The sequence below is a fragment of the Halomonas sp. ML-15 genome, assembly GCF_014779595.1.
Classification (GTDB): domain Bacteria; phylum Pseudomonadota; class Gammaproteobacteria; order Pseudomonadales; family Halomonadaceae; genus Franzmannia.
Genome location: NZ_JACXZT010000019.1, coordinates 1,993,351 through 2,039,140, shown reverse-complemented (window position 1 = coordinate 2,039,140; position 45,790 = coordinate 1,993,351). Strand labels below are relative to the sequence as shown.

Here is a 45,790-nt window from a genome sequence, read left to right as displayed (position 1 = left end):
GTCACCAGCGTGCCGCCCAATATCGTGATTCCGGTGGTGATCTTTCTGTGCCTGGCCGGCATTCAGGTCCAGGGCTACGGCACCTTCGGGCTGATCACGGTGTTCGGCTTTGCGCTGTTCGGCTATTTCCTGAAAAAGTTCTACTTCTCCTTTGTCACTTTCCTGGTCGCCTTCATCGTCACGCCGATGCTGGAGATGAACCTGCGCCAGTCGATCATCCTCTCCGGTGGCGAGATCTCGATACTGCTCGAGCGCCCCATCGCGCTGGTCTTCGTGATCATCACCGCGCTGATGGTGCTGCACCTCGGCTGGTCCAGTTATCGGCGCAATGCCATTCGCCGGGCATCCTCCTGAGCCCGGCCTAACCGCGTCGCCCCAGGCGAACACGTAATCACAACAACCTGAATGAGGAATCTCCATGTACCTTAAACGACTCAGCACCGCCATTGTGGCCACTGCCATGGCGGTGGGCGTGGCGCAGGCCGACGACTTCCCGAGCAAGCCGCTGACCCTGGTAGTGGGCTTCGGTGCCGGCGGCAGCACCGATATCCAGGCCCGCGTACTGGCCAACGTGCTCGAGGAAGAGCTCGGCCAGCCGGTCAACGTGGTCAACCAGCCCGGTGCCGGCGGCGGCGTGGCGCTGTCGCGCCTGACAGTCAGCGACGATGAGGGCTATACCTTCGTCTTCGGCACCTCGATGACCATCACCTATGGCCCGCTGTCCACCGAGACCAACTACCAGCTCGACGACTTCCGCTACGTCGCCGGCGTGACCCTCGGCCAGTCGGCCATGGTCACCGGCGAAGACCGTCCCTTCGGCGACACCTGGGAAGGCCTGATCGAGTATGCCAAGGAGAACCCGGGCACCAGCTACGCGACCCAGACCGCCCTGGACCGCATGATCATCGAATACATCGCCCAGCAGGAAGGCCTCGACCTGCGCATCGTGCCGACCTCCGGCGGCGCCGGCATGGCCCCGTTGATCCTCTCCGGCGACGTCGATTTCGCCTACAGCGGCGGCACCCACTCCGGCTACGCCGACTCCGGTGAAATGCCGGTGCTGCTGAGCCTCGCCGAAGACCGCCTGGTGGCCTTCCCCGACGCGCCGTCGATCCAGGAAGCCGGCTACGACATCAACCCCGCCGAGATCCGCGTGGTGATGGTCCCGCAGAACACCCCGGACAGCCACGTCGAGCGCCTCGCCGAGGCCCTCGAGGCCGCCACCCAGGACGAGCGTTTCATCGAGATCACCGAGGAGCGCATCCTGATGCCGGTGGTCTACATGGACGAGGATGAGGTCACCCAGACTCTCAGCGACCAGGTCGCCGGCTACAGGGCGCTGCTCGAAGAGCTTGGCGGCGTTCCCGGCGAAGACGACGAGGGCTGAACCCGGCCCGCTCGCTTGGCACCCGTCACCTTCGGTGGCGGGCGTTTGCGTTATCCCCTTGAGCACTCTGCGGCCATCGCCCGCCTAGCCTGACGTTTATGCACGGCCTCCAGCGACTCTTCTATAGTGAAGTTTCACGTGGAGGTTTCCCTATGCCTGTATCCGTCCAGTCCTCTCTATGCGCATCCCACGGCGGTCATGCCACTGGCGCCTGCCTGTGCGGATCGCCGCTGCTGCAACGCTTTCATCATCGCATCATGGCCGATCTTACCCGCCGCCAGTTTCTCGGCGGCAGCGCCGCCGTCATGGCGCTGTTTGCAGGACTGCGGACGCCTAGCGTGATTGGCGCCCAGCCGCGTGGTAACGGTCCCCCTATCCTGCTGACCAACCTGCGGCTGTTCGATGGCAGCGGTGCGCCACTGCGCGATGATGTCTCGATACGGGTCGACGCGGGGCGCATTCAGGAGATCCTGCCGGCTCAGGCAGAGAACGGGGAAGTAGAGCGTATTGATTGCGGCGGGCGGGTGGTGATGCCGGGGCTGATCGATGCCCACTGGCATGCCACCCTGGCGGCCATCACCCAGACCGCGGCCATGACCGCCGACCCGGGCTACGTGCACCTGGTGGCCGCCCAGGAGGCGGAGCGCACGCTGCTGCGCGGCTTCACCAGCGTGCGCGACGTGGGCGGGCCGTCGTTCGCCTTGAAGCGCGCCATCGACGAGGGCATCGTCCACGGCCCGCGCATTTTTCCTGCCGGCGCCATGATCTCGCAGACCTCCGGCCACGGCGATTTTCGTATGCGCCACGAGATCCCGCGGGGCTCGACCACGCCACTGAGCCCCGGCGAGCTGATGGGCGTGAGCGCCATCGCCGACGGCGAAGCGGAAGTGCTGCGACGCACCCGCGAGCAGCTGATGCTGGGTGCCGCGCAGATCAAGCTGATGGCCGGCGGCGGCGTTGCCTCGAGCTACGATCCGCTCGACAGCACCCAGTTTTCCGAGCGTGAACTGCGCGCCGCGGTAGAGGCCGCCGAGGACTGGGGAACCTACGTCACGGTGCATGTCTATACGCCGCGCGGCATCCAGCGAGCCATTGCGGCGGGAGTGAAGTGCATCGAGCATGGCCAGCTGGCCGACGAGGACAGCGTGCGGATGATGGCCGACGAGGGCACCTGGTGGAGCCTGCAGCCCTTCCTGCAGGACGAGGACGCCAATGTCTACCCCGATGCCGAGCGTCGCGAGAGCCAGCGTCAGGTGGCCGAGGGAACGCTGCGCGCCTACGAGATGGCCCAGCGCTTCGCGATCAAGACCGCCTGGGGCACCGACATCCTGTTCAACCCCCAGAACACCCCCAGCCAGGGTCGGCAGCTGGCCAAGCTGACTCGCTTCTACGCGCCCCTCGACGTGCTGGCCATGGCCACCGGCAGCAATGCCGAACTGCTGGCGTTGTCGGGGCCCCGCAACCCCTATCCGGGGCAGCTGGGGCGCCTTGTACCGGGGGCCTTGGCAGATCTGCTGGTGGTCGACGGCGACCCCAACGCGAGCCTCGATTTCCTCGATGACCCTGAGCGCAACCTGCGCCTGATCATGAAGGATGGGCGCATCTACAAGGATTCCCTATGAAGACTCCTCTGCTGGTTGCCGTGCTGCTCACGGGCACCGTTTCAGCCACCGCCGCGGCCGACACCTGGCGCGGTCAGGTGACGCCCTACGTCTGGATGCCGAGCCTGGCCGGCGACATCCGCCCCACGTCCAGCGCGCCGACGCTCAGCACCCGGCAATCCTTTAGCGACATCCTCGATGAGCTGGACGCGGCGTTCTTCCTGCACGCCACCGCGCGACGCGATCGCCTGGTGCTGTTCGGTGATATCTCCCACGCTTCCTTGAGCACCAGCGCCAGCCTGGCACCTGGCGTGAGCATCGAGGGGCGGGTGCGGCAGACATCGATGACGGCGGCGGCCGGCTATCAGGTCGTGCAAGCGCCGGACCTCTCCCTCGACCTGCTCGCCGGTGCGCGGCTGTGGCAAGCCCGGGCGTCGGTAGACGTGCCGGCACTCGGCCTGAGCGCCACCGAGTCCGAGCGCTGGGTCGACCCGCTGCTGGCGGCCAGGCTGCGCCGCGACTTCACCCCCGACTGGTCGGCGATTGTGTATGCCGACGTCGGCGGCTTCGGGGTCGGCTCCGACGCGACCTGGCAAGCGGTAGGCAGCCTCAACTACCGGCTGAACGATGCGCTATACCTCTCCGCCGGCTATCGCCACCTGGAGGTTCGCTACGAGGATAACGACGCCAGGCTGGATATCGAGATGAGCGGCCCCTTGCTGGGCGCCACCTGGCGCTTCTAGGCGTAATCCGCACACAGCCGGCCCCCTCTGGGGCCGGCCCCGCGCCATAGTGCTATTACCCCGCGCGCCGAGTCTGTACAATGCGCCACCAACCTTCCCTACCCCGCGCCTAGGGTACGTAACAAGACCGTGTACATAGGTGCGTACATAAAGACGAGCTACAACCCTATGAGCACAGACGTAACTGGTTCTCACATCGAGAAAATCAGGAATATTGCCATCATCGCCCACGTCGACCATGGCAAGACCACCCTGGTCGACAAGCTCCTCAGCCAGTCCGGCACCCTGGACCGCAAGGCCGAGGGGCAGGAGCGCATCATGGACTCCAGCGACCAGGAAAAGGAACGCGGCATCACCATCCTGGCCAAGAACACGGCGATCCGCTGGCACGACTATCACATCAATATCGTCGACACCCCCGGACACGCCGACTTCGGTGGCGAAGTCGAGCGCGTGATGTCGATGGTCGACTCGGTGCTGCTGCTGGTCGACGCCGTCGACGGTCCCATGCCGCAGACCCGCTTCGTCACCCAGAAGGCCTTCGCCCAGGGCCTCAAGCCGATCGTGGTGGTCAACAAGATCGACCGCCCCGGTGCGCGTCCTGACTGGGTCATCGACCAGATCTTCGACCTGTTCGACAACCTCGGCGCCAGCGACGAGCAGCTCGACTTCCCGATCATCTACTGTTCGGCGCTAAACGGCATCGCCGGCCCCGAGCCGGAGCAGATGGCCGACGACATGGACCCGATGTTCCAGGCCATCGTCGATATCGTCGAGCCGCCCAAGGTCGAGCTCGATGGCCCCTTCCAGATGCAGATCTCGGCGCTGGACTACAACAGCTACGTCGGCGTCATCGGCCTGGGCCGCATCAAGCGCGGCAGCGTCAAGCCCAACCAGCAGATCAGCGTGATCTGCACCGACGGCAAGACCCGCAAGGGCAAGATCGGCCAGGTGATGACCCATATGGGCCTCGAGCGGGTGCAGACCGAACAAGCCGACGCCGGCGATATCGTCTGCATCACCGGCATCGACGATCTGGCGATCTCCGACACCCTGTGCGACCCGGCTGCCGTCGAGGCGCTGCCGCCGCTGTCGGTGGACGAGCCCACCGTATCGATGACCTTCCAGGTCAACGACTCGCCGATGGCCGGCCGCGACGGCAAGTACGTCACCAGCCGCAACATCAAGGAGCGTCTCGACCAGGAGCTGATCCACAACGTTGCGCTGCGCGTCGAGCCGGGCGAGACCCCCGAGAAGTTCAAGGTTTCCGGACGCGGCGAACTGCACCTCTCGGTGCTGATCGAGACCATGCGCCGCGAAGGCTTCGAGCTGGCCGTGGGCCGCCCCGAGGTGATCATCAAGGAGGTCGACGGCGTCAAGCAGGAGCCGTACGAAGAGGTGATCATCGACTGCGAGGAGCAGCACCAGGGCGCCATCATGGAGGAGCTCGGCTACCGCAAGGGCGAGCTGACCAACATGAACCCCGACGGCAAGGGCCGTGTGCGCCTCGACTTCATGATCCCGGCGCGCGGTCTGATCGGCTTCCGCGGCCAGTTCCTGACCCTGACCTCCGGCACCGGCATCCTCACCAGCCGCTTCGACCACTACGGCCCGCTCAAGCCCGACGCCTCCATCGAGCGCCGCAACGGCGTGCTGGTCTCCATGGTCGACGGCAAGGCGCTGGCCTATGCGCTGTTCGCCCTGCAGGAGCGCGGCAAGCTGATCATCGACCATGCCACCGAGGTCTATGAAGGCATGCTGATCGGCATCAACAACCGCGCCAGCGACATGGTGGTCAACCCCACCAAGGGCAAGAAGCTCGACAACATGCGCTCCACCGGCAATGACGAGAATATCGTGCTGACCCCGCCGGTGAAGTTCTCGCTGGAGCAGGCGATCGAGTTCCTCGACTCCGACGAACTGGTCGAGATCACCCCCAACCATATCCGCCTGCGCAAGAAGTTCCTCAAGGAAAACGAGCGCAAGCGCGCCAGCAAGGGCTGATCCGCCCGAGCCGGTAACGCAGAGCCCACCCTAGCGGTGGGCTTTTTTGTGGGCGCCTACTCGTAGGTCACGACCAGAAACGCCAGCAGTGGGGTATCGCCGCTGTTCTCGATGGTGTGCTCGACATCAGCGTGGTAGTGGGCCGAGTCGCCGCAGCGAAGCTCGCAGCGGTGGCCGCCGGATTCGACCCGCGCCTGGCCCTGGGTGATGCTCAACAGCTCGCGAGTACCGTCGAAGTGGGCGGCGCTGTGCAGCCGCGCCCGCGGCGCCAGCCACAGCTCGTAGCACTCCATGCGCTTTTCCAGATGCAGCGGCGAGAGTGTGCGAATGCGGCACTCCCGGTCATCGCGAAACAGCTGGCTGGCATCGTCGCTGCGCACCACGTCAATGCGCGATGCCGCCCACGGCTGGTCGACCAGCTCGCCGATATTGAGTCCGAACGCCTGGGCGATACGCAGCGTCACCGCCAGGGTGGGATTGGCTCGGCCACGCTCGATCTGGCTCAGCATCGAGCGGCTGACCCCGGAGGCCGCTGCCAGCTGTTCCAGGGTCATCTGGCGCTTCTTGCGCAGCTCGGTCACCCGACTCGACAGCACCTGACTACCCAGGTCGCCGCTGCTATGGCCGCCGGTCGGCGGCGCCTGACTCTCATGTACCTCGGTCATAGCCAAAGCAACTTCCTCTATCGTGGAAAAAGTTCTTGCATGCGGGAATTAGTCTGCAATACTAGAATTAATTCTTGCATAGTAAACGTTCCGGCGCGATATGCCATCACAACGACAAGGACATCCCATGAAAGCACTGGTGAAGAAGGAGGCGGCACCGGGCCTGTGGCTCGAGGACGTACCGCCCCCCGAGGTAGGCATCAACGACGTACTGATCAAGGTCAAGCGCACCGCCATCTGCGGCACCGACGTACATATCTACAAGTGGGACAGCTGGGCGCAGAAGACCATCCCCACGCCGATGGTCGTGGGTCACGAGTTCGTCGGCGAGATCGTCGAGGTGGGCTCCAACGTCAACGACTTCAGGCCCGGCCAGCTCGTCTCCGGCGAAGGCCACGTGGTGTGCGGGCGCTGCCGCAACTGCCTGGCCGGTCGGCGCCACCTGTGCGCCTATACCAGCGGCGTTGGGGTCAACCGCCCCGGCGCCTTCGCCGAGTACCTGGTGCTGCCGATGTCCAACGTCTGGGAGCACAAGCCGGGCATCGATCTGGATGTGGCGGCGATCTTCGACCCCCTCGGCAACGCCGTGCATACCGCGCTGCAGTTCGACCTGCTGGGGGAAGACGTGCTGATTACCGGCGCCGGCCCGATTGGCGCCATGGCCGCCGCGGTGTGCCGCCATGCCGGCGCCCGCCACGTGGTGGTGACCGACCTCAACCCCGGGCGCCTGGCGCTGGCCAAGCGTCTCGGCGCGACCCGCACGGTGGATGTACGCCAGGAGAGCCTGGCCGAGGTGCAGCGCGACCTGGGGCTGACCGAGGGCTTCGACGTCGGCCTCGAGATGTCCGGCAGCCCGGCGGCCTTCCGCGACATGCTGGCCAACATGTGCCACGGCGGCAAGGTCTCGATGCTCGGCATTCCCACCGAGGATATCGCCATCGACTGGAACACCGTGATCTTCAACATGCTGACCATCAAGGGGATCTACGGCCGCGAGATGTACGAGACCTGGTACAAGATGTCGGTGATGATCGAGTCGGGGCTGGATATCTCCCCCGTGATCACCCATCGGCTGCCCTATACCGAGTTCCAGCAAGGCTTCGATGCCATGCTGGCAGGCGACGCCAGCAAGGTAATTCTGAACTGGGAGTGATGTGATGTACGGCGAATTCCAAGACCATCTGCGCCGCGAGCTCGAGGGCATCGAGGCGGCCGGACTGACCAAGCACGAACGTCCGCTGACCTCCGCACAGGGCGCGCGTATCGGCACCCCCCAGGGCGAGATGCTCAACCTGTGCGCCAACAACTACCTGGGGCTGGCCCAGCATCCCGAGGTCGCCGCGGCGGCCAAGGCCGGCCTCGATGAGTGGGGCTATGGCCTGGCATCGGTGCGCTTTATCTGTGGCACCCAGACCCTGCACCAACAGCTGGAGCGGGCGCTGAGCGAGTTTCTGTGCACCGAGGAGACCATCCTCTACCCGTCGTGCTTCGACGCCAACGGCGGGCTGTTCGAGACGCTGCTCGGCCCCGAGGATGCGGTGATCTCCGACGCCCTCAACCACGCCAGCATCATCGACGGCGTGCGGCTCTGCAAAGCCAAGCGCTACCGCTACCGCAACCGCGACATGGCCGACCTCGAGGAGCAGCTCAAGGCCGCCCAACGCGATGGCGCACGCTTCATCATGATCACCACCGACGGCGTGTTCTCGATGGACGGCTATATCGCCCCCCTCGATGAGATCTGCGATCTCGCCGAGCGCTACGGCGCCCTGGTGCACTTCGACGACTGCCACGCCACCGGCTTCCTCGGTGACGGCGGCCGCGGCACCCACGAGCATCACGGCTGCCTCGAGCGGGTGGATATCACCACCGGCACCCTGGGCAAGGCGCTGGGCGGCGCCAGCGGCGGCTACACCAGCGGCAAGCGCGAGATCATCCAGCTGCTGCGCCAGCGCTCACGGCCCTATCTGTTCTCCAACAGCGTGGCGCCGCCGGTAGTGGCCGGCGCGATCAAGGCCGTCGAGCTCGCGGCGACCTCCCGCGCGCTGCGCCAGCAGCTCACCGACAACACCGCCTATTTCCGCGCCGGCCTCGAGCGGCTCGGTTTCGAACTGCTACCTGGCGAACACCCCATCGTGCCGATCATGCTCCACGACGCCGCGCTGGCGGCACGCTTCGCCGACGCAATGCTCGAACGCGGCATCTACGTCACCGCCTTCTCCTTCCCGGTGGTGCCAAAGGGCCAGGCGCGCATCCGCACCCAGATGTCGGCGGCCTTCAGCCGCGACGACCTGGACACGGCGCTGGAGGCCTTTGCCAGTGTGAAACAGCAGCTCGAGCGTTGAAGTGGCGTAGATCATGCGCCTTGTTGGCGTGAAAAGCAGCAGATAGCTTGGCCCACGACATCGATGACAAACAACAACGAGATACCGCGACATGAACAAGACACAATGGGGTATGGCCACACTGGTGGCCGCCATGACATTTGGCGCCGTTGGCCTGGCCCAGGCCGACGACTTCCCGAACCGCCCACTGACGCTGGTGGTCGGCTTCGGCGCCGGCGGCAGTACCGATATCCAGGCGCGGGTACTCGCCAACGTGCTCGAAGAGAACCTCGGCCAGCCGGTCAATGTGGTCAACCAGCCCGGCGCCGGCGGCGCCGTGTCGCTGACCCGCCTGATGAACGATCAGGACGAGGGCCACACCTTCGTCTACGCGGGGACCAACGGCACCCTGACCTTCGCCCCCCACGCCCACGATACCGAGTTCTCCCTCGATGACTTCCGCTACGTGGCCAGCATCACCACCGTGCAGCACGCCATCGTCACCGGCGAGAACCGGCCGTTCGGCGACAGCTGGGAGGACCTGATCGAGTACGCACGCGAGAATCCCGGTACCAGCTACGCCACCCAGCACGCGCTGGACCGCCTGGTGATCGAGTACATCATGGAGCAGGAGGGCCTCGACCTGCGCATCGTGCCCACCTCAGGCGGCGCGGGCATGGCACCGCTGGTGCTCTCCGGCGACGTCGACTTCGCCTACAGCGGCGGCACCCACTCGGGCTACGCCGATAGCGGCGAGATGCCAGTGCTGCTGAGCATGGATGCCGAGCGCCTGTTCGCCTTCCCCGACGCCCCCACCGTCCAGGAAGCCGGCTACGATATCGACACCTCCGATTTCCGCGTCGTGGTGGTGCCCAAGAACACCCCGGACAGCCACGTCGAACGCCTCTCCGAGGCCCTCGAAGCGGCCACTCAGGACGAGCGTTTTATCGAGATCACCGAGGAGCGCATCCTGATGCCGGTGCACTTCCACGGCGAGGAGGAGGCCACCGAGATGCTCTACGCCCAATCGGAGAGCTACCGGCAGCTGCTGGATGAGATGGGCGGTGTCCCCGAAGACGACGACGACGACTAAGCCACCCAGAAGCGTCCTGCGAGCACAGCGTTGAAGCCCACCACCAAGGTGGGCTTTTTTCGTGGCGCAGAAACCTGTCTACTCTTGGGTGACAAACATACGTTCGAGAGTGAGGCCAGCGATGCACAAGCACGTGGAGTGGGATGCCCCCGGTCGTGATAGCGTCGCCGACCATTTCGCCAAACATCCGGAGCGCTACGTCGAGCCTGGTGCCGGCGACGTGCTCTCGGCGCGCCTCGGGGGCATGGTGGTTCGCATCAAGGTCGCCGCCTACGTCGAGGGCACCAGCATCGGCGACGTGGTCGCGTTGATCGATCCGGTCAGCGGCGAGCGCATGAAGTCATTCGGCAAGCTGGTCCTCGGCGACACCGTGCGCCTGCCCGACGCCGCACGCGCCTTCGAGCCGCAGCCCAGCGACGACCCCGAGCAGGACGACAGCGACGATTGACGCCGCGGCGAGCGGAGCCAACGCCCACTTAACGAATGCGCCCCAGGCGAGTAAACTCCGCGCTCGCCATACTATCGCCATGCCGCGCCATCCCGCGTGGACAAGGTCACGATGGCTCACAAGGCCAATGCACCATCTTCAGGACACACAACATGAGTACGCACAACGTCTGGACGCACAAGGGCACCTTCCTGCTGGCCGCAGTCGGCTCGGCGGTGGGCCTTGGCAACCTATGGCGCTTCCCTTACCTGACCGGTGAGAACGGCGGCGGCGCCTTTATTCTGGTCTATGCCCTGACCATTTTCGCGGTGGGTATTCCGATCCTGATCGCCGAGACCATGCTCGGCCGCACCAGCCGACAGAGCCCGATCATGGGCATGCGCCACCTGACCCGGACCCACGGCACCTCGCGGGCCTGGGAGACCATCGGCTGGCTGGGCGCCGCCTCGGCATTTCTGATTCTGAGTTTCTATTCGGTGATCGCCGGCTGGGCCATTCACTACACCGGCCAGATGTTCTCCGGCGCGCTGGTCGGCGCCGACGCCGATACCATCGGCGACGGCTTCGATGCCCTGCTCGCCTCGCCGGGCCTGCTGACCCTCTACCACACGGTCTTTATCATCGCCTCGGCGCTGATCGTCGGCATGGGCATTCACAGGGGTATCGAGAGCGGTCTGCGCATCATCATGCCAGCGCTATTCGCGATCCTGCTGCTGGTGCTGTTCTACAGCATCGCCAACGGCGACATCGGTGCCGCGGCGACCTTCCTGTTCACCTTCAATATCGCCGACCTGAGCCTCGAGGGCTGGCTGCAGGCGATGGGCCAGTCGTTCTTCACCCTGAGCCTCGGCATGGGCGCAATCATGGCCTATGGCGCCTATATGTCCAGCGAAGCGTCGCTGACCCGCACCGCAGTGGCGGTGGCCTTCGTCGACACCGCCGTGGCCATGGTCGCCGGCCTGGCGATCTTCGCGCTGGTATTCGGCGCCGGCCTCGAGACCGGCCAGGGCCCCGGCCTGATGTTCGTCACCCTGCCGCTGGCCTTTGCCGAGATGCCGTTCGGCGCGCTGGTGGGGGGGGTGTTCTTCATCCTGGTGCTGGGCGCAGCGATCAGCTCATCGATCTCGCTGATCGAGCCGGTGGCGGCGTTCCTGGTCGAGCGTTTCGACCTGACCCGCCCCAAGGCGGTGAGCCTGGTGACCCTGGCCGCCTGGCTGATGGGGCTACTCACCGTGGTCAGCTTCAACGTCTGGGCCGAGGGTTCGATCTTCCACACCCTGTTCGGGCGCAGCGCCTTCGACTTCATCGAGCTGCTGACCAATATCTTCATGCCGCTGGGTGGCTTGCTGATCGCGCTGTTCGCCGGCTGGGCGCTGACCCAGAGCGAAGTGATGAAGGAGCTGCGCACCAGCGACGGCTGGTTCAAGACCTGGCGCTTCCTGGTGCGCTTCGTGGCGCCGGCGGCGGTGTCGTTCGTGTTCCTGCGCACCATTCCGCAGGTCGACGGCTATCTGATCCCGACGCTGGGTGCTATCGTCATCGTCGGCGCCTTCGCCGCTGGTCGCACCTTCATGGTCGAGGGCAGCTCGCGCTGATCCCGCGGCCGGCCACTCGCGGGTGGCCGGCCGCTCGGCGCCGCATGCCAATAACAACAGCAACGCTTTGCGGGACACCACATGCCTTCCATTATCGACGTCAAGCACGTTAACAAGGCCTTCGGCGGCCTGACGGTCATCGACGACTGTTCGATCAGCGTCGAGCGCGGCTCGATCACTGGACTGATCGGCCCCAACGGCGCCGGCAAGTCGACGCTGTTCAATATCATCGCCGGCGCCCTGCCGCTGGATAGCGGCCAGGTGCTGCTTGACGGCGAAGACATCACCAACCTGCCGGCCAACCAGCTGTTCCACAAGGGCCTGCTGCGCACCTTTCAGATCGCCCACGAGTTCTCCCAGCTCACCGCGCTGGAGAACCTGATGATGGTGCCGCCCAATCAGCTCGGCGAGTCGCTGTTCTCGACCTGGTTCAAGCCCGGCCAGGTGCGCGCCCAGGAGACCGAGGTGCGCCAGCGCGCCCTGGAGGTGATCGACTTCATCGGCCTCAACCACGTGCGCAACGAGCTGGCCGGCAATCTCTCCGGCGGCCAGAAGAAGCTGCTCGAGCTGGGTCGCACCATGATGACCGATGCCCGGGTGGTACTCCTCGATGAGATCGCCGCAGGGGTCAACCGTACCCTGCTCGGCGAGCTGATCACCAACATCGAGCGGCTCAATCGCGAGATGGGCTACACCTTCCTGGTCATCGAGCACGACATGGACATGATCGCGCGGCTCTGCGACCCGGTCATCGTGCTGGCCCAGGGCCGGGTGATGGTCGAGGGCTCGATCACCGAGATCCAGAACAATCCCGAGGTCATCGAGGCTTACTTCGGTGCCGGCGCGGCCTGACGCCGCCACATAACGAACAATATCCAGGGAACCCACATGCCTCTACTCGAAGCACGGGACGTTCACGGCGGCTACGGCGGCATGAACATCCTCAACGGCGTCGACATGACGATCGAGGCCAATGAGATCGGCGTGATCGTCGGCCCCAACGGCGCCGGCAAGTCGACCATGCTCAAGGCCATCTTCGGCCTGCTCAATGTCAGCCAGGGCGAGATCCGCCTGCGCGGCGAGCTTATCACCAACCTCGCGCCCAACAAGCTGGTGCACCTGGGCATGGGCTTCGTGCCCCAGGAGAACAATATCTTCCCCAGCTTGAGCGTCGAGGAGAACCTCGAGATGGGCGCCTATATCCGCCCCTCCGGCGTCAGCCGCATGCTCGAGCAGATCTACGACTTCTTCCCGCCGCTGCTGGAGAAGCGCCGCCAGCCGGCCGGCGAGCTCTCCGGCGGCCAGCGTCAGATGGTGGCCATGGGCCGCGCGCTGATGGTCGAGCCCAGCGTGCTGCTGCTCGACGAGCCCACCGCCGGGCTGTCGCCGCTGTTCATGAACGAGATCTTCGAGCGGGTCAAGAAGATCAACGCCGCCGGGGTCGGCATCCTGATGGTCGAGCAGCACGCCAAGCAGGCGCTCTCCATCGCCCACAAGGGCTTCGTGCTGGCATCCGGCTACAACCGCTTCACCGATACCGGCGAGGCGCTGCTCAACGACCCCGAGGTCGCCAAGAGCTTCCTGGGCGGCTGATCACCTCGACGACAAGAACAGTGGCCAGCGCGCCAACGCAGGAGATGTCGCTTTGAACGAACTGGTGTTTTTTATCAACAATGTGGTGGTGGCCGGCAGCGTGACCGGCTCGATCTACGCCATGGGGGCGATCGGCGTGACGCTGGTGTTCAGCATCATGCGCTTCGCCCACTTCGCCCACGCCGACATGATGACGCTGGGCGCCTTCGTGGTGCTGCTGCTCTCCCTGGCCTTCCCCGGGGCGGGCAGCGTGGTGGGCCTGCCCACCGCCATCGTCATGCTGCCCATCGCCATGGTGGTGACCGCGGCGATCGCGGTGGGCATCGACAAGATGTTCTACAAGCCGCTGCGCAGCCACGGCGTCAAACCGATCGTCATCGTGATCGGCTCGCTGGGCGTGACGCTGATGCTGCAGGGCCTGCTGCGGCTGTTCGCCGGCACCAGCCCGCAGAACATGTACGTCGCCGAGCGCAAGGAGATCTATCGCCTGGAGCTGCCCTTCGAGGCGGTGACCCGCCCGGTGATCGTCACCGAGCCCCAGGTGATTCTGTTTATCCTGGTGATCGCCGCGGTGGTAGGGCTGCATCTGTTCCTCAACAAGACCCGCACCGGCAAGGCGATGCGCGCCATGTCCGACAATCCCGACCTGGCCCGCGCCTCGGGCATCAACACCAACCATATCGTCTCGGTGACCTGGATCATCGTCGGCGGCCTGGCCACCATGGCCGGCACCCTGCTGTCGATGGACGTGACCTTCAAGCCCGACCTGAGCTTCTTCCTGCTGCTGCCGATCTTCGCCGCGGCCATCGTCGGCGGCGTCGGCCATCCCTACGGTGCGATTGCCGGCGGCTTCGTGGTCGGCTTCGCCGAGACCCTGGCGGTGTTCAACTGGGCGGTGCTGCTGAGGCCCTTCCAGGAGCGCCTGCCCGACTGGCTCGAGCTGCCCAATAACCTGGCCTTCGTCGGCACCGAGTACAAGATCGTGGTGCCCTTCTTCATCCTGGTGGCGATCCTGGTGTGGCGCCCCACCGGCATTTTCAAAGGGAAGGTGATCTGATGACGACGTCCAAGACAAGCGATCAAACCACCTCCCGTCGCCTACCACTGCGCGAGCTGTTCCTGTTTGGCGCGCTATTGGTCGCCATCCTCGGCGTCTACGCGGTGATGGGCCCGGCCTACAGCACGCGCATGCTGGTCGAGGCCGCCTGCTACGCCATCATCGCCCTGGGCCTGACCATTCAGTGGGGCTATGCCGGCCAGTTCAACGCCGGGGTAATGGGCTTCGTGGCGCTGGGGGGCTTCTGCGCCATGTTCTTCGGCATCCCGGTCAACGAGGCGTTCTGGGATAGCCCACTGCCCGGCGAGCTGGGCCGCGTGCTGCTCTATCTGGTCGGCGCCGTGCTGCTGGTGTGGGGCGCCACCAAGCTCGACCGCCTCGGCGTGCCCAAGCGACTGCGCACGATCATTGCCGTGCTGCTGGCGGTGGTGCTCTATCTGGTAGTGATCAGCATGCTGCGCGGGGTGACCGGCCAGATCCAGTCCCAGGCCGGCTTTATCGGCGGCCTGGGGCTGCCGTCGTGGATCGGCTGGATCGCCGGCGGCGCCCTGGCCGGTTTCATCGGCTACTTTATCGGGCATATCTGCCTGGGGCTGCGCAGCGACTACCTGGCCATCGCCACCCTGGGCATCGCCGAGATCATCAAGGCGTTCCTCAAGAACTCCGACTGGCTGACCCGTGGCACCGCCACCGTCTCACCGCTGCCCTGGCCGACGCCCGGGCCCAGCGACCTGGGCTTCGTGCTGGCCCGGGCGATCTATCTGTCGCTCACCGCGGTGGTGATCGCCGGCATCTTCTTCCTGCTGCACCGCGCCTATCACGCCCCCTGGGGGCGGATGATCCGCGCCATCCGCGACAACGAAGTCTCCAGCGCGGCGATGGGCAAGGACATCAACCGCCGGCGCATGGAGATCTTCGTCTTCGGCTGCATCCTGATGGGCATCGGCGGCGCGGCGCTGACCAACTTCAACAGCATCTTCGACCCCCAGGGCTACCTGCCCCTCAACCACACCTTCCTGGTGCTGGTGATGGTGATTCTCGGCGGCCCGGGCAACAACCTCGGCACCATCTTCGGCGCCGTGCTGGTGTATATCATCTGGCTGATGTCCGAGCCGTTGGCGCTGTTCCTGATGAACGTCGCCGTGTATATCGGCGAGGGCTGGTTCGGCTGGGATCCGCCGGCCAATATCTCGAGTCGTGCGCTGCAGGCGCGGGTGTTCGTTATCGGCCTGCTGATCTCGCTGGTGCTGCGCTACGCGCCGCGCGGCTTGATGCCGGAGAAGGTGCCGCACCACCAGTGAGCGCTGTCCCAAGACAGCCCACATAACGCGAAACGCCCAGGCCGAGGCCTGGGCGTTTCGCATTCCGTTACTGCTGTCAGTGGTGTTTTACAGGTCCTCGACCTCGAGGAAGCCCTGGCTGACAAAGCGGCCGTCTTCCACCACCATCTCGACCACTACGCCGGGCACGTCGCCGTTCTCGTCGAACTCGTGGCTGCCGGAGGCGCCTTCGTAGTTGATCTCCTCGCCGGCGGCGATCAGCTCCACGGCCTTCTCCCACTCGCCGGGCAGGATCTGCTCGCCGGGAGCCGAAGAGACGCTGCGCAGCGCCTCTGAGAGCCCCTCGCGCTCGGCGTTGCCGTTCTGCTCGATGGCCAGTGCCAGCAGGAAGGCGGCGTCATAGGCCTGGGCGGCGAACACCGCACTGGGGTCGATATCGGCCTCGGCGGCGAGCGCCTCGAAGGTCTCGGTTCCCGGGGTATCGGGGCTGCCCGGACGGGTGGCGATCATGCCCTCGAGCACGTCGGCGCCAATCGCCTCGACCAGGCTGTCGCCGACCATGCCGTCGGCCCCCACGTACTGGGTGAACATGCCGCTCTCGTAGGCCTGGCGCAGAATGGTCTGGCCCGAGCCGTCGGCGTAGGCCAGCACCACCAGTGTCTCGCTGCCGCCGGAGGAGAGCGAGCCCAGCTCCGAGCGGTAGTCGGCGCGGCCATCTTCATGCGCCTCGCTGGCCGACACCATGCCACCCTCGGCCTCGAAGGTCTCGTTGAAGGCACTGGCCAGGCCCTGGCCGTAGTCGTTGTTGACGTAGGTCACGGCGGCATCGGTGATGCCCTTGCTGATCAGCAGCTTGGCCAGCATCTCGCCCTGGAAGGCATCCGACGGTACGGTGCGGAACACCAGATCGTTGTCGTCGAGGTCGGTGACCGCCGGGGCGGTGGACGCCGGCGACACCATCACCACGCCGCCGGGGATCGCCGCGTTGTTGGCCGCGGCCACGGTGGCCCCGGTGCACAGCGCGCCGACGATGGCGGTGACGTTCTCGGTGTTGACCATGCGATCCGCGGCGTTGGACGCCGCCGAGGCGTCGGAGCAGGTGGTATCGGCATTCGGCATCACCAGCGTCTGGCCACCGAGAATGCCGCCCTGCTCGTTGACGTGCTGCACTGCCAACTGCGCACCGTCAAAAATCGGCGGGGTAAGACTCTCGATGGGGCCGGTAAAGCCGCCCAGGAACCCGATCTTTACTTCATCGGCCTGCGCCGCACCGATGAGCGTGACGGAGGACGCGGCCACCGCCATCGCTAACAGAGCTTTCTTCATGGTTGTTCTCGCTGTTGCCAGTTAAATTAGTACCTCACTAACTTTGGAAGTGTTTACGCAAAAACACAAGCGCGACGGCGTTAACGCAAGCGCCCGTTTGAACGCGCCTAGTCGATTGAAAAGTGGTCGGTTTTAATTGTCTCTTCGCACCGCCTACTGCGCTTCAACGCTGCACGCGGTAGGCTGGGAGAAACCCCTTCGCCAAGGAGCCCCCGCATGCTCGACGTGACCCACCTGCGCGGCAGCCGCCACGCCATCGGCCTCGCTCACGGCCAGCGCCACGCCGCGCAGATCCACCAGAGCATCGACGTCTACGACCGGCTGTTCCAGGACTTCGTGGGGCTCGACTGGGCCGCGGCCCGGCAGGTGGCGCTGCGCTTTATGCCGGCTATCGAGCGCGGCTTTCCGGCGATCCTGGATGAGCTCGAGGGCATTGCCCAGGGTGCCGGCCTGCATCGCGACGATATCCTGACCCTCAACTGCCGTAGCGAGATCTCGCTGACCCAGGCCAGCGGCGGCTGTTCCGCCTTCTCGCTCTACCAGCAGGGCCAGCAGTGGCTGGCCCAGAACTGGGACTGGCGCGCCGACCAGCTCGACAACGTGGTGGTGCTACGGATTGAAGGCGACGATGCCCCGCCGCTGGTCAGCGTTGGCGAGGCCGGCATGCTGGCCAAGATCGGCCTCAACGCCCACGGCCTCGGCGTGTGTCTCAACGCCATCCGCTCGCAGACCTGCGGTGACGCCTTGCCGATCCACGTCGCCCTGCGCAAGATCCTCGAGAGCGACGGCTTCGCCAGCGCCCAACGCGTCATCGAGGAGGACCGCGTCGCGTCGCCGGCCCACTTCCTGGTCGCCAGTGCCGACGGCCAGGCTGCCGGCTTCGAGGTCCAGCCTGGGCCGCCGGGGGTACTCGAACCCAGCGGCGGACGCGTGACCCACACCAATCACCTCTATTCCGAGGCTGCCACCGCCTGTGTGGCCGACTTCCCCAAGCCCGACTCCAGCGTGCGTCTGCGCCGGCTCGACGAGCTGCTCGACCCGCCCCCCGAGGCCAGCGTTAGCGCGCTGTTCGACCTGCTTAGCGACCATCAGAATGCGCCCATGTCGATCTGCAAGCACACCGATCCTGGCCTGCCCGAGGCCGAGCGCATGGAGACCCTGTTCGCGGTGGTGATGACCCTCGACGAACGTACCCTGCATCTGCGCCACGGCTACCCCTGCGAGGCCGATCACACCCTGAGCATCAGCCTCGCCTAGCCCAGCACTATGTCCGGCAGACGCCTAGATCGCTCTTGAGGTACTGTTCGGTGGTCAGCAGGAACCGCCGGCGAACCAGGTCGTGTGCCGCCTCCTCGCGCTGCAGCGCCTGCAGCATCTGCTGCTCCTCGGAGAGCGGCGCTTGGCGCGAGTGCTCCCAGGCCATACGCACCGAGCACGACGTAGCATCGCAGATCTGCAGCGATGGATTAGGGGCCTTGAAAGAGGTATTGGTGTTGTTTGTCATCGCCGCCTCCGTGATAGCTCAATCAAATGACAAAAATTATCATTTGCAATTGAGAATCTAGGCGGCCATTGCCACGCTGTCAAGGCGAACCTGAATCCGACTAGCCGGCCAACGCCTCTTCCACCAGCCCCCGCGCCTCATCGCTCATCGGCAGCGCCAGGGCCAGCGCATGCGCCTCGGGGGACATCTTCTTCCAGGTCTTCTGGACGATGCGGATCAGATGGTCGTGCTCCACCTGGCGCGAAAAGTCGCCAAAGTAGTTCTCCAGAAAGACCAGGCAGGCGCAGTCCTCCAGCGCCTGGGTCTCCGGGTCGCGCCCCAGCCCCTGCTTGCGGATCAGGCTCGAGGCCCGCGCCGCCGCCTCCGCCGGGTAGCCCGCCGCCTCCATCAGCCCGGCAGTGGTCTCGCCGGCGCGCTTGCCCTGGTCGCGCCGCCAGGTCAGGTAGCCCACCCGCCCCTCGGGATACGCCTCACGCGGCACCTTCCAGCGCTGCAGGTGCTGGGCACGCACCGCCAGCTGCAGCGGCTCGCTGGGCGCCTCGACCAGCGTCTCCAGCCAGGCGCTCATGCGCCGCGCATAGAACAGCTCCTGGGGCAGCGACTCGCCCTCGACCTCTACACTGCGAGGATCCTCGGCGTGCAGTGCGTCGATGGCGGCAAGGGTCTGGCTATAGGGGGTATCGGACATACTCACTCCTCATCAACGGTAGCGGTTCATTGCCGCTGTTTTATATAGCTTATCAGCGTAGCGGCTGGATCAGGACGATGGGCGGGATACACTGGCCCAGGACCGAATATCTCAGCAGCAGCGACAGGGAGCAGCACCATGAAATATATCTTCGAAGTGCATATCCGCGACGGCTACCAGGCCGAGGACTACGCCGACGCCTGGGTCCGCGCCAGCGAGCTGATCCAGCAGGCGCCGGGGGCCCGCGGCACCGAACTGCACCGCAAGATCGGCGACCCCGACACCCTGATCGCCATCGCCCACTGGGACAGCAAGGCCAGCCGCGACGCCATGGAGGCCCAGCCCAACCAGGAGATAAAGGAGATCATCCGCCGCGCGGCCCCCTGCTGCGAGATCCGCCTGATCGGCGAGTTCGAGGAGCCGGAGTGGGTGGTGATGCCGCCGACAACCGAGTCATGAACGGTTATTGGGCTAGAGATAACACCACTACTAGAGGCCACTTGTCAGGAGCAGTGTAAAGCGGGCCCCAGCCGAGAGTGTCGCTGATGTTGCTAAGCTGCCTGGGCGGCAGCGCACCCGCCGTGGTGGGCGGTGCCCGGCCTCGGCCGTTTCTGAGCTGCCTGAGCGGCAGCGCACTACCCGGTCGCCGACTCGCATCCACTCCGAACTTTCTGAGCTGCCTGAGCGGCAGTGCACGGTCTGACTAGAGTAAGGCGATATCTGTCTAGTTTCTGAGCTGCCTGAGCGGCAGCGCACGAGGCCGAGTACCTCACCCGCCTATATCGCTGTTTCTGAGCTGCCTGGGCGGCAGCGCACTACGCGCTCGAAATACTGCCCGGTGCGGATGTTTTCTGAGCTGCCTGAGCGGCAGCGCACATCGACGGGGCCGACCTGGTCAATCTGTACTATTTCTGAGCTGCCTGAGCGGCAGCGCACCCGCCGGAACATCACCAGGGCCTCGGGCACGTTTTCTGAGCTGCCTGGGCGGCAGCGCACCATCTTTCCGGCCTTCATCCGGCCTAGGGCGATTCCTGATCTGCCTGAGCGGCAGCGCACCCGCAGTATGACGTGCCCAACCTGTTCGGCATTTTCTGAGCTGCCTGGGCGGCAGCGCACAGGGCGCCCATGTTGGCGAGCACGTCATCGACTTTCTGAGCTGCCTGGGCGGCAGCGCACAAGGACTACGGCGGCCTCGCCAGTGTCTCCCATTTCTGAGCTGCCTGGGCGGCAGCGCACGGGGCGCGTGCCATCCCACTTCATCCAGATATTTTCTGAGCTGCCTGGGCGGCAGCGCACGTGGTACCGGAGCGCGAACGCAACCAGCCGAATTTCTGAGCTGCCTGGGCGGCAGCGCACGATCAGCGCCACGGCGCCGTCGATCTTGTTGTTTTCTGAGCTGCCTGGGCGGCAGCGCACACCTTGGGCTCGGTGACTCGCTCCCTGGGGCATTTCTGAGCTGCCTGGGCGGCAGCGCACATATGCCTGGCGCCGCCGCCGCCGATGATGATTTTCTGAGCTGCCTGGGCGGCAGCGCACGTCAAAGTAGACGCCTGCCGGAATCCGCCCTTTTTCTGAGCTGCCTGGGCGGCAGCGCACACGAGCGACGCGCTCGCATCACCATCGCTCAGTTTCTGAGCTGCCTGGGCGGCAGCGCACACCTGGGTGGACATCCTGGGCGGTCGCTTCAATTTCTGAGCTGCCTGAGCGGCAGCGCACGTCGCCCACCCGCGCCATCAGCTTCACCAGGATTTCTGAGCTGCCTGAGCGGCAGCGCACTCACTCTTAACCCCGGGCTGGCGCTTGTCCCATTTCTGAGCTGCCTGAGCGGCAGCGCACGCACTGAACAGCGAGCCGTGCGAGGCGCTGGTTTTCTGAGCTGCCTGAGCGGCAGCGCACTTCGGCCGAAATCGTGGCACTGATCATCACGTTTTCTGAGCTGCCTGAGCGGCAGCGCACTCAACAAGGGCGAGGTATACTGCCCGGCAGACTTTCTGAGCTGCCTGAGCGGCAGCGCACACGTAGAGGAGCCGCTGCCTTTCGGCGCGTTTTTTCTGAGCTGCCTGGGCGGCAGCGCACCTGGCGCGCAGCCGGTGTCCGCGGCGCCTTGCTTTCTGAGCTGCCTGGGCGGCAGCGCACGTCGGAACATGGGGCGTCCATCGGTGCATCCTTTTCTGAGCTGCCTGGGCGGCAGCGCACGCTTCGAGACGATGCCGACGGTTTCATGGGTATTTCTGAGCTGCCTGGGCGGCAGCGCACGTCGCGGTGTAGCCGACTTTCGAGTCGACGTATTTCTGAGCTGCCTGGGCGGCAGCGCACATCTCCACGCCCATACGCACCCGGTGGCCGTTTTTCTGAGCTGCCTGGGCGGCAGCGCACGCCTGGTTTGCCGGCATGGGCTCGCAGCTCCTTTTCTGAGCTGCCTGGGCGGCAGCGCACGTCAGCATATCGCTCGCCCTGCTGGGTCAGCGTTTCTGAGCTGCCTGGGCGGCAGCGCACCCTGGCAGCTGTTCAGCATCGCCATGGTTTACTTTCTGAGCTGCCTGGGCGGCAGCGCACCTCACCCGCCAGCTCCTTCGCGCGCTCCGTGGTTTCTGAGCTGCCTGGGCGGCAGCGCACCGGCAGGTTCTCGCCTGGCTCGCCGTCCAGCATTTCTGAGCTGCCTGGGCGGCAGCGCACCCCGAAAGACTGCGAGCCCTCGACCTCGATGTTTTCTGAGCTGCCTGGGCGGCAGCGCACTGGCTGCAGCACGCGCTGTTCATCGTCACTCATTTCTGAGCTGCCTGGGCGGCAGCGCACGGCGACCAGGCTGACGGCATCGCCCGCGACCTTTTCTGAGCTGCCTGGGCGGCAGCGCACTTTATTGCCAGGATTAGAGATCACTTCCCCTTTTTCTGAGCTGCCTGGGCGGCAGCGCACAGGGAGCCGCTCATGATTAGCAAAGGCAAGCTTTTCTGAGCTGCCTGGGCGGCAGCGCACCACTCGGCTTGGCGCTGGGCTTTCGAGCAGATTTTCTGAGCTGCCTGGGCGGCAGCGCACGACAAGGCCCGCGACGAACTCGTCCAGGAGCTTTTCTGAGCTGCCTGGGCGGCAGCGCACCTCGTCGCCGGCGTCGGTGGCGGCGATTTCTCTTTCTGAGCTGCCTGGGCGGCAGCGCACGCCGACGACGTTGTCACGGCTGCCTTTCCGGCTTTCTGAGCTGCCTGGGCGGCAGCGCACGACCACAACCGCGGTACCGCAGCCGGCTACGTTTTCTGAGCTGCCTGGGCGGCAGCGCACGACCCCGCTGATGAATTGCTGCCAGAGTGAGGTTTCTGAGCTGCCTGGGCGGCAGCGCACGAGCACGACGGCAGCCGAAGTGCCGCCGAGCTTTTCTGAGCTGCCTGGGCGGCAGCGCACTAGAGCATTTTCAAGGTAAGCGACTGATTGTTAAAGAGCAACGACTTAATATAGCGACGCTTCCCTTTTCAGAGAGGCGTCGCTAACCTTTTGATTTTCCGAGCTCTCCAGGAGCGTCCGAAAAAAGGGTCAGAACCAGGGCACCGTCGCCTCGCTGCTCAATCCGTAATGATTGAAGCGTCCAGCAACAGGTTCCGACTGGATTTGGCCGTGCTCGATAAATAGCGCAAACCGCTGCCCACTAGAGCGGCTGCTGATTTGCACGAACGGCAGCGGGATCTGCCTGGCGGCGGGCTTCTCCATCAGGTGCTGGGCTTCTTCGGTTTCGATGCCATGGCGCTGGGCATAGCGCTTCGCACGGCTGGGATTTCCGGTATTGAACTGCCGGCGCCGCACGACCCGATGCCGGGCGTCGTTAGGCACCGGCTGGATAGCGTCCAATATCACGTGGTCGCGCATACCGGTAAGCCACGACATCGCCATCAGCTGTTCAAGACGCGTCTGCTGACCATGCAGCCGAAGCCGATCACCCGGTGAGCGCGCACGCACCCCGGTCTTATGATCAGGAAAGCTCACACCGATGTCATCGGCCTGGAGATCATGAAGCGCCCGATGCAGCTTGCTGTAGAGCGCCCCCATCAGCATGGCAGCCGGAAAGTCTGGGTCGGGCCGCAAACGAATATCGAGATAGTGATCCATGATGGCTTACCCCGCATCGCCGAAGACGCCGCCGCGGATTAGGGTCGCCATAACGAAGTGCTGCTGCTCGGCAGGGGGCACTTGGTCTTTGAGCAACCAGTTATCGAGCAGGTTGTAGAAATCCACCTTCTGCTTCGGCTGGCGATAGGCGCTGCCCTGAGTGGTCACCGAGCCGTAGGGCTCGACGGCGATTGGGCCGAGGCCGATGCCATCTTCCGGAGTGGGATACCAGGTATCGATGGTGCGCAGGGCATTGCCCAACTTCTGGGAGTGGATAGCAGCGTTTTTATCATCTCCAATGCTATAGAGCGTCTTACTCTTGTCACCACGCGAGCGGTCCAGAATCAGCTCCTGGGAAGGGAACACTTCCTGGCCGGCACCGACTCGGGCAAAGGCCACTACATCGAGCAGTAAGTGATAACGCCCGCCAGACAGCGCCTCGGTGATATGACTACCCAACTCACGAGTGGCTTCGCTGCCATCGAAGTCACGCAGCGAATGATCGAGGGCATTGAACGTCCATTGCTGCTCTGGTTTGCCATCCTTCATCTGGCTGACGATGACTTCAACTTCCTCCGCACCGACGCGATTGCGCCATAGGAAACGGCCATTGGCGAGGTTGCAGGCGTAGCGGTGAGCGAGCTCGCTAAAGCCGTACTCGCTGACATAGCCCGCTACCGTAGCCTTCAGCTTGCGCTGATACTCGGCATTGTTGCAGGCCGAAGGGGTGCCGGCGCCAGCCAGAACACGCAGGGTAAAGTGCACCGCGAGGGTATCGACGTCATGCGGCAGTGCTGCAACATCGACGGTCTGGAGGTTGGGGTTTTCGATGGCGGCGTCGAGCTTGGCTGGGTCCTGGTCCTTGGCTTTCAAGCGGTTGGAGATGGTGCCGCGAACCGACTTTTCGCGAACCGGGATACCACGCCACTGGGTATATTGGGCTCGGTCATCCCAGGCGCCGGCGCTAAACAGCGCATCGGAGGGATCCAGCTTGCGCTCGAAGGCGAGGACGGAGGCAGTCTTGAGGGTGTCGTTCTTGGCCATGATGATGATTCCCTGTCGTTAAGCGTTTACCGAGTGATTGTTAAAAGCGTTGTTGAGCCGATAGAGGCCGTGTTCGAGATCATTCTCTATGAACCACATCAAGGCCTCGGGGTCCTGAATACGATGAGGACTCACCCATTCGCCAATCGAGTAGAGGCTCTCGACGAATTGAAATGGCACTTCCGGGTTGCGAGCGTTGGCCACTGCGCCGGGGTCAAACAGATCGGAGATGGCACCATAGCCCACCGGAATCGGCACCAACCAGCCAGGATAAGGGCGACGCATCTCCCAGCTCACCTCCTCCTTGGTGTCACCGTTTTTGTCGGTAGTGGTCGTGAGGTAACACTCATGATTGAGCCGAGATAGATCGAGCCAGGCATCCAGTGGGGTGGCATGATCATCTTTCGCCTTGAGCGTAGCGGTGTGCTCGGCTAGTCGATCGTCGCGTAGCACAAGTGCAAAACCTGGCAGCAGACGACGCTTGATTCGACGCCACTGCCTGGCGCTTTCCTTCTCATCGGCATCGAAGCTGACCAGCTCCGGCCAGTGCCGCCTCTCGCCGGGGCGGGGTGGTATCACGCTGCCGCCTGCGATGCGCATACCCTGGACCTGCTGATAGAGCTGTTGAGCCATGGTCTGGCGGCGGTCTGCGCTTTTCAGATCATCCCCACCGTCAGCTTCGACGCCAATCAGTAGCGAGACTTCCAGATGCGCCCGGCCTTCCTCGACGATAGCCGCCGTGCTACCAGCCTTGTCTACAGGGTTGCGAGTGAGATGAAAGCTACGGGTGAAACCGCCTGAAGTAACCTGAGGCTCGATGCGGTGACAAACCACACCGATTTCGTTGAAGACCAGGTTGATATCATCCGGCAGGTTGCGCTCCAGAGCCTGCATCGTACCCACAAAGGCACTCATGGCAGGAAAGCCCCAAGTCATCGGACTGGAAATCGCGTTGGCGTTCTGGATGCGCAGCCGAGGGAGCACCAGTAGATGATTGATCATGCTGCGCCTCCTTTATGCTCATCGTCTTCGTCATGCAACGCTTCCTGAAGATCATCTAGTTGACGACGGAAACTGCGCAAAACGCTCTCGATTTGCATTGTCCAATAGTTATTCTCAGAATCGCCGAGGCGCACTTCAACCCGCTTGGCCAGAGCATGTCTTAGCCAGAGAGCAACACGCTGGGCAACTTCCTCATGCCAGTCAGAATTCCGTCGAGCTGTCTCGAAAGAAGAATCCAATTCTGCCCTCCCGGGATCGAGCCAATACTGTTCCATTGCGGCCAGTCGGCACTCATGGTCAGCTGACCAGCCAGGAGGCAAGCGGTGAAGCTCAAAGGTGAACATTAAGAGCTCATCGGCCAAGGAGGCTGTTAAGTCATAATGAACTTCACGATCTTGCATGGTCTTGCGTGGCTTGTTTCCCTGCTGTTGTCTCCGTTCGTCTTCCTGCATGTTCTGTCGCATCCAGCGAGCCAGGTCGTTAATCAATTGACGAACGGGCATACGACGCCCGAAGCGTGGTAAAACCGATTCAGTCCGAAGTGGAGGAGCAATATCTCGTGAAATCCAGTGAGGGGGCAGTGACGCCAGAAGGTAGTTCTGGCCGCCCCGCTCGCTATTGAGCTGCGAGATGTTCTGTGGCTTGGTGCCACCAAGCTTCTGCATCGCTAGATTGGGATAATCAGCGTAGCCACCTGCGAAAGCGGCACTCTCGCGGCGCGCTTTACGCGCTGCTTTGGCTTGGTCGCCAAAACGTGCTTCGCTAAGCCGAGCGTGAAAGGGGTGCGTTAGTGCTGTGGCATAGAGCGGTGCCAGCAAATGATAGCTTTTATCGTCGGCGGGATTATCGCCGACCAGCCAATAGAGCTGTTTCCCCATGGCATGTGAGCTGGGCGTGCCCTTGGGCTCGGTAATGCTCGCGAAGGCACGGACCCAGTTTTCGGCCTCCTCACGATCCTGGCTCAAGGCACCGATCAATACTTCATCGAAATCGAGCGCCAGCTCCAGCAGCGAGCGCCCCTGCCACTCCAGCTTCAGGAACTTGTAGACATCCAGCGCCGCTGCGTTGCCGACGACATCGCCCTGAAAGTCGACTGGCAGGCAATGGCTACCTACAAGTTCTCCTTGGTTCAGTTGGCCAGGCTCGACGTAAAGGTTCGTGCCCTTGGCATCCGGGTGAATTGCCTTCAGCGAATGCGTGACTACCTGCAGCTGACTGACACGGCGAGCCGCATCGGCAAGCCAGGTTTGCGGTTCGAACTGCTGCTGCAGCTCAAGGTACTTGGGATCGTCCGCTAGAAGCTTTTCTGCCTTGGTCGCGAAGCGGTCATTTATAAAGCCATGAATGAGCGCTTGTATCGATGATGGCGGACTATGAGCCTGCTCGGACATAGATATCCTCCCTAAGAGTTATTCAGATTTATTTTCGACGCACGAACCCCAGAGCAGGATGAAAGTGCCAACCTTGCGGGGCGTAGTTCGTTTTCAGGCGGATACGGCCGAAGCGCTGGGCGCAGCGCTCTATGGTCATGTCCATGGCGTCGGCCTGATCTGCCAGTGCGGCCATGTAGTCGGGCTCGTTCCAGGGCTTGATATGCGGGTTACTGAAGAGCTCATCTGCAATCCGATCCAGTTCGGTTTCGACAGGCGTCATCTTCTCGTCCCTGCCATCCTGATCCACCCGCCAGAAGCGGTAGTCTTCCTCAGCTTCATCCGGCAGCAGCACGAACTCGCTCTCCGGCTCGTTGTCTTCCCGGAAAGGCTGTTGCTGGATCGGCAGCGCCCCGAGGGTCATCAACGGTGTGCGGTAAAAGAGATAGGCACCTAGATCGAGCTGTGCCGGCTCGCCGCGACGCTTGCGTCGCTGCCGGCCGGGAGCGACGCCGGCACTCTCGACCATTAGTGCGGCAAGGCGTGCATGCTCGAGATCAACGAGTCTGCGCGTGGGTTCGAGTACGTCACTCGGCATTAGTCGTGGGCGTGAGTCGATATGTTCAATCTCGTCGCCTCTCAGCAGCTCCGCTAACTGATGCGTCGCCAGCGGCCAGCGCTTTTCCGTTTCAAAGCCCGGCCGGCTAAAAGCCGGCGTTACCCGTTTAAGGTGCCTAGTGTTGGTCCCGAGCAGCGCAATATTGGGGGTACGAACAGGTGTGGAACGATGACGGCGCACGCGGCCGGCGAGCTGGATGATCGAGCGCATCGAGGAGGGCTCGACCACCGCCCAGTCGTAATCGTGATCGCGCCCCACCTCCGTGACCGGCGAGCCGAGTACGATGAAAAGCTGATCCATCGCAGCGCTTCCATCAATCTGCTGACGAATATCGGGAAGGTCGAACACTGCATTCACTTCGCGCCGATCCAGCACCCGGTCCAGGCGAGCTTCCAGACGCGAGCGCAGCAGCAGGGGGAACTGGGAGTGGTAAACGCAGAGGTGGATCTGCCATCCCTCGGGAATTTTTGACCGATAAAGTATCTGGGCAATGGCCACCAGCGCCTCGATGTTGGCCATTCGCACCAGGCCGAAGCTGACCCGCTTGTCAATGTGGGGGTCAACGGTGTGATGCTGCTCGTGGAGGGCGAGAGTTTGCGTGAGTATTGTTTCTGCGGCCGCTTGATGAACGGCATCCGGATGGGCACTAGGGGCCGACAGCGGGACGAGGTATCCCCGCCGAACCGATGCCTGATCACTCAGCCGAGCGGCACGCTGTCGGGCAAACTGTTCATGGGCGATATCAAACTGAGCGTCTTCGTCACACTCTTGATAAGTACAGCCATACTCATCGAACCACGCACAGCAGGGGCTAACTGGAGTGCCAGGAACGCAGCGATGGCGTTGATACTCCGCACGGCCAGTCCTATACGCCTCAAACAGCCCGCGCACCAGTGCCGGCGGCAACGTCGCCGAGGAGAGCAGCACCTGCGAGCCAAGCAGCCCGGCCCAGTAAACGAGACGCGTCAGACCAGGCAGATCGTCGATATCAAAGTCGTCCGGCTCATCAAGAACAAGGTCACTGCTCATCAGCCGCAGCATGGGCGCGATCTGGTGACCACCGCGTAGGCTCTCAGTCGCGGGTATCAGATGATCGATAGTGCATACCAGGACAGGCGCAGTGATCAGCGCTCGGGCATGCGGGTCTTGTGATGCCCGTGACAGCAGAGGATGTTCATCAACCTGCCCTTCGAAATGAACATGACTCTGCTCATCCAGCAAAGCGGCACGCGACTCCGAGCCGCCACTTTCCCTCTGCTGGTGCTCGAATAGCGCCCGGCTGGCACTACCACCAACCCGAATGGCTAAGTCGTCGCTACCCAGCCCCAACCTCTCTCGATAGGCTTGTCCGGTTTGCAGTGTGAGTGTTCTCAGGCCAAGCGCTATCGAGAAACGCGCCCCCACCTCGGGATCACTCAAGGCGTACATGATCCGGCCGTTGGCGATGGTCTTGCCACAGCCGGTTGAGGCCATGTTGATACCGAAGAAGCCCTGCTCGCGGGCCTTGTCACGCACTCCCACCGCCAGATCGAATGCCTTGTCCTGCCAGCGAAAGCGAGGGTCGCGGCTTCGCTGTCGAAAGCCTTTGTGTCGCGCGATGCGCGGCAAGGCTTTTTCCATATCCGGCAAGCGGTGAGCGATTTCACCCGCTGTGCGGGTAACGCCCAGCAAGTGTTCTTCTAACGACTGACATAGCTGACGCTTACCGTGCAGCACAGCAGTGTTCGCGTACAGCGCTGTGGACCAGGCGCCGTGCAAGCGGCCAGTCTCAGTCAGGCTGGAGTAGGAGTGATCCGCCAGCATCAATGCCAGACGCGCCAGATGCATGACGTAGGGCGACTCTAGTGGCGGCTCAACGACCCTTGCTTCGCGTAGTTGCCGTGCCAGGCGCTGACTGCGTCTGCGCCAAGCGTCACTCGCGACAGGCAACCCCTCGGGAAACTCCCAGTAGGGCGATACTTCTGCCTGCGAGCCAGCCTCTACCCTTTCATTCCAGGCGGCAGTGAAGGCCTCCGGCAATGAGGGCAGAATGCCTGCATTTAATATGCCGCGAGCGCCGGACCATTTCTGCTGACCGCTTTCATCATAGGCTGGCAAAGCCGGTAAACGGTGGTGGCTCAGAATTAGCCAGCCAATGGCGGCAGCCAGCGGCGGCAAACGGGCGAACGGCTTCCCTGCCTCTTCCGTGACATTATCCAGCCCATCACGCCAGAGACGGCTCAGCCAGCAGGCATCGTCATCGGGAGAGGGCGACTCGAGTCGGGAGAGCCACGTCGCGTCATCGTCATCACCGACAAAAGCTTCCAGCAAACGCAGCGATACCCACTCATGGCGGTAACGGTTACGCCCCTCCAAGCGGCCATGAAGCCGATCCTGAAATGCACGACTGGCCTTGCCAAGGTCATGGAAAAGCGCGGTCAGCGATGCCAACAGATGAATCAAACGGCCGCTGTGCCAATCGTTCTCATCCTCGGCACGTAGGATATTGCGTCGGGTGGTGTTGGTGGGAGATGCCCCTTGAGCATTGAACTTCCCAGCATTGCCAACAATCCACACCAGTTCGCTATGATCGTGCCCGCGAATCCAATGGCAGGCGACGGCGGTATTCTTGCGCGCCCTCTTGCGCAGTAGCTTTCTGAGCGTATCGAGCCCCGCCTGAGTGATCGGGGTTTGCCAGGTGCGGTCGCCGCGCCGTTCGGCGAACTGGTCGAGAATCCGACGCGTCTCCTTGAGCGCGTTCTTGCTGCACTGGGAGACCAGCAGCACGTTCACGCTTTCGGCCCTCCCAGTTCGAGGGCCACATCTTTAAGGGTGTCGATCATATAGTCGAGGGATTCCGTGCGCGTGAGCCGCTCGATACAGGCCTGCCGGAACTCCTGCTCCTCATCGCCGCGCATGGCGGAGATAAACGCCTGGGGCAGGATGACGGCGTCCTTGACCAGATCGGCTACATCGAAGACCAGGCCACCGCGGCGGGTCTTGCCATGCAGCACCGCCAACCCGTGCGGAATGCCGAGCACCCAGGTGGCCGTTGCGGCCAGCCCGTAGGCCAGGTAGTTGCCATGGTCGAGAAAGCGATTGGCGGGGTCAGTGCCGGTGCCGCGCTTGGCCCGGGTGAAATCGCCATAGTTGACGGCCCGGGTCGCAAGCTTGAAGAGGAACTTGGTCAGGCGGGCTTCGAGGGTCAGCAGATCGGTCGTACTAGGCGACTTTCCAATGGCGTCCCGGTGCGTTGCCAAAGCCTGATGAAGTGCATCCGACGAAACCGTAAAGCCGCCCTCTTTGAGGAAGCGATCCGCCCATAACGCTTCGATCCTTTTCAATCGCGACAGCTGAAAGGCCTTGGCCGCCTCCAGACGCTTCTCGTCATCGAACCAGAAATGTACCCAGTGCTGGAGATATTCGGTAGGGCGGTATTCGCTCTGCGGTGTCAGCCAAGCAACATCGACATCCACCTCGTTGGCGGCAAACAGCGGCGTACCGCCACCGCCACAGAAGCCCACCAGCACCCCGGCCTTGGCCAGCTCGCGCATCGCCGCCTGGGTGATCGAGGTGCCGGTGCCGAGCAGTATCGAGGTGGTATTGGCGATGGGAATATTCCAGTAGCGCGACTGGCTGCCCTCATCCGTGACGTACTCGACGCGACCGCCATTCACCAGCACTCGACAGTGCTGCAGGTAATACAGGTTCGCACGCTTGGAGTGCAGGATCGTCTTGAGATCGGAGGGCGATAGATCATCCATGGCGTGGCTCGCGTCGAATAACTCTCACCATCCAAGCACTCCTAACCCTACTTCGCCACTCACCCTTTCAACCTTTTTACTTATCCACACCCCCCCTGCATACCACCCTCCCCCTGCTGCTAAACTTCACGTGTCGCCCCCTTTCTTGCATCCCCACCCCCACGCCAGTACCGTTATTGATTGAACATTCAATAAAGGAGACACCATGCGTTTCGACCAGAGCCGGTTCTCGAGACTCAGCCTGCCCTTCGCCCTGCTCGGCGGTGGCGCGCTGCTGCTGCCGCTCTCCGTCCAGGCGGATGCCCTTCAGCAGCAGTTGAACGATCTGCAGGAGTTCCAGGTGATCGCCCACCGCGGTGCCAGCGGCCACGCTCCGGAGCAGACCATGCCGGCGCTGGAGCTGGCCCATGAGATGGGGGTCGACTACCTGGAGCTGGATATCCAGATGACCGCCGACGGCGAGCTGGTGGCCTTCCACGACGAGAGTCTCGATCGCGCCACCGACGGCGAAGGTGAGCTCAAGGATGTCAGCCTCGAGGAGCTCAAGGCGCTGGATGCCGGTAGCTGGTTCAACGAGGCTTATCCCGAGTTTGCCGATGACGCCTATGCCGGGGTGGAGATCCTGACCCTGGGCGAGGTGATCGAGCGCTTTGGCACCGATACCCGCTACTACCTCGAAACCAAGTCGCCGGAGCTGTATCCCGGTATCGAGGAGGCGCTGGTCGAGGAGCTGGAGGCGCATGGCCTGATCGAAGCCGGCGCGGCACTCGTCCAGTCGTTCAGCCAGGAGAGCCTGCTCAAGGTGCAGGAGCTGAACGACCAGGTACCGCTGGTGCAACTGGTGTGGTACCACCCCGAGGACGACGGCGATCAGCTGGTGGAGTGGACCGGAGTAACGCCGGGGCCGAGCGAGATCAGCGACGCCGACTTCCAGGCGATCCGCGACTATGCTGTGGGCATCGGCACCAACCTCACCTACGAAGAGACGCTGGAGGTGATCGACGCCAGCTTCGTCGAGCAGGCCCAGGCCAACGACCTGCTGGTGCACGTCTATACCATCAACGAGTCCGACGATATGCAGCGGCTGCTCGACTGGGGCGTGGACGGCATCTTCACCGACTTCCCCGACCGCTTGAATGAGCTGGTGGAGTGAGCAACCGCTTACTTACCCGCAATACAGCGCGCCGCCTCTAGAGGCGGCGCGTTGGTCAGGCTTGATACGACAACCGGCGGAGGCGGTCACTGCGCCTCGTCGCCCTCGTCGTGGTAGAAGTCGAGATCCTCGAGCTGGCCGACCACCGCGGTGGCGATATTGGCCAGGTGCGAGGCGACCCGCTTGTAGTGACGCGCCAGCAGCGAGTAGGCCACCGCCTCGTGGAAGGCGACCTGCTGGTCGTCCTTGAACAGCTCCTCAATCAGGTGATCGCCCTGGGCGCGGATACCGCGGGCCATGGAGAGCACCTGGCGCGCCTTGGCCTCGTCGGAGTCGCGGGTGGCGCTGACGATCATGCCGAACATGCGGCCCATCTGCTCGGCCATGCCGTCCAGCGGCCCCTGGTAGCGCGGCACGTGGAAGCCCTCGCTATAGAGGCTGCCCACCTCGAAGACGTTCTTGCAGTAGTCGCCGATGCGCTCGGCGTCCTTGGAAACGCTCATCAGCGCCAGGCAGATGGCCACGTCGTGGCCGGGATTGACGGTGAGATGGCGCAGCACCTTGCGGCGAATCGAACGCTCCAGCTCGTTGATCGCCTGGTCACGGTCGTAGAGCGGCTGGCGCACCTCGTCGGCGGGCACGGTGCTGTAGAGCACCTCGTTGGCGCGGGCGAACATCCACTCGCTGTGTTCGAGCATGGTGGTGAGATTCTCGAAGGCCTGGTCGAGGGTGTTCTCCGAGGTCAGAGCGGAATATAGCTGTCGAAACATGTGACGGTCTCCCGGTGGGCCGCGCTCAGCGCAGGCTCATGAACAGTTCGGTGGCGGCGATGCCGGCCAGCGGTACGATGAAGAACACGCCGATCAGGAACAGGAAGGCGTAGCGGGTCCGTTTGGCCGCCAGCTTGCCGTACCAGCTGGCCACGCGCAGCGGGATGTGGCGCAGCGGGTACCAGATCGCGGTGCCGGTGAGATTGAAGATGACGTGGAACAAGGCCACGGTCATGGCGGCTGCGATAGGATTGGCGGTGGCGGCCAGCACGCTGGTCACGGTGGTGCCGAGGTTGGCGCCCATCATGAATGGCAGCACGCGGCGCATGCGCACCACCCCAGCCCCGGCCAGCGGCACCATCAGGCTGCTGGTGATGGTGCTCGACTGCACCAGCACGGTGGAGACCACGCCGACGCCGTAGGCGCGCAGGTCGGTGCGGAAGAAGTAGGTACGGAACAGGCCGTCCATATGGCGAAGCAGCGCACCGCGCAGGTTCTGGACCATGAAGATCAGCGCGGCGAACATCAGCAGCATGCCGAGGCCGGCGACCACTAGCCCCTGGGCCGGCGAAGTGGGCAGCAGGAAGCTGCCGATGGCGTCGAAGGCGTCGACGATGGGTGCGGTGATCACCTTGATTGGGCTGTTGGGTCGGGCGACCTCTTCGAGGCCGATCAGCTCGGCGAGCGAGCCTGCCAGGCGCGTGAACACCCCGCGGCCGGCCTCATGAAACATGCCGCTCAGCCACTCGATGGGAAAGACCACTGCCACGGTGAGGATATTGAAGAAGTCATGCATCAGCGCCGCGGTGAAGGAACGGCGAAAGTTACGCTTGATGCGCATGTTGGCCAGGGCCACGATAACGCCGGTGACCGCGGTACCGATATTGGCGCCCATGATCGCGAACACGGCAGTGCCAAGGGTCATCTCGCCGCTGGCCACCAGGGTCACGATCAGCGCCGAGGTAAACGACGAACTCTGTACGATCATCGTCACCAGCACGCCGGCGAGCAGGGCGATAAAGGGGTTCTCACCGTAGGCGAAGGCGCGGGCCAGGAAGTCGCTCTCGCCGCCGAAGGTGCCGAGGCCGGAGCCTAGTACGTTGAGGGCAGCCAAGAAGAGATACAGGCACAGCCCGGCGTAGAGGCCGCGCATCCAGGCCGGGGTTTCGCGGCGCGTCTGGCGCTCGAAGGCCGGCTGGTCGGAGGACGGTGTGATGCGGTTCGTCATAAGTGAGTAGCTACCGTGTGGGTCCGCGGGAGGTATGACGGTTTAGTGACACTTTGATGTCAGCGGGCACCCTATCGAGCATAGATGACAGTTTGATGACACAAAGGATACGCATGACGAATTCTTCACAGGTGATCATTGTCGGCGGCGGCATGGTGGGTGCCGCACTCGCCGCTTCCTTGGGCCAGGCGGGCCTGGCGGTGGCGCTGGTCGAAAGCGGCGAAGCCCCCACGCTACCCTGCGACGACGGCTTCGATCTGCGCGTCTCATCGCTGAACCTGGCCGCCGAGCGGCTGCTGGCAGGCGTCGGCGCCTGGGAAGCCATTCCTGCGTCGCGTCGCTGCCCGTTCCGGCGCATCCACGCCTGGTCCCAACAGGGTGGCGGCGAGGCGCACTTCGATGCAACAGGTCTCGGTCACGACGCCTTTGGCAGCTTCGTCGAGAATCGCTGGATCCGTGCCGCGCTATGGGCGCGACTGGCCGAGCTGCCGACGGTGACCTGCTACGTTGGGGTCCGGCCCATGGTACTTCGCCAGGCCGCCAACGAGGCCGAGCTGGAGCTCGACGACGGCATCCGGCTCACCGGCTCGCTGGTGGTGGGCGCCGACGGCGGGCGCTCGGCGCTGCGCGAGCTGGCTGGCATCGAGGTGGAGAGCGGCGACTACGACCAGCGCGCCCTGGTGATCAACGTCACCACCCGGCTGCCGCAGCAGGACGTCAGCTGGCAGCGTTTCACGCCCCACGGTCCCCAGGCGATGCTGCCGCTGCCGGGCCATCATGCCTCGCTGGTGTGGTACGGCAAGCCGGCCACCATCTCGGCTCTCGAGCAGCTTGATGCGCAGGCGCTGAAAGAGGCGGTGGAGCGCGACTTCCCGACCCGCCTGGGGGGCATCGAGGCGGTGCTCGGCCAGGCCAGCTTCCCGATTCGCCGCCAGCACGCCCGCCGCTATTCCGCCGAGCGCTGTGTGCTGATCGGCGATGCCGCCCACGTCATCAGCCCGCTGGCGGGCCAGGGCTTGAACCTTGGCCTGCAGGACGTGATCGCCCTGAGTGACGGGCTGCTGGAGGCCCTGCGCCGCGGCCAGGATCTCGGCAGTTCACAGGTGCTGGAGCGCTACGCCCGCCGGCGGCGCCCGCAGACGCTGGCGATGATTGCCGCCACCGAACTGCTGCACCGGGTATTTACCGGTGCGGCGCCGCTGCGCCGTCTGGGCAGCGCCGGACTTGCCGTCACCCAGCGGCTGCCGCTGGCCAAGCGCCTGATGATGCGACAGGCGATGGGACTCTGACCCCACGGATGACGCTATAGTAGGGGCACACCTCGCCACCCTGGAGCCTGCCATGCGTTTTCCCACCGCCGTGATCGCCAGCCTCGCGCTGCTGCTCAGCCTGCCCGCCAGCGTCTTTGGCCAATCCGCGTCACAGGAGTGGCAGGGCTATGCCGACGCCCTGGATCGCGGCGAGCGTCAGGCCAATCTGTGGCAGGCGAGCTGGACCGGCATCTACGGCGTCAGCCTGGCGGTCAACGCCTATCAGGCCAGCGAAGCGAGCGACCGCGACGACCGCTATGATGCCCGGGTCGGCGTGGTCAAGTCGGCGCTCGCCCTCGGCGGTATGTTGATCGATCGCCAGCCCCATCCGGCAGCCCACCGCGACTTTCGCGCCCTCGATCAGGGCGACGATCTCGATCGTGCCCGCGCACTGATTCGCGAGACCGCTGCCGACGAGCGCCAGCGTCGCTCCTTTGAGGCGCGCCTGGGGTCGCTGGCGGTGAATACCGCCTCCGGACTGCTGATCGGCGTCGGCGACGGCCGCGGACGCGATGGGGCGATCCATTTCGCCACCGGCATGCTGGTCAGTGAGCTGCAGCTGCAGACGCAACCGCGCCAAGCCGGTCATGCCCTCAACCGCTTCCAGCCCGCCCAGGCCTCCCTCGGTGAGCTGCACTTCGACTACGAGTACGCGCTGCTGGCCAGCCCCGAACAGCTGGGCGTGGCGATCCGCTACTGACGGTTGGAGCCCCACCCTATGGCCGCTATCATGGGCGGCCATTTTTTATGCCAGCACCGGCATGACTTCTCAACCCACTTGTTATGTTATAACCTTCTTGTCATTCGCGAGGTATTGTCATGGCGCACCGTCACCATCATCGGCCCGAGGGGCCGTGCCACTTTTCCCTGATGTCACTGGCCGCTAGCCGGCGGCTGCTGCTGGCCGCGATCCCGCTGGCCGGCCTGTGGCTGGCGGTCTCCTGGGCCGCAGGCTGGTGGTCCTGATGTCGCGCCTGCGCCTGGATGATCTGCAGCTCGCCCAGGGTGGCCGGACCGTGCTCGAGCACGTCAGCGGCAGTATCGAAGATGGCGCCATCACCGCGCTGATCGGTGCCAATGGCGCCGGCAAGAGCACCCTGATCCAGGCGATCATGGGTGAATTGGCGCCGATCCGCGGCCGCATCGAGTGCGATGTGCCCAAGGAGCGACGTGCCTGGCTGCCCCAGCAGCTGGCGCTGGACCTGACCTTCCCGATGAGCGTGGAAGAGCTGATCATGACCGGCACCTGGCCCAGCCACGGAGCGTTCAAGGGCTACTGTGGCCCGCATTACCGCCAGGCCCGCGAGGTGATGTCGCGGCTCGGCATTACCGATCTCGCTCACCGCCCGCTGGGTGAGCTGTCCGGCGGCCAGCGCCAGCGTGCGCTGCTTGGCCGCACCCTGATGCAGGAAGCCGAGCTGCTGCTGCTCGACGAGCCCTTCGCCAATGTCGACGTCGAGACCGTCGATGTATTGATGGGCGTGCTGCGCGACATGGCCGCCAAGGGCACCACCATCATCGTGGTGCTCCACGACCTCGAACAGCTCACGCGGCTAGCCGACTGCGTATTGACCCTGGCCGGCGGCCACGCCCGCTGGAGCACGCCGGAGGCGATTCTCGAGCGCCATCATGGCGGCGTACAGCGCCACCATCATGCGCCGATCCTGCCCCTCGACATGCAGGGGTTGTCGCCATGATCGGGCTGCTGAATGAGTGGTTCATTGCGCCGTTCGACTACGGTTTCATGCGCCGCGCCTTCGTCGCCGGCATCGCCCTGTCGCTGGCCGCGCCGCCGCTGGGGGTGTTTCTGGTGCTGCGCGGCATGAGCCTGATCGGCGACGCCATGGCCCACGCCATCCTGCCCGGCGTGGCCCTGGGTTTTCTGCTGGCGGGATTCTCGCTGCCGGCGATGAGCCTCGGCGGCATTCTCTCCGGGCTCTTGGTGGCCGGGCTTGCCGGCAGCGTGTCGCAGATGAGCGGCCAGCGTGAAGACGCTGCCATGGCCAGCTTCTTCCTGATCTCGCTGGCCGCCGGGGTGATGCTGGTGTCGATGGGCGGCAGCAGCGTCGACCTGACCCACGTGCTGTTCGGCTCGATCCTGGCCGTCAATTCCAGCGCGCTAGTGCTGATCGCCGCCATCAGCAGCCTGATCGTCATCAGCATGGCGTGGATGTTCCGCGCGATGGTGGTGGAGTGCCTGGATCCGCTGTTCCTGCGCGGCCAGGGCAGCCGCAACGGCCTGATCCACGGCCTGTTCCTGGCGCTGGTGGTGCTCAATCTGACCGCCGGTTTCCAGACCCTGGGCACGCTGATGGCCGTCGGCCTGATGATGCTGCCGGCCACCGCGGCGCGCTTCTGGAGCAAGCGCCTCGAGGGGCTGATCTGCATCGCCGTCGTGTGGGCCATGGTCGCCAGCACCGGCGGGCTGCTGCTGTCGTATCACCTGTCGCTGCCGTCCGGGCCGAGCATCATCATGCTCGCTGGCATCGGCTATATCCTCTCGGCGTTGTTCGGCCGCCATCACAGCCTGATGGCCAAGCTTCGACGTCGCGCCACACCGCTGGAGGCCGTCGAGGCCGGCTAGCGCATGCCACTATCACGATACACAACGAGGTAAGACATGAGACATAAGCCCTTCGCCCTCAGCCTACTGCTTGGTACCGCCGGCCTGGTCGTACTCTCGCCGACCCAGGCCGATGAGCGCCTCGACGTCGTCACCAGCTTCAGCATCCTGGCCGATATGGTGCACAACGTGGGTGGCGAGCACGTCAATGTCACCTCGCTGGTAGGTCCCGACAGCGATGCCCACGTGTTCTCGCCCAGTCCCACCGAGGCACGCGCCATCGCCGAGGCCGATCTGGTGGTGTTCAACGGCCTGCAGTTCGAAGGCTGGATGGAGCGCCTGATCGACTCCAGCGACTACAGCGGACCGCTGGTCACCGCCACCGACGGCATCGAACGCATCCCCTATCATGGCCACGACCAAGGTCACGCCCACGGGCACGACGACCATGATCACGATCACGGACATGACGATCATGATGACCATGACCACGGTGATGATGACCATGGGCACGATCATGACCACGACCACGGTGATGATGACCATGGACACGATCATGACCACGACCACGGTGATGATGATCATGGCCACGACGACCATGGCCATGATCACGATCATGACGACCATGGCCACGACGACCACGGGCATGATCACGATCATGACGACCATGGGCACGATGACCACGGCCATGATAACGGCCACGATCACGACCATGAGCACGGTGAGTACGACCCCCATGCCTGGCAGGATCTGGCCATGGCGCAGACCTACGTGGTCAATATCCGCGATGGCTTGATCGAGGCCGACCCGGATAACGAGGAGGCTTACCGCGACAACGCCGAGCGCTATATCAACGAGATCGACGCCACCGACGCCGAGATCCGCGAGCTGCTCACCGAGATCCCGCCGTCCAGCACCATCATCACCGGCCACGACTCCTTCGGCTACTTCTCGAACGCCTACGGTCTGCGCTTCCTGTCGCCGGTGGGACTCTCCACCGAGGCCGAGCCCAGCGCCGCCAACATGGCAGAGCTGATCGACGTGATCCGCGAGCAGAACGTCCAGGCGCTGTTCCACGAGAACATGACCAGCCCGGCGATCATCAACCAGCTCGCCGAAGAGGCCGGTCTAGAGGTCGCCGGTACCCTCTACGCCGATGCTCTGGCCGCCGAAGGCGAAGCCAGCACCTATCTCGGCATGATGCGCCACAACGCCAACACCCTGCACACGGCGCTGGCCGATCCTGATCACGACGAGCATGATCACGAGCATCACGACCACGACCACGACCACGACGATAATGGTCACAGCCACTGACCGCGAATGCGCGACGGCTTGGGCGCCACCTTCGGGTGGCGCCTTTTTTATGCAACACTCAAGGCGCTACTCCCCAGGTGAGATGCCCATGCTCGAGCTGCGCCAGGTCAGCAAGTCCTTCGCTACCCCTCAGGGCCCGCTCAGGGTGCTGGAGGGCGTCTCGCTGTCCCTCGCCGCCGGCGAGAGCCTGGCGCTGATGGGCGAGTCGGGCAGCGGCAAGTCGACCCTGCTGCACCTGGCAGCCGGTCTCGACGTACCCGATGGCGGCACCTTAAGCGTCGGCGGCCAATCGTTAGACGTCATGAACGAGCCACAGCGGGCGGCGCTGCGTCGCGAGCGGCTGGGGCTGGTGTTCCAGCAGTTCCATCTGGTGCCGAGCCTCGACGTGGCCGACAACCTGAGCCTCCAGGCGCGCCTCGCCAACCGCCACGACCGGGTCTGGTGCGGTGAGCTGCTGTCGCGGCTAGGGCTGGCCGACATGGCCGGTCGTTATCCCGAACAGCTCTCCGGCGGCCAGCAGCAGCGCCTGGCCATTGGCCGGGCGCTGGCGGTGCGCCCCGCCCTGCTGCTCGCCGACGAGCCCACCGGCAATCTCGACGAGACCACTGCCGACGAGGTGCTGGCGCTGCTGCTCGCGCTGGTTCGCGACAGCGGCTGCGCGCTGCTGATGGTCACCCATAGCCCGCGGGTAGCGGCACCGCTGGACCGCTGCCTGACCCTGGCCCACGGCCAGTTGAACGACACCCTACCCTCCCGAGCCGCCGGCCAGTGATTGCCACCGCCTTTGCCACCCTGCTCTCGCACTACCGGCGCCATCCCGGTCAACTGGCGATGCTGCTGGTGGGTCTGTGGGTAGCCAGCGCGCTATGGAGCGGCGTGCAGGCGATCAACACCTCGGCCCGCGACAGCTACGACCGCACCGCGGCGCTGTTCGACGCCGGACTGGATCGCATCGAGCGCCGCGACGCCGAGGCCCTGCTCCTCGACGACTATCTGGCGCTGCGCCAGGCCGGCGCCGCGGTGTCACCGCTGATCGAAGGCGAGCTGACGCTGGCCGGCGGTGAGCGGGTCACACTGCTCGGTATCGAGCCGCTGACCCTGCCAGACGCCAGCGGCATTCAAGCCAGCGGCGGCGTGGAGGCGCTCAGCGACTTTCTACAGCCGCCGTGGCGCACGCGACTGGCCGCCGATACCCTTGCCGCCCTGGACACCGCTCACCAGGAGGGGTACCTGGTCAGCGAGGAGGGCCGCCGCCTGCCGCCGCTGGCCCTGGACAGCAGCGTGCCGCCGGGCACTCTGGTCACCGACATCGGCGTGGCCGGTGCCCTGCTGGGCCTGCCGCCGGATGCCGTCAGCCATCTGCTGATCGCCCCCGGCGATCCCGCTGAGCTGCCCAGCCACCTGCTGCGCCTGCGTGCCGAAACCCTGGCCAGCCCTGGCCAGCTCAGCGACAGCTTCCATCTCAACCTCACGGCGTTGGGCCTGCTGGCGCTGGTGGTGGGCCTGTTTATCGTGCATGCCGCTCTCAGCCTGAGCCTCGAACAGCGCCTCGGCATGCTGCGCACGCTACGCGCCCTGGGGGTGCCGGCCACCACCCTGGTCACCTTGCTGGGCCTGGAGCTGCTGATCGTGGGGCTGGTCGGGGCGCTGCTGGGTATCGTCAGCGGGGTGTGGCTGGCTGGCCAGCTGCTGCCGGATGTGGCCGCCAGCCTGGCGACCCTATATGGCGAGCAGGTCGGCGGCGAGCTGGCGCTACCGTGGCACTACTGGTTGGGCGGCATCGCCATTACCCTAGGCGGCCTGTTCAGCGCCGGGGCCAGCATGCTGTGGCGGTCGGCGCGGCTCGAGGTGCTGGCGCTCGGCCACCAGCAGCGCTGGCGTGGTCGATGGCAGAGCCAGCTGGGGGTAATGGCCCTGGTCGGTGCCGGCCTGTGGCTGCTCGCCCTGGGGCTGTGGACATGGCTGCTTGGCCAACCGCCCGGCGACCGGCTGCTGGCGGGCTTCGCGCTGGTCGCCCTCGGCCTGCTGGCGGCCACGCTGTGGCTGCCACCGCTACTGGCGCTGCTGCTCGCCGGGGCCGTGCGTCGCCTGCGCCACCGCCCCCTGGCGCAGTGGGCCCTGGCCGACCTGCAATTGCAGCTACCGCGCCTGCAGCTGGCGATGATGGCGCTGCTGCTGGCCCTGGCTACCAACCTTGGCGTCGGTAGCATGGTCGGGGGCTTTCGCCTCACCTTCCTCGACTGGCTCGACCAGCGCCTGGTCGCCGAGGCCTATCTGCGCCCCCCCGCCGAACGCTTCGACGCGACCCAGGCCTGGCTCGAGGCGCGCGACGAGGTCATCGCCCTGCTGCCGACGCGGCGCGCCGATGCCAGCCTCCTGGCCGATGGTAGCGACGCAAGGCCAGTAGGGGTCTACGGCATCACACCCGCCAGCCAGCTTACCCAGCGCTGGCCGCTGCTGACCACAGAGGCGGGGGCCACCCAGGCCTGGCAGGCCTTTGCCGAAGGGGCGGCCTTGATCAACGAGCAGTTGGCGATCGCCACCGGCCTGGGGCCCGGCGACCGCCTCACCCTGAGCAGCGCCGAGGGCACGCTGGAGAGCGCCATCGCCGCGGTCTACCCCGATTACGGCAACCCCCGTGGCGAGGTGACGCTAACCACCTCGGCACTCGCCGAGCAGTTCGCCGCGCCGCCCGGCAGCCTGGGCATCGTGCTGGCCGAGGATACCGATGTTGCGGCACTGGCCCGCGAGCTGGAGCATGCCATCGACCTGGATGGCGCAACTCTGATCGATCAGCGGGCCCTGAAGCAGCAGGCCCAGGCGATATTCGAGCGCACCTTCGCCATCACCCGCGCGCTCACCGTGCTGACCCTCTGCGTAGCGGGACTCGCCCTGTTCACCAGTCTGCTCGCCCAGGGCAGCGAGCGGCGCGCCCAGCTGGCGCCGCTATGGGCGCTGGGAGTGACACGAGGCCAGCTGGCCGGCATCTCACTGGCCCAGCTCAGTCTGGCGGCGCTGGTCACTGCGCTGCTGGCGATCCCACTGGGCATCGCCCTGACCTGGGGACTGGTGGCGGTGATCAACGTCGCCGCCTTCGGCTGGCGGCTACCGCTGCATATTTTCCCGAGCCAGCTGACAATGGCCCTGGGCCTGGCACTGGTGGTCGCCTGGCTCGCCGCGCTGATCCCGCTGTGGCGGCTATGGCGCAGCCGTCCGCGCGACCTGTTGATGGAGTTCTCCGCCTCATGACCCGCCGCCTGCTGCTGTTGGGAACCGCCATTCTTGTGCTGGCACTGCTGCGCCCCACCCCACCAGCCGAGACACCGCAGGGCTTCGCCGGTCTCGGCGCCGAGGCCGAGGGCTATGCCGACGCCGGCCCCGGCCAGCCGCTGCGCTTCCCCGACGACCACGGTCCCCACCCCGACTACCGCATCGAGTGGTGGTACCTGACCGCCAATCTGGAAGATGAGCAGGGTGAGCCGCTGGGCATTCAGTGGACGCTGTTTCGTCAGGCGCTGGCGCCACCGGGCGAGTCGGCGGTCGAGCCGACGCAGCCCTGGCAGAGTCGCCAGCTGTGGATGGCCCACGCCGCGGTGTCGCGGGGTGAGCGTCATCTGGTCGAGGAGCGCTTCGCGCGTGGCATGACGCTGCCCAATACCGAATCACGCCGCGCCCAGGCCGGCGCCGTGGCCGAGCCGTTCGCCGCCTGGCTCGACGACTGGCACCTGAGCAGCCGCGTGGTCGACCCGGCGGGGGACACCTTCGAGCGGCTCGAGGTCAGCGCCCGCGGTCGCGACACCGGCCAGCCGTTCGGCTACCGCCTGACGCTGACCGCCGAGGGGCCGCTGGTGCTCCACGGCGAGGCGGGCTTCAGCCAGAAATCCGCCGACGGCCAGGGCTCCTTCTACTACACCCAGCCGTTCTGGCGGGTCAGCGGTGAGGTCGAGCTGGACGGCGAGACCCACCGCGTCAGCGGCCGCGGCTGGCTCGACCGCGAGTGGAGCAGCCAGCTGCTCGGCCCTACCCAGCATGGCTGGGACTGGTTCTCGCTGCACCTCGACGATGGCTACAAGCTGATGGCCTTTCGCCTGCGCGGCGGTGGCCAGGAGGGCGGCGACTATCTCTCGGGGAGCTGGATCGCCCCCGATGGTAGCCTGACGCCGCTAAGCGGCGATGACCTGGTACTCACGCCCCAGGAGACCAGCAGCGTGGCCGGGCGCGAGATCCCTACCCGCTGGCAGCTGCAGCTACCCGGGCAGGGGCTCGATCTCGAGGTCGCGGCACGCCACGCCGAACGCTGGATGGACACCGCCTTCGCCTACTGGGAGGGCGAGGTCACTGCCGCCGACCGCAACAGCGGCGAGCAGGTCGGCGAGGGCTACCTGGAGATGACCGGTTATTGAGGAGAGCGCCTTCGGACGCCCCCTCACACTCATTACGTCCAAATATTGTCCAAGTATTTTCAGCCTTATAGAAAAGCCGCCACCGGAATTCCCCGGGAACTTCGCGGCAGCTCGCAAAAAGCTCGCCACCGCCGACAATCTCTCCTACATTAATTGTACATCCACTTGCGAGGCGTAAGTCATGGCTGACAGGACCCATCCGGTGTCGGGCAGCATCACCCTGAAGCAGCTCAGCCGAGGCGTGGGCGATGGGCACACCCCGATTGTCGAAGTCGAATCTCAGGACGGTATTTATATTGTGCGCCTGCACTACTCCAACGGTGTCGCCGAACTCTCCGACGAGCAAGGCAAGACCCGCACCTTTCTAGGCACGGGTGAAATTCGCGATCTGCTCAGCGAAACCGGATTGACCCACGGCGTACTCACCTGGGCCGACCAGTGTGGCGACGAGATGATCGGCGTTCAGGGGCACGCCATCACCCCCGATGAGATGCTCGCCTACGGCACCCGCATTTCGTTTCGCTGAGACATGGGCACTCAAGGCAGCCAGTTATGGCCTGCCCTTGCTCTCGCTCCCCTCTGTCGCGTCAAGCATCTCCATGATGACGTGCGCGAAAGTGCTGCTCGCCTGGCGCAACGTCGTTCTTTACGGCGGCCAGTAGTTCGGCATTCAGACTGGGATCGTCGAGGGCAAGCAACCCGCACTGTGCCAGCGCCTGGCGAAGCCCCATCTGTTCATCAAGACGCTCATAGAGCACCCGCACGCAGCAGGGCATGCGCTCACTGTTGTCTGCCACACCGAGCTTGAGCCCAGTGAGCCGCGAGACCTGACTCCGAAAGCTTGGAAACAGGACCGTCTGAGTCACCTCGTAGCCGTTCAGGGTCTCATGGTCCATCAGGAAGATGCGGTCGGCCAGCTTGACGGCTACGCCATGGTAGCGGTTGTGGCAGGGCCGGGGATTAGCAGGCGTCTGCATGCGCTCGGTGCGCTGATAGACGATGCCACTCTCGCGCTGCTCCAGGCACACCAGAGTTCGGATCAGATGCCCGGGCCGCGACATCGAATGGTAATACTCGAAATAGCATCCCAGGTAGCGCGCCATATCTTCACCGCCACGATGCAGTAGGGCATCCGGCCAATTCACTCCTATCCCCGATGCCGCTTCAGTCGGTTCCCGCCCTGACTGCACCAGGGTGCGGAAGTCGTCATGGGGCAGATGGAGTTCATGCTCCTCCACACCGAAAAAGGCACACAGCCGCCGCATGGCCGCGTGGCGCGGCCGATAGCGCCCCTTCAAGTAGCGGTTGAACTGGGCCCTGTTGATCTCCAGCCGTCGGCACACCTCCGCAATAGAAGGGTAGTAGCTGCACAGCAGCCGCAGGTTGGCAACGAAGTCGTCTTGCATATGGCTGGCTCCCGGCGCCAAAGCGAGGTGGTGCAGTCTGATGCACTCACTTTGGCGGATAGTGCTCTGGAGTGCAACGAAGCGCCAAATCCCAAGACGTCCTGCAACTGCTTCAATCATGTCAAAGGCACGACAGGTTCGCCCTGCTTCACGAATCCGACAGCGCCAACAACAACGAGAGTTAATCTTACAATGACACGCATGAATTTCTGGTCAGGCCTGGGCGTCAGTGCCATGGCCCTGGTCCTCATTATCTGGATCATCCCGCAATACGGCGGTAGCGGCGCCGCCTTCGGCCTCCCTCCTCAGCTACTGGCCACCCTCGGTGCCTGGCTGATGCTCGCCTGCGCCCTGGCGCTGACCGTGCTCAGTGCCATTCAGGCGCGGCGTACCGGCGAGACGCTGGTCAATCTGCCAAGCCTGGGTGACACGTGGCACATGCTCTGGCCGTTTCTCTAC

Annotated in this window: 39 protein-coding genes, 2 pseudogenes and 1 CRISPR repeat array; of the genes and pseudogenes, 28 read left to right on the top strand and 13 right to left on the bottom strand. The window is 64.5% G+C overall.

Annotation, left to right across the window (positions count from 1 at the left end):
* From IEI94_RS22730 to typA, 5 genes and pseudogenes are all read left to right on the top strand, one after another.
* A pseudogene (locus IEI94_RS22730) lies at positions 1-354 on the top strand (Tricarboxylate transporter family protein); the annotation flags it as partial.
* A gap of 64 nt (positions 355-418) precedes the next feature.
* Positions 419-1,387, top strand: coding sequence for a Bug family tripartite tricarboxylate transporter substrate binding protein (locus IEI94_RS21190; protein WP_191169190.1), 969 nt, complete (start codon positions 419-421; stop codon positions 1,385-1,387).
* Positions 1,388-1,539: 152 nt separating this feature from the next.
* Positions 1,540-3,009, top strand: a complete 1,470-nt coding sequence (locus IEI94_RS21185; RefSeq protein WP_191169189.1) for a metal-dependent hydrolase family protein — start codon at positions 1,540-1,542, stop codon at positions 3,007-3,009.
* Positions 3,006-3,731 carry a hypothetical protein gene (locus IEI94_RS21180; RefSeq protein WP_191169188.1) on the top strand — a complete coding sequence of 242 codons (726 nt, stop codon included), beginning with the start codon at positions 3,006-3,008 and terminating at the stop codon, positions 3,729-3,731. The genes IEI94_RS21185 and IEI94_RS21180 overlap by 4 nt, the downstream gene beginning before the upstream one ends.
* 168 nt (positions 3,732-3,899) lie before the next feature.
* A complete protein-coding gene (gene typA / locus IEI94_RS21175; RefSeq protein WP_191169187.1) occupies positions 3,900-5,735 on the top strand; it encodes a translational GTPase TypA in 1,836 nt (611 codons plus the stop codon).
* Positions 5,736-5,791: 56 nt separating this feature from the next.
* Here the strand turns inward: typA and IEI94_RS21170 are convergent, their stop codons facing one another.
* The gene (locus tag IEI94_RS21170) at positions 5,792-6,400 is read right to left on the bottom strand and encodes a helix-turn-helix domain-containing protein (protein ID WP_191169186.1); all 609 of its coding nucleotides are present in this window, start codon (positions 6,398-6,400) and stop codon (positions 5,792-5,794) included.
* A gap of 127 nt (positions 6,401-6,527) precedes the next feature.
* On the opposite strand from IEI94_RS21170, the gene tdh reads away from it, so the two are divergent.
* From tdh to IEI94_RS21125, 9 genes are all read left to right on the top strand, one after another.
* Positions 6,528-7,553, top strand: a complete 1,026-nt coding sequence (gene tdh, locus IEI94_RS21165; protein WP_191169185.1) for an L-threonine 3-dehydrogenase — start codon at positions 6,528-6,530, stop codon at positions 7,551-7,553.
* 4 nt (positions 7,554-7,557) lie between these two features.
* A complete protein-coding gene (locus IEI94_RS21160; RefSeq protein ID WP_191169184.1) occupies positions 7,558-8,745 on the top strand; it encodes a glycine C-acetyltransferase in 1,188 nt (395 codons plus the stop codon).
* Between the two features lie 91 nt (positions 8,746-8,836).
* Positions 8,837-9,817 (top strand): Bug family tripartite tricarboxylate transporter substrate binding protein, encoded by a 981-nt coding sequence (locus tag IEI94_RS21155; RefSeq protein ID WP_412030919.1) that lies wholly within the window; start codon positions 8,837-8,839, stop codon positions 9,815-9,817.
* Positions 9,818-9,938: 121 nt separating this feature from the next.
* Positions 9,939-10,265: a hypothetical protein gene (locus tag IEI94_RS21150; RefSeq protein ID WP_191169183.1), complete on the top strand. Its 327-nt coding sequence runs from the start codon at positions 9,939-9,941 to the stop codon at positions 10,263-10,265.
* 152 nt (positions 10,266-10,417) lie between these two features.
* Positions 10,418-11,860 carry a sodium-dependent transporter gene (locus tag IEI94_RS21145; RefSeq protein ID WP_191169182.1) on the top strand — a complete coding sequence of 481 codons (1,443 nt, stop codon included), beginning with the start codon at positions 10,418-10,420 and terminating at the stop codon, positions 11,858-11,860.
* An 81-nt stretch (positions 11,861-11,941) separates the two neighbouring features.
* On the top strand, positions 11,942-12,712 hold the full coding sequence (locus IEI94_RS21140) for an ABC transporter ATP-binding protein (RefSeq protein ID WP_191169181.1): 771 nt from the start codon (positions 11,942-11,944) through the stop codon (positions 12,710-12,712).
* 36 nt (positions 12,713-12,748) lie between these two features.
* Positions 12,749-13,453: an ABC transporter ATP-binding protein gene (locus IEI94_RS21135; RefSeq protein ID WP_191169180.1), complete on the top strand. Its 705-nt coding sequence runs from the start codon at positions 12,749-12,751 to the stop codon at positions 13,451-13,453.
* 52 nt (positions 13,454-13,505) lie between these two features.
* Positions 13,506-14,510: a branched-chain amino acid ABC transporter permease gene (locus IEI94_RS21130; RefSeq protein ID WP_191169179.1), complete on the top strand. Its 1,005-nt coding sequence runs from the start codon at positions 13,506-13,508 to the stop codon at positions 14,508-14,510.
* Positions 14,510-15,811 carry a branched-chain amino acid ABC transporter permease gene (locus tag IEI94_RS21125; protein ID WP_191169178.1) on the top strand — a complete coding sequence of 434 codons (1,302 nt, stop codon included), beginning with the start codon at positions 14,510-14,512 and terminating at the stop codon, positions 15,809-15,811. Before IEI94_RS21130 ends, IEI94_RS21125 begins: the two co-directional genes overlap by 1 nt.
* An 87-nt stretch (positions 15,812-15,898) precedes the next feature.
* On the opposite strand, the gene IEI94_RS21120 is transcribed toward IEI94_RS21125, so the two are convergent.
* A complete protein-coding gene (locus IEI94_RS21120) occupies positions 15,899-17,116 on the bottom strand; it encodes an ABC transporter substrate-binding protein (protein ID WP_191169177.1) in 1,218 nt (405 codons plus the stop codon).
* A gap of 216 nt (positions 17,117-17,332) precedes the next feature.
* On the opposite strand from IEI94_RS21120, the gene IEI94_RS21115 reads away from it, so the two are divergent.
* Positions 17,333-18,373, top strand: coding sequence for a C45 family autoproteolytic acyltransferase/hydolase (locus IEI94_RS21115; protein WP_191169176.1), 1,041 nt, complete (start codon positions 17,333-17,335; stop codon positions 18,371-18,373).
* Between the two features lie 7 nt (positions 18,374-18,380).
* On the opposite strand, the gene IEI94_RS21110 is transcribed toward IEI94_RS21115, so the two are convergent.
* Positions 18,381-18,620, bottom strand: coding sequence for a hypothetical protein (locus IEI94_RS21110; RefSeq protein ID WP_191169175.1), 240 nt, complete (start codon positions 18,618-18,620; stop codon positions 18,381-18,383).
* A gap of 100 nt (positions 18,621-18,720) precedes the next feature.
* The gene (locus IEI94_RS21105) at positions 18,721-19,308 is read right to left on the bottom strand and encodes a DUF4202 domain-containing protein (RefSeq protein WP_191169174.1); all 588 of its coding nucleotides are present in this window, start codon (positions 19,306-19,308) and stop codon (positions 18,721-18,723) included.
* Between the two features lie 138 nt (positions 19,309-19,446).
* Here IEI94_RS21105 and IEI94_RS21100 point away from each other — a divergent pair, with 138 nt between their 5' ends.
* Positions 19,447-19,767 carry an antibiotic biosynthesis monooxygenase family protein gene (locus tag IEI94_RS21100; RefSeq protein WP_191169173.1) on the top strand — a complete coding sequence of 107 codons (321 nt, stop codon included), beginning with the start codon at positions 19,447-19,449 and terminating at the stop codon, positions 19,765-19,767.
* Positions 19,768-19,856: 89 nt separating this feature from the next.
* Positions 19,857-22,704: direct repeats of the CRISPR family, unit length 28 nt; unit sequence TTTCTGAGCTGCCTGGGCGGCAGCGCAC.
* 129 nt (positions 22,705-22,833) lie between these two features.
* Here IEI94_RS21100 and cas6f read toward each other — a convergent pair.
* From cas6f to cas1f, 6 genes are read right to left on the bottom strand one after another with little or no spacing between them, the layout of a single operon-like run.
* Positions 22,834-23,403, bottom strand: coding sequence for a type I-F CRISPR-associated endoribonuclease Cas6/Csy4 (cas6f, locus tag IEI94_RS21095; RefSeq protein WP_191169172.1), 570 nt, complete (start codon positions 23,401-23,403; stop codon positions 22,834-22,836).
* Between the two features lie 6 nt (positions 23,404-23,409).
* Positions 23,410-24,447, bottom strand: coding sequence for a type I-F CRISPR-associated protein Csy3 (csy3, locus tag IEI94_RS21090; protein WP_191169171.1), 1,038 nt, complete (start codon positions 24,445-24,447; stop codon positions 23,410-23,412).
* An 18-nt stretch (positions 24,448-24,465) separates the two neighbouring features.
* On the bottom strand, positions 24,466-25,449 hold the full coding sequence (csy2, locus tag IEI94_RS21085) for a type I-F CRISPR-associated protein Csy2 (RefSeq protein ID WP_191169170.1): 984 nt from the start codon (positions 25,447-25,449) through the stop codon (positions 24,466-24,468).
* The gene (csy1, locus tag IEI94_RS21080; protein ID WP_191169169.1) at positions 25,446-26,840 is read right to left on the bottom strand and encodes a type I-F CRISPR-associated protein Csy1; all 1,395 of its coding nucleotides are present in this window, start codon (positions 26,838-26,840) and stop codon (positions 25,446-25,448) included. Before csy1 ends, csy2 begins: the two co-directional genes overlap by 4 nt.
* Positions 26,841-26,868: 28 nt before the next feature.
* Positions 26,869-30,210 carry a type I-F CRISPR-associated helicase Cas3f gene (gene cas3f, locus IEI94_RS21075; protein ID WP_191169168.1) on the bottom strand — a complete coding sequence of 1,114 codons (3,342 nt, stop codon included), beginning with the start codon at positions 30,208-30,210 and terminating at the stop codon, positions 26,869-26,871.
* Positions 30,207-31,181, bottom strand: coding sequence for a type I-F CRISPR-associated endonuclease Cas1f (gene cas1f / locus IEI94_RS21070; protein ID WP_191169167.1), 975 nt, complete (start codon positions 31,179-31,181; stop codon positions 30,207-30,209). Before cas1f ends, cas3f begins: the two co-directional genes overlap by 4 nt.
* 205 nt (positions 31,182-31,386) lie before the next feature.
* On the opposite strand from cas1f, the gene IEI94_RS21065 reads away from it, so the two are divergent.
* Entirely contained in the window at positions 31,387-32,334 is a 948-nt protein-coding gene (locus IEI94_RS21065; protein ID WP_191169166.1) for a glycerophosphodiester phosphodiesterase, read from the top strand.
* Between the two features lie 86 nt (positions 32,335-32,420).
* Here the strand turns inward: IEI94_RS21065 and IEI94_RS21060 are convergent, their stop codons facing one another.
* Together IEI94_RS21060 and IEI94_RS21055 are read right to left on the bottom strand one after the other, a co-directional pair.
* Complete coding sequence (locus IEI94_RS21060) at positions 32,421-33,104, bottom strand: phosphate signaling complex PhoU family protein (protein WP_191169165.1); 684 nt, start codon at positions 33,102-33,104, stop codon at positions 32,421-32,423.
* A 25-nt stretch (positions 33,105-33,129) separates the two neighbouring features.
* On the bottom strand, positions 33,130-34,332 hold the full coding sequence (locus IEI94_RS21055) for a Na/Pi symporter (RefSeq protein WP_191169164.1): 1,203 nt from the start codon (positions 34,330-34,332) through the stop codon (positions 33,130-33,132).
* A gap of 113 nt (positions 34,333-34,445) precedes the next feature.
* On the opposite strand from IEI94_RS21055, the gene IEI94_RS21050 reads away from it, so the two are divergent.
* The 10 genes from IEI94_RS21050 to IEI94_RS21005 all read left to right on the top strand — a co-directional run bounded on the left by IEI94_RS21050 (position 34,446) and on the right by IEI94_RS21005 (position 44,451).
* Positions 34,446-35,621 carry a UbiH/UbiF/VisC/COQ6 family ubiquinone biosynthesis hydroxylase gene (locus IEI94_RS21050; RefSeq protein WP_191169163.1) on the top strand — a complete coding sequence of 392 codons (1,176 nt, stop codon included), beginning with the start codon at positions 34,446-34,448 and terminating at the stop codon, positions 35,619-35,621.
* A 52-nt stretch (positions 35,622-35,673) separates the two neighbouring features.
* A complete protein-coding gene (locus tag IEI94_RS21045) occupies positions 35,674-36,342 on the top strand; it encodes a hypothetical protein (protein ID WP_191169162.1) in 669 nt (222 codons plus the stop codon).
* A 119-nt stretch (positions 36,343-36,461) separates the two neighbouring features.
* Positions 36,462-36,608 carry a hypothetical protein gene (locus tag IEI94_RS21040; RefSeq protein ID WP_191169161.1) on the top strand — a complete coding sequence of 49 codons (147 nt, stop codon included), beginning with the start codon at positions 36,462-36,464 and terminating at the stop codon, positions 36,606-36,608.
* Positions 36,608-37,339 (top strand): metal ABC transporter ATP-binding protein, encoded by a 732-nt coding sequence (locus IEI94_RS21035; protein ID WP_191169160.1) that lies wholly within the window; start codon positions 36,608-36,610, stop codon positions 37,337-37,339. Before IEI94_RS21040 ends, IEI94_RS21035 begins: the two co-directional genes overlap by 1 nt.
* Positions 37,336-38,226, top strand: a complete 891-nt coding sequence (locus IEI94_RS21030) for a metal ABC transporter permease (protein WP_191169159.1) — start codon at positions 37,336-37,338, stop codon at positions 38,224-38,226. Before IEI94_RS21035 ends, IEI94_RS21030 begins: the two co-directional genes overlap by 4 nt.
* Before the next feature lie 36 nt (positions 38,227-38,262).
* Positions 38,263-39,522 (top strand): metal ABC transporter solute-binding protein, Zn/Mn family, encoded by a 1,260-nt coding sequence (locus tag IEI94_RS21025; RefSeq protein ID WP_191169158.1) that lies wholly within the window; start codon positions 38,263-38,265, stop codon positions 39,520-39,522.
* Positions 39,523-39,610: 88 nt separating this feature from the next.
* Complete coding sequence (locus tag IEI94_RS21020) at positions 39,611-40,294, top strand: ABC transporter ATP-binding protein (protein WP_191169157.1); 684 nt, start codon at positions 39,611-39,613, stop codon at positions 40,292-40,294.
* Positions 40,291-42,771: an ABC transporter permease gene (locus IEI94_RS21015; protein WP_318153435.1), complete on the top strand. Its 2,481-nt coding sequence runs from the start codon at positions 40,291-40,293 to the stop codon at positions 42,769-42,771. Before IEI94_RS21020 ends, IEI94_RS21015 begins: the two co-directional genes overlap by 4 nt.
* The gene (locus IEI94_RS21010; RefSeq protein ID WP_191169156.1) at positions 42,768-43,925 is read left to right on the top strand and encodes a lipocalin-like domain-containing protein; all 1,158 of its coding nucleotides are present in this window, start codon (positions 42,768-42,770) and stop codon (positions 43,923-43,925) included. The genes IEI94_RS21015 and IEI94_RS21010 overlap by 4 nt, the downstream gene beginning before the upstream one ends.
* Before the next feature lie 181 nt (positions 43,926-44,106).
* Positions 44,107-44,451 (top strand): hypothetical protein, encoded by a 345-nt coding sequence (locus tag IEI94_RS21005; RefSeq protein ID WP_191169155.1) that lies wholly within the window; start codon positions 44,107-44,109, stop codon positions 44,449-44,451.
* A 61-nt stretch (positions 44,452-44,512) separates the two neighbouring features.
* On the opposite strand, the gene IEI94_RS21000 is transcribed toward IEI94_RS21005, so the two are convergent.
* On the bottom strand, positions 44,513-45,331 hold the full coding sequence (locus IEI94_RS21000) for a helix-turn-helix domain-containing protein (protein ID WP_191169154.1): 819 nt from the start codon (positions 45,329-45,331) through the stop codon (positions 44,513-44,515).
* Positions 45,332-45,532: 201 nt separating this feature from the next.
* On the opposite strand from IEI94_RS21000, the pseudogene IEI94_RS22725 reads away from it, so the two are divergent.
* A pseudogene (locus IEI94_RS22725) lies at positions 45,533-45,790 on the top strand (hypothetical protein); the annotation flags it as partial.

What these genes read in the sequence shown, in the direction of transcription:
- IEI94_RS21190 (WP_191169190.1), top strand. Translation starts at nt 419, where the DNA reads ATGTACCTTAAACGACTCAGCACCGCCATTGTGGCCACTGCCATGGCG.
- IEI94_RS21185 (WP_191169189.1), top strand. Translation starts at nt 1,540, where the DNA reads ATGCCTGTATCCGTCCAGTCCTCTCTATGCGCATCCCACGGCGGTCAT.
- IEI94_RS21180 (WP_191169188.1), top strand. Translation starts at nt 3,006, where the DNA reads ATGAAGACTCCTCTGCTGGTTGCCGTGCTGCTCACGGGCACCGTTTCA.
- typA (WP_191169187.1), top strand. Translation starts at nt 3,900, where the DNA reads ATGAGCACAGACGTAACTGGTTCTCACATCGAGAAAATCAGGAATATT.
- IEI94_RS21170 (WP_191169186.1), bottom strand. Translation starts at nt 6,400, where the DNA reads ATGACCGAGGTACATGAGAGTCAGGCGCCGCCGACCGGCGGCCATAGC.
- tdh (WP_191169185.1), top strand. Translation starts at nt 6,528, where the DNA reads ATGAAAGCACTGGTGAAGAAGGAGGCGGCACCGGGCCTGTGGCTCGAG.
- IEI94_RS21160 (WP_191169184.1), top strand. Translation starts at nt 7,558, where the DNA reads ATGTACGGCGAATTCCAAGACCATCTGCGCCGCGAGCTCGAGGGCATC.
- IEI94_RS21155 (WP_412030919.1), top strand. Translation starts at nt 8,837, where the DNA reads ATGAACAAGACACAATGGGGTATGGCCACACTGGTGGCCGCCATGACA.
- IEI94_RS21150 (WP_191169183.1), top strand. Translation starts at nt 9,939, where the DNA reads ATGCACAAGCACGTGGAGTGGGATGCCCCCGGTCGTGATAGCGTCGCC.
- IEI94_RS21145 (WP_191169182.1), top strand. Translation starts at nt 10,418, where the DNA reads ATGAGTACGCACAACGTCTGGACGCACAAGGGCACCTTCCTGCTGGCC.
- IEI94_RS21140 (WP_191169181.1), top strand. Translation starts at nt 11,942, where the DNA reads ATGCCTTCCATTATCGACGTCAAGCACGTTAACAAGGCCTTCGGCGGC.
- IEI94_RS21135 (WP_191169180.1), top strand. Translation starts at nt 12,749, where the DNA reads ATGCCTCTACTCGAAGCACGGGACGTTCACGGCGGCTACGGCGGCATG.
- IEI94_RS21125 (WP_191169178.1), top strand. Translation starts at nt 14,510, where the DNA reads ATGACGACGTCCAAGACAAGCGATCAAACCACCTCCCGTCGCCTACCA.
- IEI94_RS21120 (WP_191169177.1), bottom strand. Translation starts at nt 17,116, where the DNA reads ATGAAGAAAGCTCTGTTAGCGATGGCGGTGGCCGCGTCCTCCGTCACG.
- IEI94_RS21115 (WP_191169176.1), top strand. Translation starts at nt 17,333, where the DNA reads ATGCTCGACGTGACCCACCTGCGCGGCAGCCGCCACGCCATCGGCCTC.
- IEI94_RS21110 (WP_191169175.1), bottom strand. Translation starts at nt 18,620, where the DNA reads ATGACAAACAACACCAATACCTCTTTCAAGGCCCCTAATCCATCGCTG.
- IEI94_RS21105 (WP_191169174.1), bottom strand. Translation starts at nt 19,308, where the DNA reads ATGTCCGATACCCCCTATAGCCAGACCCTTGCCGCCATCGACGCACTG.
- IEI94_RS21100 (WP_191169173.1), top strand. Translation starts at nt 19,447, where the DNA reads ATGAAATATATCTTCGAAGTGCATATCCGCGACGGCTACCAGGCCGAG.
- cas6f (WP_191169172.1), bottom strand. Translation starts at nt 23,403, where the DNA reads ATGGATCACTATCTCGATATTCGTTTGCGGCCCGACCCAGACTTTCCG.
- csy3 (WP_191169171.1), bottom strand. Translation starts at nt 24,447, where the DNA reads ATGGCCAAGAACGACACCCTCAAGACTGCCTCCGTCCTCGCCTTCGAG.
- csy2 (WP_191169170.1), bottom strand. Translation starts at nt 25,449, where the DNA reads ATGATCAATCATCTACTGGTGCTCCCTCGGCTGCGCATCCAGAACGCC.
- csy1 (WP_191169169.1), bottom strand. Translation starts at nt 26,840, where the DNA reads ATGTCCGAGCAGGCTCATAGTCCGCCATCATCGATACAAGCGCTCATT.
- cas1f (WP_191169167.1), bottom strand. Translation starts at nt 31,181, where the DNA reads ATGGATGATCTATCGCCCTCCGATCTCAAGACGATCCTGCACTCCAAG.
- IEI94_RS21065 (WP_191169166.1), top strand. Translation starts at nt 31,387, where the DNA reads ATGCGTTTCGACCAGAGCCGGTTCTCGAGACTCAGCCTGCCCTTCGCC.
- IEI94_RS21060 (WP_191169165.1), bottom strand. Translation starts at nt 33,104, where the DNA reads ATGTTTCGACAGCTATATTCCGCTCTGACCTCGGAGAACACCCTCGAC.
- IEI94_RS21055 (WP_191169164.1), bottom strand. Translation starts at nt 34,332, where the DNA reads ATGACGAACCGCATCACACCGTCCTCCGACCAGCCGGCCTTCGAGCGC.
- IEI94_RS21050 (WP_191169163.1), top strand. Translation starts at nt 34,446, where the DNA reads ATGACGAATTCTTCACAGGTGATCATTGTCGGCGGCGGCATGGTGGGT.
- IEI94_RS21045 (WP_191169162.1), top strand. Translation starts at nt 35,674, where the DNA reads ATGCGTTTTCCCACCGCCGTGATCGCCAGCCTCGCGCTGCTGCTCAGC.
- IEI94_RS21040 (WP_191169161.1), top strand. Translation starts at nt 36,462, where the DNA reads ATGGCGCACCGTCACCATCATCGGCCCGAGGGGCCGTGCCACTTTTCC.
- IEI94_RS21035 (WP_191169160.1), top strand. Translation starts at nt 36,608, where the DNA reads ATGTCGCGCCTGCGCCTGGATGATCTGCAGCTCGCCCAGGGTGGCCGG.
- IEI94_RS21030 (WP_191169159.1), top strand. Translation starts at nt 37,336, where the DNA reads ATGATCGGGCTGCTGAATGAGTGGTTCATTGCGCCGTTCGACTACGGT.
- IEI94_RS21025 (WP_191169158.1), top strand. Translation starts at nt 38,263, where the DNA reads ATGAGACATAAGCCCTTCGCCCTCAGCCTACTGCTTGGTACCGCCGGC.
- IEI94_RS21020 (WP_191169157.1), top strand. Translation starts at nt 39,611, where the DNA reads ATGCTCGAGCTGCGCCAGGTCAGCAAGTCCTTCGCTACCCCTCAGGGC.
- IEI94_RS21010 (WP_191169156.1), top strand. Translation starts at nt 42,768, where the DNA reads ATGACCCGCCGCCTGCTGCTGTTGGGAACCGCCATTCTTGTGCTGGCA.
- IEI94_RS21005 (WP_191169155.1), top strand. Translation starts at nt 44,107, where the DNA reads ATGGCTGACAGGACCCATCCGGTGTCGGGCAGCATCACCCTGAAGCAG.
- IEI94_RS21000 (WP_191169154.1), bottom strand. Translation starts at nt 45,331, where the DNA reads ATGCAAGACGACTTCGTTGCCAACCTGCGGCTGCTGTGCAGCTACTAC.